The following is a 55,734-nucleotide window of genomic DNA, read 5'->3' as shown; positions in this document are numbered from 1 at the left end:
CCGACGCCGACCATCTCTGGCTGGTTCTCGCCCTCACCGGTGTGAGCGCGGCCGTCGTGGTGGCAGGCAACCTCTTTCCCGGCAAGATCTCGTTCCTGCCGGGAATGCGTTACTACGCAGGCAATTGGGACACCACACTGTGGTGCATCACGCCCTCCGGCTCGGCAAAGATCGAGGCAGGCATCGTCTCGATCGCCAGCATGCCTGCCGCCCAGCTCGAGCGCGTGTACGGCAAGGAACGCCTGGAGATCCCGTTGTATCTCGGCTATGCCTTCCGCGCGATGAACACACACGGCCGGGCCCTGTTCACCCTGGCGCATCGAGCGATGACCGGACGCAAAGAGTCGGACTACCTGCTCACCGACGGGGAACGCATCTGCAGCACGGCGCTCGGATGGAACTTCGGTGACGGCCACCTCCACAGCGAGCAGCTCATCGCAGCGCTACAGGAGCGGTGTCATTTCGAACCCGGCGAGGTACGGATCGTGCTGCTCGAAGCCCAGCCGATTCACCGCGGAACCCAGCAGTACCGGCTCGTCGACGCAGCCACCGGCGAGTTCGAGCGCGGCGAGGTGCAGGTGGCCGACATGGTGACCCGTCAGCCGTGGGACGACGACGTACCGGTGCACGTTCACTCGGCAGTCGCACCCTGAATCCCGTTCGCGCTCAGCGGTATTCCTCAGCGACGATCCGGATCCGACTGGTCAGAACGCATAGCGGACGGTCAGCCACGGTGCGTGCCTAGCGATCAGGTCGACCATCGTGTGCACGGCATCGGCTTTGACTGTGTTGCGATACCGCACGTTGATACCGCCCGACTGCGACCGCTTGGTCTGCTGGATGCCCGGAGTCCACAACACCTCTTCGGCCTTGGGGTGCCAGCCGAGGTTGACCTCGTGCAGGTCGCGGTTGTGGGTGAGCGTGATGATCTCGACGGCCGCCTGCTGTTTGAAACGTTCATCCGTCGCGTCGCCCAGACGGCGGAGCAACTCCGTCCAGCGCTCCCGCCATCCGGCCGAGAGCACCACCGGCGAGAAGTTCAGGTGCACCTCGTAGCCGGCGTCGACGAAGTCGTTCAACACCGCGAGGCGGTCGTCGATGGTCGACGTACGGATGTCGAGCAACCGCGAGTCCGCCTCCGGCATCAGCGAGAACCGGATGCGGGTGCTCCGCCGCGGGTCGAGGTCGAGCAGGTCCCGGTTCACGTACTTGGTGGCAAAGCTGGCCTTGGCGCCGGCCTGTCTGGCGAAGAACGCGATGAGATCGGCGACGTTGTCGCTGATGGTCGCATCAACACTGCAGTCGCTGTTCTCGCCGATGTCGTAGACCCAATCAGCCGGATCGCACTGGTTGGGCACGGGCTTGGCGCCCTGCCGCCGGATGTGCCTGCCGAGGTAGCCGATGATGGCGTCGATGTTGGTGAACACGGTGACCGGGTTGGCGTAACCCTTCCGGCGCGGCACATAGCAGTAGGCGCAGGCCATGGCGCACCCGTTGGCCGTCGACGGCGCGATCCAGTCAGCCGACCTCCCGTTGGGTCGCGCCGTCAGCGATTTCTTCACACCGAGGACAAGATCTTCTGTCTTGACCCTCACCCACCGATCGACGTTGCCCTCATTGCCGTGCAATGACTGGATCTGCCAGTGCGACTCGACGTCGATGATCTCGGCGTCGGGGAATCGCGCGAGCACCTGCTGGCCGCGCAGATCGGCCTGGGCCTCAGGCTCGGCCCAGATCCGGCGCACCTGCAGCAGCGGTGGTCGGGGGCGCGCAGACGACGAAGAGGTCACGACCGACATCTATCACGGGCCTCTGACAACCGGCCGCCGGACAACAGTCCCGTCGAGCGGACGCCACGGTCACTCGCCGAGGCCGTCACCCCAATCCATGTCCCCGGAGATGGCCGCCATGGTGCTCTGACCGTCGAGCGCCTCGCGGATGATGTCGGCATGCCCGCAGTGATGCGCGGTCTCGCGGAGCAGATGCAGCGCCATCTTGCGGACCGACCACCACTCCCGCTCGGGCTGCCAGGGTGCTGTCGGCTGTGGGATCAGGTCGTCGAGACTCTCCACCTCGGCGATCACGCGGTCGTAGTCCGCAGCGGCCCGGTCGTACTCGTCCAGCCAATCCGACAGCGTCTCGCCCTCATTGAGGGCGTACGCGTCAACAGCCGCGCCCATGTCGAACTCGGCGTTCTCGTCGCGCTCGCGGATGGTCGCGGCATGTTCACGTTCGCCGCGGGCGAGGTGCTTGATCAGGCCTCCGATGGTGAGTCCACTGACCGTGGACCGCGTGCGTGACTGGTCGTCGGTGAGGCCGCGTGCGGTGACTTTCAACAGTGCTCTCTGATCGGCGAGCAGCGTCAGAATGTCCGCTTTCTCGCCGGTGACGGGGACGCTGAGGGTGACGGAGGTGTATGTGCCGGCCATGGTGTGGTCCTTTCGGGGAGGAACTGAAGCGCCTCTGACGTTATGACCGATTGCGGTCAGGAACGGTCCGCGATTGCCGGCCGTTCACACACCGGCTCGCGGGCGGTCAGCACCCACCCACCCCTTTGCTCGCACGATGTCCCATCCGCCGTGATACTGGTAACTAGGGGCAAAACCCCTCTTGAAAACGCTACGGAAACCGGAGACGAAGCAAATTATGAACGCTAAGCAGCCCACCATCATCTACACACTGACGGACGAGGCGCCGATGCTTGCGACCCACGCATTCCTGCCGGTGGTCCGTGCTTTCGCCGGTGCGGCTGACATCAACGTCGAATCAACCGACATCTCCGTGGCGAGCCGCATCCTCGCCGAGTTCCCCGATTACCTGCCCGAAGATCAGCGCATTCCGGACAACCTGGGCGAGCTGGGTCGGCTCACCCAACTGCCCGACACCAACATCATCAAGCTGCCCAACATCAGTGCCTCTGTGCCGCAGTTGCTCGCCGCGATCAAGGAGCTCAAGTCCAAGGGGTACAAACTCCCCGACTACCCGGGCAACCCGAAGACCGAGGAAGAAAAAGAGATCCACGATCGCTACGTCAAGTGCCTCGGCAGTGCGGTCAATCCCGTTCTGCGCGAAGGTAATTCGGACCGGCGCGCACCCAAGGCAGTGAAAGAGTACGCGCGCAAACACCCCCACAGCATGGGCGAGTGGTCGATGGCGTCACGCACCCACGTCGCACACATGCGCGAGGGCGATTTCTACCACGGCGAGAAGTCGATGACCGTCGACAGTGACCGCGAGGTCAAGATGGAACTGCTGACCGAGAGCGGCCAGACGCTTGTGCTCAAGCCCAAGGTGACGCTCAATGCCGGCGACGTGATCGACAGCATGTTCATGAGCAAGAAGGCCCTGGTCCAGTTCTACGAAGAACAGATGGAGGACGCCTACAAGACCGGCGTCATGTTCTCGCTCCACGTCAAGGCCACCATGATGCGGGTGTCGCATCCCATCGTCTTCGGGCACGCAGTCCGGGTTTTCTACAAGGACGCGTTCGCCAAGCACGGCGAGCTGTTCGACGAGCTGGGTGTCAATGTCAACAACGGCTTGTCCGATCTGTACGACAAGATCGAGTCACTCCCGGCGTCGAAAAAAGAAGAGATCATCGACGACCTGCACAAGTGCCATGAGCACCGTCCCGAGCTGGCCATGGTGGATTCGGCCCGCGGCATCTCGAACTTCCATTCGCCGAGCGACGTGATCGTCGATGCCTCCATGCCGGCGATGATCCGGGCCGGCGGCAAGATGTACGGCGCCGATGGCCGGCCCAAGGACACCAAGGCCGTGAACCCTGAGTCCACCTTCTCCCGCATCTACCAGGAGATGGTGAACTTCTGTAAGACCAACGGCGCCTTCGACCCGGCGACGATGGGCACCGTCCCCAATGTCGGTCTGATGGCACAGAAGGCCGAGGAATACGGTTCACACGACAAGACCTTCGAGGTTCCCGAAGGCGGCGTCGCCAACATCACCGACCTCGCGACGGGTGAGGTGCTCTTGACCCAGAACGTGGAAGAAGGCGACATCTGGCGCCTCTGCATCGTCAAGGACGCGCCGATCCGCGACTGGGTGGCACTGGCCGTGCGGCGTTCACGTGAGTCGGGGATGCCCGTGGTGTTCTGGCTCGATCCCTATCGTCCGCACGAGAACGAACTGATCACGAAGGTGAAGACGTACCTCGCCGACCACGACACCGAGGGACTCGACATCCAGATCATGTCGCAGGTGCGGGCCATCCGGTACACGATGGAACGGCTCGTCCGCGGTCTCGACACCATCTCCGCGACCGGCAACATCCTGCGCGACTACCTCACCGACCTGTTCCCGATCCTCGAGCTGGGTACGAGCGCCAAGATGCTCTCGATCGTGCCGCTGATGGCCGGCGGCGGACTGTATGAAACGGGCGCCGGCGGTTCGGCACCCAAGCACGTCAAGCAGTTGCTCGAAGAGAACCACCTGCGGTGGGATTCGCTCGGCGAGTACCTGGCGCTCGCTGTCAGCCTGGAGGACCTCGGCACCAAGACCGGCGACAAGCGGGCGACCGTGCTGGCGAAAACACTCGATGCCGCGACCGGAAAGCTGCTGGAGAACAGCAAGGGGCCCTCGCGCAACACCGGCGAGCTCGACAACCGGGGCAGCCAGTTCTATCTCGCGATGTACTGGGCGCAGGAGCTGGCCGACCAGACCGAAGACGAGGAACTGCGCAAGCACTTCGCGCCGCTGGCCAAGACGCTGGCCGAGAACGAAGACACCATCGTCAAAGAGTTCAACGAGGCCCAGGGACAACCCGCAGATATCGGCGGCTACTACGCACCCGACCCCGAGCTCGCGACCGCCGTCATGCGGCCGAGCAAGACCTTCAACGAGGCCCTGGAGTCTGCCCAGAAGTGACGTGCCCGCCGCGCTGACGGACAATAGCGTCTGAACAGCAACCTTTTGACATGGACGGATTGTGGGAGACCTGAGGTTTCCCGTGATCCGTCCTCGTCGTTTTCAGGTGCCATCGATCCGCACCGGGGTCTCGAACCGACACCGGCATCGGACGCGCGCTTTCCACGAATGGTAAATCGGTGCGTTCTATGGCAAAGTGACTGCCGTCACACCGGCTCCAAGAACGTGGGTCGCCGCCAGACACCGGAATATGTCTGCGCCGATGTTCGTGCCCCGCGCTGGTGAATCGGAACCAAACCCGTGTGGGCGGCAACGGGACGCAGGCATGGAAGGAATGCCTTCGATGACCGATTTGACGCCATTTTACGATGACGTGCAGTCCCACTACGACTTGTCCGACGAGTTCTTCGCGTTGTTCCTAGACCCCACCCGCACATACAGCTGCGCGTATTTCGAGCGCGACGACATGACACTCGAGGAAGCAGAGATCGCCAAAATCGAGCTGGCACTGGGCAAATGCGACCTGGAGCCAGGGATGACACTGCTCGACGTCGGTTGCGGGTGGGGATCGACCCTCCTCCACGCAGTTGAGAAATACGACGTGAACGTCATCGGGCTCACCCTCAGCCGCAATCAGCACCAATATGCCAGCGAATTGCTGGAGAACCGGTCTGCCACCAATCGCAGTGCAGAGGTGCGATTGCAGGGCTGGGAGGATTTCGACCAACCGGTCGACCGGATCGTGTCGATCGGCGCATTCGAGCACTTCCGGCGCGAACGCTATGACGCCTTCTTCGACCGTTGCAATACCCTCTTGCCCGACGACGGCCGGATGCTGTTGCACACCATCGTCGGTTTCAACCGCCACCAGATCCGGGACAAGGGACTGCCCATCAACCGGGCGATCATGGAGTTCGGGAAGTTCATCCAGTTCGAGATCTTCCCGGGAGGTCAACTGCCCGAACCACAGTGGGTGGTGGACGGCGCGCACGGAGCCGGCTTCAACGTCGAGCGCATCCACCCGCTGCAGTTGCATTACGCTCGCACACTCGATTGCTGGGCGGAGGCATTGCAGAAGCGGCGCGCCGAGGCGATCGAGATCGCATCGGAGGACACCTACAACACCTACGTGAAGTACTTGACCGGTTGTGCCGATTACTTCCGTAAGGGGTACATCGACATCATGCAATTCAGTCTCGCGAAGCCGGCCGCCCGGCCGCTACCGGCGAAGTACTCCCAGGGCTGACAAACAGTGCCCTACTTGGACAAAGATGGCGAGGTGTCGGTTCTGCATTTCGGCGGGCACGACTCCCCCGATCCTCAGAACCGTTTCAATCCGGACTGGCTCAAGACCGTTCATGCTCTGCTCGACGAGGTGGAAGCCGAGGCCGGGCCGCGCGCCCTTGTCACAACCGGCCACGGCAAGTACTACTCCACCGGAGCAGATCTGAGCTGGGGCGCGCAGAATCCGGACCAGATCGACGGGTGCCTGAGTGAGATCCAGGCTCTGCTCGCGCGTCTCCTGGCGTTTCCGATGCCGACCGTGGCGGCGATGCAAGGTCACGCTTTCGGTGCAGGTGCGTTCCTCGCCATCGCCCACGACCACTCGGTGATGCGGGCCGACCGCGGTTATCTCTGCTTCCCTGGCATCACCCTGGGTGCAGCCTACGCACCCGGTGTTCTGGCGCTGACCGCTGCGCGTCTGCCTGCGCGTGCCGGACATGAAGCACTGATGACCGGCCGGCGATACGGCGGCCAGGAGGCACTTCGGTTGGGGCTTGTCGACGAGGTCGCGGAGGAGGCGGACGTGCTGAAAGCCGCGGTCGACTGGGCTCGCTCCAACGCAGGCACCCGGTCTGAGGTACTCGGTGACATCAAACGTGGTCTGCATCCAGAGGTGTTCGAGGCACTGAAGGAACCCGTCAGCGGATACAACCAGTAGGGGACAAGCGCGGCGCTCGTTGCCGATTACGTTCTCGTGCAGGACAGTTGGTCACATCAAGGTGCGACGAGTCAGCCGCGCTCGGGTGCGAAGGCATGTGGGAATCGATCTCGCAGTACCGCGCTTGCTCTTCGCTGGGAAGCACTCGTCCACTCAGCGCCGTGCGGCGGCGTTCACCGTCGTCAGAACCGAATGCAGCCGCTCGAGGGTGTCCAGGTCGACGCCGAGAGCCTCGACGACCGCATCGGGAATGAGAAGTGCTTTCTCGCGGACTCGGAGCCCCTGTGCGGTGAGCTCGATGACGGCCAATCGCTCGTCTGCCGGATCGCGGCGGCGGGTCAGGTACCCGGTTGCCTCCAGCCTTTTCAGAAGCGGCGAGAGCGTGGCCGAGTCGAGCTGCAGGGCGGTGCCGATCTCCTTGACCGAGCGTGGCGACTGCTCCCACAGCGCGAGCATCACGAGGTATTGCGGGTGGGTCAGGTTGAGCGGTTCGAGCAACGGCCGATAGACAGCGAGCACCGAGCGGTTGGCGACTGCCAGCGCAAAGCAGACCTGCCGTTCGAGAGCCAGGGGATCCACATGGCCATCTTGTTGCCTCGACATTGTGCTCACGGAACTCTTCCTCGATCGAACAGGTATCACCGCTTTTCAGCGGCTGGTGACCCGGATTGACATCCAATCTACTGCATAGGACGCGATTCAATCGCGTGTTATTCGCTTGCGACTCGGCGTTGTGACCTCTGTCATCATAACTGGCTCGCTCTCGGTCATCGGCGTAGCGTGCTATTAGATAGCGCGCGATGTATTGCCGTGCGCACCAATGGCGAGTCCGGTGCAGCCCGGTCGAAGTCACAGACCGGTAGCGTCCCCGACGACGCCGGAGACCGTAGAAGTGGAGCGAGTGTGACATCTGAGCCAGATCGACCGGCCTTCTTCCAGTACGTGAAGTACTGCTACGGAGCCAAGTTGCCCGACAGCATGAGTGAGTGGGTCGCCAACGACCAGGCGGGCCCAGGCGCCACCCGGCGAATGATCATTCGCTGGGCGATACCCTGCATCCTCCTGCTCGCCCCGATGTTCTTCGTGCAGGCGTCGATTTACGTCCGCCTGAACATGACAGTTCCCATCTTCCTGCCGTATGTCATGTTCTCGATCGCACTGAACCGCGTGTACCGCCGTCACCGACTGGCCCAGCACGGGTTGGATCCCGACCTTGTCAACGCGATCGCCCGAAAGCGCGACGCCCATCTCTACGAGGCGTACGAACAGAAGTACCGGGGCAAGTAGAGCTGTCGAGTCCCGGACCGCTGCACCCCACTGGTTCACAATCGCCGATTCGGGTACTCGGCAACCATGCCTGCTGACGCTCCTGACGAATCCAAGTACGACCCACAAAACCCCGAACCGGACAACACTGCCGGGCTCGAGGCCGGGGGCAGCGTCACTCCCGGCGACACCCCGCCCGCGGAAACGGGTGTCGGTGGCCCGAATCATGAACCGCCTCAGCGTGGCCGCGCCGGCCCGATCATCGCCATCGGCGTGATCTCGTTCATTGTGCTCATCATCGCGATCGGTCTCATCGCTCGCGTCGTAGGCCTGTTCTGACCTCAGCATCCAGTGCAGACACGCAGCGTCTGACCACTTTTGATCGCTACCTTTGAATGATGGCTGAAATCGAGGAGTCCCCAGTGTCCACGAAGACAGAGATAGCCGGTCTCGAAAGCACTTTCGCAGACGAACTGCCCGCCCTCACCGTTCCATGGCAGGGCGCTCCCTCACCCGACCCCAGCCTGCTCGTCCTGAACGAACAGCTCGCCGAATCGCTGCACCTCGACGTCGAAACGCTGCGCACCGCCGGAGGAGTCGCCGTCCTGTCCGGGACGTCAGCGCCTCATGGGGCAAAGCCCGTCGCGATGGCGTACGCCGGCCACCAGTTCGGGGGCTACACGCCGCTGCTCGGCGACGGTCGGGCCCTGCTCCTCGGCGAACTGATGACCGATGACGGTCGCCGGGTGGATCTGCATCTCAAGGGTTCCGGGCGTACCCCGTTCTCCCGCGGCGGCGACGGCTTCGCCGTAATCGGGCCGATGCTGCGCGAATACCTCGTCAGCGAGGCCATGCACGCCCTCGGAATCCCCACGACGCGCTCGCTGTCTGTGGTCGCGACCGGACAATCCGTTCGCCGAAACGGTCTCGAACCGGGAGCCGTGCTCGCGCGGATTGCGTCGAGCCACCTACGCGTGGGCACGTTCGAGTTCGCGGTTCGACAGGGCGAGATCCTGCAGCCACTCGCCGACTACGCAATAGCCCGCCACTACCCCGCACTGGCCGAACTGCCCCAGCAAGGTACACACAACCGATACCTGGCCTTCTTCGAGGCGGTGGTGGATGCGCAGGCCTCACTGGTGGCCCAGTGGATGCTCGCGGGCTTTGTGCACGGCGTGATGAACACGGACAACACAACGATCTCGGGGGAGACCATCGATTACGGCCCCTGCGCTTTTCTCGACGCGTTCGACCCGAACGCGGTGTTCAGCTCCATCGACCACGGCGGCCGGTACGCGTTCGGCAATCAGCCCGCGGTCCTGAAATGGAACCTGGCGCGCCTCGCAGAGACCCTGCTGACACTGATCGATTCCGCGCCCGACGACGCCATTGCCGCGGTGACCGAAGTGCTGAACACCTTCGATGCGCGCTACGCGACTTACTACTCGAAGGGCATGGCGGCAAAACTCGGCGTGGCCGGCGCAGTCGTCGAACAAGAATTGATCGACGAACTCCTCACTCTGTTGGCCGACCACGGGGTCGATTGGACGGGCACCTTCCGCGCCCTCGCCGACGAACTCCGTGGCGACTCGACCGCTCTGGACAGTCTGCTGCCTCGTGAGCGCACCGCGTCATGGTTGCAACGATGGCGCGACGTTCTGGCGGACGCGGGAGTGGGGCTGCCGGAAGCCGCAGATGCGATGGACCGCGTGAACCCGATCTACATTCCGCGCAATCATCACCTCGACGCCGCGTTGCGCGCCGCCACGGACGGCGATGTCGGTCCCTTCGAGAGGTTGCTGGAGGTGGTCACGCATCCCTTCGAGCGGCGCGACGAGTGGTCCGAATACAGCGGGCCCGCACCGTTGGTGTTCAGCGAGAACTTTCAGACGTTCTGCGGCACTTGAGGACAGGTGCCATTCACCCTTTCCTGCCCTGACGCACCACGGCTTTGAGGATCTCCTCGGTACGACCGCGCGATGTATCGGCCGGACTGACGGTGTCGGGCCATGAGTCCGTCTCGGACAATGCCCACTCCGACCACTCGATGATGTGCGCGAAGTGCCCGACCATGTAGCGATTGGCCAGGGTCAGCAGGTGGCGGCGCTCAGGGTGTGAACCCCGATCCGGTTCCAACATCCGTTCGGCGTTGGAGATGAACAGGTTCCGGGCCGCCTCGGCCTGATCACGCATGTTGCGCAGGTTCGCCCGCAGATCCTCGATCGAGCCCTGTTCTGCGAAGCACACGCGGATCATCCCCTCGAAGACCAACGCGGGCGGCTGCGACTGGGTGGCCAGCCACTCGGTGAGCGCTGTTCGGCCCTGCGGCGTGATCGAGTAGATGGTCCGATTGCGCCGCTTGCCTGCGGCTTCGGTTCGCGCAGTGACCAGGCCACGTTCGAGGAGTCGCTTCGGTGCGTTGTAGCGCTGCCTGTCTGCTCGCGGCCACAGTGCGGAGACCCCTCGTCCGACCTGCTCGGCAATTTCGTAGGCCGATCTGTCCTTGGCCGTCAGTAGACCCAAGATCACATACGACGTCGTGTTGAGGTCGCCCTGGGCCACTGATCTCCTTCCCGCGGAGCACCGGGTTTCGATACGGCCACGAGAGCCGATCCTACCGAGACGCTTCGCCGGAGCCTCCGCGACGCCTGCTGCTAGCCGCCGCTTGTATCCTCTGCCGCATCGTCGATGTGCTCGCCGGTGTCGGTGGCCGGGCCTGCATAGATCAAGGGAACCAAGGACTTGGCGACCATTGCCGCAGGCGGAATACCTTCTGCTGTCGGAGCAAGGTTGCCCCACACCACGATCGTCACGTCGTTCACAGGGTCGTAGCCCATGAAGGAGTTGTAGCCGGGCATCTCGCCGATGTGTCCGTACATCGGTCCCATCTTGGCGATCCCGTAGCCGTAGCTACTCCCCGATGGGTCGTCGGGATCAGACGGTTGCACGCTGTCCATTCGCAGCTTCTGGGTCTTCTCGTCGAGCAGATCGCCCTTGCCGATCGCCTTGACCCAGGTGGCCAGGTCGTTGGCGGTTGAAATCCCCTGCCCCGCAGCCCAAGTCCACGATGGGTTGTCATTGGTGGTGGTCCGCGGGGTGACGGTGCCGGACTCGATGGCGGCCAGCTTCTCGGGTGAGAGTGACTCCTTGCCCTCACCCAGCGTCTCGACGTTCCCGCTGTACGAATAGCCGTTCACGTAGGTCGCCGGGATGGAGGTGTCGGTGCTGGCAGGGAACGAGGTGCCCGTCATTCCCAACTCGGTGAAGAAGCGGTCCTGGAAGATCTGGCCGAGTGGTTTCCCGTCGAGTTGCTCGGCGATCAGACCCAGCAGAACCGTGTTGGTGTTGCTGTAGTTGTACTCGGCACCGGGCGGGGCCAAGGGTGGGTTGGCGAACGCCAGAGCCAGCAGTTGTTCTGGCGTCCACACCTTTTCGGGCTCTGTGTCCAGTGCCGTGTTCAACTCCAGCGTGGCCGTGTAGTTGTAGAGTCCGCTGCGCATGTCGAGTAGCTGCCCGATTGTGATGTTCTGCCCATTGGGGACGTCGGGACGGTATTTGCTGACCGGGTCGTCCACGGAGATCTTGCCCTCTTGGACCATCTGCATGATGGCCGTGCCGGTCCACGTCTTGGTGTTGGATCCGATGCGCACCTTGGTATCTGGGGTCGGAGCTTCGGTGGAGCCGATTCCGAGGGTCCCCCACGACTTCGTGTAGTCGCCCTCGGGCGTCCGGACCAACACCATCATGCCGATCTCGCGGAACTCGGTCGCCATCTCGTCGACCACCTTGTCCATCGCGGCAGGGTCGAGAGGCACCAGCGCACCACCCGGCGCCGCGCTGTTCGATGACGACGTCGACGAACTACTCGAGTCCGACGAGCATGCGGTGGCCACAAGAGCCGCTGTGAGCATCACGGCGACGGCCGCAGCCTTACGGTTCCGGTGCCGCCGACCTACGCGGGTAGATGAGGACGGTGATGACATGTTTTCTCCCCTGGTGTGGCGATCGTGTTCGGTCGGGCTGCACAAACTCTTGATAGGGCGTTCGTCGGTCATGCTGGGGCCTTCGTGAAGGTGCCGAGGCCCTGGGCATCGAGATACTCGACGGTGAACGATGTGGCGGTCCCGTCCGCAAGGGTGAACTCGACACCCGTGGGTCCGACTGCGTTCTCCCCCGACGTCTCGAACCAGTAGGTATCACCGTCGTAGTGTGTGAGCGGGTAACGCAGCTGTTGATCTCTACCGAGCCTGAGCACGAGGTCTGTGCCCTCGACCATGATTTCGGCGGCGCCGTAGAACGGACTGTCGAACTTGCCCACGTAGGACGAAATGGCTTGTGGCGGCGCAGCACCCGCCGGCGCGCTCGCGTAGTCGGTCTCAGAGCGACCATGTTCGACGAGTTGCTTGAACTGGCCCGACACGTACGGCACCCAGTCGACGGTCAGCTCGCCGTTCTTCGCGTAGTCCATGAACTGGGCGGATATCGTTTCCGAGACACCGATGGGTGCCGTATTGGCGAGCACAACGATTCCGAGATCTTCACTCGGCAACAACTCCACGTCGGTGCTGGCGCCCAAGGCGAACGCGCCGGCGTGAGCAACCTGCACCCGGCCTCGGTCGTCGGTGTTGATCGAGAAGCCGGTTCCGTAAAAGCTTTCTCGTGCACCAGGTTCAGTCGCCGGACGAGAGAACGCGTGGGCCTGGTGGGTGTACTGCAGCGCTTCGGGATCCACGATCTCCCGGCCGTCGAACATCCCATCCGCAAGCTCCATGCGTATCCAGGCAGCCATGTCGTCGACCGAGGAACTGGCGCCGCCCGCCGGTGATTGCGCCTCTGGATTGCTGACGTACTTCGCCTCCCAGGTGTTGGTTGCGGGATCGGTGAGCACGTGGTTGTACGCGTGGTTCGGAGCGTTCCGCCACTCGTCTGTACTCGATGTGGTGTTCGACATTCCCAGCGGTTCGTAGATCGTCTTCTCTGACAGCTCGGCCCACGTCGTGTTCTCGGATTTCGCAGCGGCAACGCCGGCGACCGTGAAGCCATAGTTCGAGTACGCGTAGTTGTCCCGAAAGCGATCGAGCGGAAGCTGGTCGAGCCGCGACACGATGTCCTCGTACCCGTAGCCCAGGTCTTCGAGCAGGTCGCCGCCGTGGTCGGGAAGGCCCGATCGATGGGAGAGCAGGTCGGTGAAGGTGGCGTTCTGGGTGACGTAGGGGTCTGCGACCACAAATCCTGGCTCGTACCGTTTCACCGGCTCGTCCCAGGAGATCTTGCCGTCGCCGACGAGTGTGGCGATCACGCTGGACGCCAGAGGTTTTGACACCGACGCGAGCTGGAACATCGTGCTGGTGTCCACCGGTTCGGGTTCGCCCACCTTGCGGACACCGAAGCCCTTGGCGTAGACCACCTCGTCCTTGTAGACGACCGCCACCGCGATACCCGGGGCGCCGGTACGGGACATCATGTCGTCGACGAACCCGTCGATCTGATCGGTCGCCGCATCCACCGCTGCCCGATCGATCTGTGCTGCCGCGAGATTCGTCGGCGCCTCTGCGGGTGAACTCGACGATCCCTGAGACGACGAACCACATGCGGAGAGAACAAGTGCGGTCGACACTCCCAACGCCAGCGCGTAGGTGAGAAGGGCCGGCCGAGTGCTCATTCTTCGCTCCATCACAGGGCGGTTCGCCTCGGCGACCCGTCGACATCGATACGGCACGGGCCGATCCACTCTGATGTGGACGCCTCGAGCCGATGTGGTGACCATACTTCCACGAAGTGCAACTTGCACGGTGTAATTTGCAGTAATTACTGCCCGCACAGGAGTGGGTATCGAGTCGGACCCAGGAAGTGGTGCGCCACCATGTCATCAGTCGAACCTCACGCGAAGACGTATCGAGCAAGGACAACGCTGGTTGCCTTCGCCGTCGGTGGTCTGCTGTTCGCCGCCGCATGCTCAGGCAACTCGTCTGAATCCGACGAGCCGTCGCCCAGTGGACAAGGTCAGACGCTGCCGGCCGCTGCGACGACCATCATGGAGACCGAACCGTACGAGGCCGCGCGGTGGTCATATCTCGTGGTGGACCCGGAAACCGACGAGGTCGTCTACAGCAACCTCGCCGATGAGTTCATGTTCATGGCCTCGCAGACAAAACATTTCACCGTCGGGACGGTCTACCAGGACCTCGGAGTCGACCGCCGACTGACCACTCCTGTCTACGCAACGGCAGCTCCTGTGGGTGGAACGCTCAGTGGAGATCTCGTCCTGGTGGGCTCCGGCGATCTGGCGCTCGGCGGACGCAATGCACCCGACGGCAGGTTCGACTTCGCCACCGACGGCATCGACCACGTGTACGCCGATGCCATCCCGGGGGCGGTTCTCGCACCCGGCGATCCGCTCGCCGGACTCGATGACCTCGCCGCCCAGGTTGTCGCATCCGGACTCACCCGCATCGACGGTGACGTACTCGTCGACCCCCGGTTGTGGGAGCGCTACACAACGGTCGAAGGGGTGGTCCCGTCGATCTACGTCAACGACAACCTGGTGGACATCCAAGCCACACCAGGTCAACCCGGACAGCCGGCGACCATCCAGATGCTGCCCGGCAACGGGCTTTTCCGACTCGACTCGCAGGTGACCACCGGTGCGCCCGACAGCGACTCCACCATGACGGTCAGCGCGGACGAGCTCGATCCCACCCTCATCCGGGTGACCGGTTCAGTACCCGCCGGCAAGTCGACATTGACGGTCTTCCGCATCACCGACGCCCCGACCTGGGCGCGTCAGCTGTTCATCGAAGCCCTGCAGCGCAAGGGCGTAACGGTCTCATCGACTGCCAAGGTGAACGAGCAGGCCGCACTCCCGGCAAAGAACAGCTATCGAGATGATCTGCGTGTGGCGAAGCTCGAATCCGTACCGCTCCAGGAGATGGGCTCGATGATCCTGGCCACCAGTTACAACACGGGCGCGAACGATTTCCTCTGCCTGCTGGCGGTCGAGGCAGGTTCTCAGGAGTGTTCAGACGGTCTGCCCGCGATCCGGGAACTCACCACCGAGGCCGGCATCTCGCCGTCCGAGTTCGTCATCGTCGACGGTCAAGGCAGCGATCCGTCGTCGGCCACACCCGCCGCGATCACGAAATGGTTCAAGTGGGTGGACGGACGACCCTGGGCCGACATCTTCTGGGCGGGACAACCGATCCTGGGCGAGCGCGGCTCCCTCAGCGGAGTGGGCGTCGACAGTCCCGCCAAAGGAAAGGTCGTCGGTAAGACGGGAACCTCCGCCGACGCCGAGCCCGTCACGGGACGGTTGGTGATGACGATCCAGGGGCTGTCGGGCTATCTCGAAGTCGCTGACGGCCGTCGACTGCTCTTCGTCGTCGGGGTCAGCAACGCGGTGTTCCCCGATCTGCCCCGCGGGATCTTTCAGGTCGGCGACGACGTGGGTATGGTCGCGGCAGCATTCCAGCAGGCCCAGAGCAAGTGATGCGCTGATCCCCGTGCCTCTGCCCCTCGGCACGGACGACGATCTCCGTCAGTCGACGTACTGCCTCGGAACCTGCCACGTTCGACCGAACTCTCGGTCGAACGACTGTGGCTGGAAGGGACTTTCGCCACCGGCGGGGTAGTTCGTCATCTCGCCGAACACCACTCGCCCGCCGACGACGTACAGGTCGACCCGGACGAAATCCGTCGAGGCGGCCAGTTTCTCGGACACGATGATCATCTCGTCCAAGCACGCCGGTGCCGGCTGGGGATGCTCGGCGCGCGGAGGACCACCACTCAGTGGCAAGGGGGTCCAGGGCCTCCGGTAGAAGTTCTGGGTTCTCCTGCCGAATCGACCGGTGTCGACCTGGATGAACTCGCATCTGCCGTGGAAGACGAAGAACTTGTAGTCGTCAGGTACCACGCCATGGCCATTCGTCAGCAGCTCTTCGACGAAGACCCGTCGAGGGACATGGCCGTACGCCCACTCCCGGTTCGGGCCCTGCCCATACAACTGCTCTTGCCAGTAGCGTGCGATCGCCACCAATTGGGCGCGGTCCGCGTGCTCGGGGCGGACATGGATGTAGGACCAGCACGCCTCCACCCCAGGCAGGCGCGCGCCTTGATCGGCAGCTTCGGAGACCACTACGACAGCACCGCTACCGTGGGACGGTTTCACGACGAACTGTCGCGGCAGGGCTTCGGTGAGAAGCTGCTCAGGATCGTCCACGGTCGCATACACGGCCGGCAGATACCCCGTGCCCACCGTGGTCCCGACGTACTCGCGTACCGCGACCTTGTCGGCGAACGTCACCACGAGGTTGCGATGGTCTCGCAACATCTTGTACCGGACTTTCTCGGTGAACGTTTCCGGCTTCCGTGTCTGCGTGAGCCGCCACCATCGCACCAGCCTGCTGCGTTCGCGCCACCGCGCGTGTCTCATACCCGGCCCTCAGTCGGCCACGGCACACAGCCGTGCCGGTGGGTTCACATACATCGTCATCGGGGTAGAAGCTACACACGTGCTCGAGCCGACTCAGCGTCGGCGGAACACATCGCGGAGCCGACGCTCGTGTTCCTTGCGCCGCAAGGCCTCGGCTTCGTCTTCGAGGTCGGCATGGCTGATCACGCGCGCAACAACGATCGCGACAGCGATCGACACGATCACCCAGACAACGGCTCCGACGCCGATCCACCACCACACCCGGGGAAGTATGTCGTACCGAAAATGCGCCGGAACAGGCAATGGTCATAGTGATCTTTACGGTCAACACGCAGCGGTCAAACCGTTGCGGTTCGCCTTCTCCGCAACCAGAAGCGCACAATGGGGTAACACGGCAGACACCTCCTTCGGTGTCGAAGCGAACAAGGGAACCCCACATGGGCACCAGCAGTGAGCTCAACGGCGTTCTCAGCGAGCGACACGTCATCGCAATCGCTGTCGGGATGCTGATGCAACGCTGCAAGCTCAGACGCGTCGATGCCGCGCGGCGACTGAAGCAGGTCGCGACCGTGTCAAAAGTGTCGGTGTTCCATGCCGCGTCGGAGTTGATCGACTCACACCCGAGACCACTGCGGCCTGAATACAACTGACACGAGAGCCTCGACTTGCCGAGACCGCGGCGGCGATCACCCCGCAGATCGAGACAAGTTGTCTGGTATCTGGGCCCAGGCAGGTTGCCCGCGCAGGAATCCGGCGGGGGTGGTTGAGTTGACATCCAACCCGAGGAGTGTGCTCATGGCCGAAGACGACCGGCGCGCGCAGTCGGCGTCGCACTACACGCGGATCACACCTTCTCGCGGACTGACTTCCGTGCTGGCCCTCGCCGCGCAGGTGACCGGTTGCCCGATCGCTTTGATCAACGTGATGGACGGGACGCATCAATACACCGTGGCTGCTCACGGATTCGACGCCGGAGTCGTCGTTCCGCTGGGCATGTCCGCGTGCGCGGGGGTGATCTCACGGGGTGCGCCGGTGACCATTCTCGACTCCGCCAGTCCGAACGCAGACGAGGACGTCGCGGATCCTTTGCGCCGCGCAGGCTTTCGTGCCTACGCCGGCATTCCCCTGCTCGGTCGCGAAGACCTGCCGGTAGCCACACTGTGCGTCCTCGACAACGAGGCGCACACGGCACAGGACTTCGATCTGGTGGCACTGCAACATTGCGCGGTCCTGGCGGGTGAGGCCCTTGACGCGGCAAGGTCGCAGAACAGTCGGATAGGCATCGACGGCAGGGCGCTCCGCAGCCACGGCGATGGCAAACTCGGTGTCGGCGAGGTGTCCGCAGCGATCGACAACGGCCAGATCGTGCCGTGGTACATGCCGATCGTCGACCTACAGACCGGTGAGCTGACGGCCGTCGAAGCACTGGCGCGATGGGTGCACCCTGAACGCGGGGTGCTTGCCGCCGACTCCTTCATCCCGCTGGTCGAGAACACAGATCTCATCATCGAGTTCGACCTGACCATGCTGGCCAGGGCAGTTGCCGACCTGCAGCGGTGGCGTCGCGAACGCACCGACGCCGACCACATCGGGGTCGCGGTCAACTTCTCCGCCCACCATTTCTATCGTCCCGACTGCGCCGACCGGATCGACAAGGTGACCGCGGCGGCCGGCGTGGCCCCCGCGTCGATCACCCTCGAGATCACTGAATCCGTTGCCGTACCCACCGCTGCGCTCATCGATGCCCACGTCATAGACGATCTCCGGGAACGCGGCTACATCGTCGTCTTCGACGACATCGGTGGGCCCTGGCTACCTGCCGAACATCTGCTCGGGATCGGCGTCAACGGCCTCAAGGCCGACCGCACCGTCGGGTCGTCGCTGCACACGCCGACCGGACGTGCAATCGCCCGCGCCCTGACCGCACTCACCGCCGAGCTCGGCCAATTCCTGGTCATCGAAGGCATCGAGACCGCTGAACAGGCACACCAGGCACGCATCGTCGGGGCCCGCTACGGGCAGGGCTATCACTGGTCCGCCGCGCAACCCGCCGACGCATTCCCGATGCTGTCGAGTGCGCCCCGCCTGACGTAGACCGTGCGAGGCGGACAGTCCGGCACACAGCCACCCGCACTCGAGGCCCGCCAGAAGCAAAAAGTCCGACCCTCGGGGAGGATCGGACTTCGTGGACTGCGATGACGGTGGCCAGAGTCGGGATCGAACCGACGACCTTCCGCTTTTCAGGCGGACGCTCGTACCAACTGAGCTACCTGGCCGGGCGGCACCCGAACCGAATGCCAATCTAACTTGGTGTTGCGATCTCCGGCGAACCGAAGATGTAAAGCGACCCTGACGGGACTCGAACCCGCGACCTCCGCCGTGACAGGGCGGCGCGCTAACCAACTGCGCCACAGGGCCTTGCATGCTTGCCAGTGTCATCTGGCTCGCGTACCCCCTACGGGATTCGAACCCGCGCTACCGCCTTGAAAGGGCGGCGTCCTAGGCCGCTAGACGAAGGGGGCCGGTGTTCTCCGTAAGGGAGCTGAATCAGCTTAGGACACCGGCGGAGAAAATCCCAAATCAGCAGGTCAGACCGCATTATTTGATCAGTTTGCCACCCCGGGTCGCCGACGCACCGTTCTGATCACCGCGCCCGTGTTCGAACACGGGCGTCGCGACCAAACGCGTGCGGCAGCACACCGACCGGCCGCGTGCCCCGACTACACGACCCTGCGCCGCCGTCTTGTAAACTTCGTTGCGCCCTGAAATGGGCACGCCCCTTTAGCTCAGTTGGTAGAGCTACGGACTTTTAATCCGCAGGTCCTCGGTTCGAGCCCGAGAGGGGGCACTACGAACACCGTGGTCAGAGCGTTTCGGCTTTGGGCCTATCGCAAGCCATCTACCTACCCAGGTTTTACCCCGGTCTGAGCGCGTCCGTGTCGGATCTGTCACCGCAGGGTGGCATCATTGACGTGTGGTCAACACGGGGGATGTCGACAGGCGTGCACGTGACCGCAAGATTGTTCAGCACCCAAACCGTCGGTGGCCCGTATACGCGCTCATAGTGCTCATCATCCTGTTGGTTTCGAGCCTGTCGGGGGCGATGATTGACAACGACGGCGCATTCGGCACGTTCTGCGTGGTCGCAGCAGTGCCACTGCTTGCAGTAGCGATAGGCGGCGTGACAACACACTTGTACCACCAGCTCAGCGCCGATAAAGCGCTTGAACTACGTGTGCGAAGTGCCACTTACACGACCCTCAACCTCAACAGCGGGGTCCGATATGCCGACCGGAAGATCGAGGAAGCGACAGCTGCTTTTGCAGCGGACGACGCGGGCAGCGGCTTAATTCATATGCATCAAGCAAAAACAGCAACTGAACTGACGCTCCTGACTGGGCAGCAGGCAAGCCGTGAGTGGGAACTGTTGTCCACGGACGGTTACACAGTGGCCCGAACGAACTTCACCTCCGATGAACAATCGGTTACTGACCGACCGACAATAAAACAGGGTGACAAGCCGCAACCAATCACGCCCGACCCAGCACGGGCGCCTTCGGAGGACGACGGCCAAAAGCGAGGAACCGATGGCGAACTTTCTTACTAACCCAGAGCAGATCGCGGGCCAGGTTGCCGCCGTCGAGGACGCACATACGGTCCTGATCAATCGCGGTTCAAACTCAGGGGTTCGACCTGGCATGATCTTTGCTCTGTACGAGGAGCCCCAAGAAGACAGTGCCATCAAGGATCCAGAGACAGGCGCGTCGCTCGGGCCCATTCCACAGGAGAAGCTCCGCGTCAAGGTTTTTGATGTCTTTCCGAAGTTCTCTCGTGCCCAGACCTATCGAACCAGCGCTCCGTTCGACAGCCTCAGCTTCACAATTTTCCCGAAAGATCGCATAGCCGTCGAAGGCAAGTCGAGAGGCAACAAGCCTAACCGTCAAGAGGCGATCACCGTCAATATCGGTGACCTTGTAAAACATGTCGACACCGACAGGGACTTCTAGCATCGCCTGCGGCGCAATAGTACGTACGCAAAACAAACTTGAGTACGCGCCTGGATGTGAATGACCCTGTCTGGCAAGCACGCTCATGGCACAATCGGATCCGTGTTTGATGCCCACGTCTTAAAGGTCTTAATTTCGTCACCCGGCGACACCGCCGACGAGGTGCGGGCAGTGAAGGACGCATTACACGGGTGGAATGGCTCTCGGGCCGAAGGAGCCCGTGCAATCCTTCTGCCTCGGCACTAGAAATCTAACGCTGTCCCTAGGCTAAGTCCCGGCGGGCGACGGCGCACCCCAGCCGTCCCGAGCCGACTCGGAAGCACCCGAACCGTACCGATTACGTCCCACAGCTACTGTGTCGCAACGTAACTCAAACTGCCGCCAGGGGGTCTAGCTGCGACAGCTCGAACACCCGTCTCAACCCAGAAATAGCTTCCCAAGCTGCACACGCGGGTTCGATTCCCGTCATCGGCTCCAACATTTCACGGAACAGCTATTCTGATCGGGGCTCACACATCTACCGCGCGGGAGGTCGCGCACGGATCTCGCGAAGACTGGACGCGCCCGTCCGTTGCATAAATCAGGTCAACCATACAATTCGTTAGCAGGTGCACTTATGCTCAGCAAGGCCGACAGAGTACGGGTGATCATGGAGGTCACCGACGGTCTTGAAGACCAGAACTTGCCGTGGGACCGCGTCAACGTAATCCTCAAAACCTTTGGCATTGAACAGTTCGACCCATCCGCATACGACGCGAGCCTCGCCGAGACGGTCAGCGCAGCGACTGACGAGCAACTTGCGGAGATCGGCGAATTTCTTGGGGTGGCCACACCGCAGGCATCAGCACCTGCTGCAACTACAACAACAGTCAGGACTTCGAGCCCGTTGTTCGCTTTTGCGTCTCACTTGGCAGCGCAAAGGCGGCTGGTGGGCCAGGTTGGCGATCAGTTGGCTGCGTTCGGTGTGACATTGTTTGTTGCACATGACTCGATCGCCGACGACGCCGCCTGGCAACATGAAATCGAGAAAGGCCTCGATACTGCTGACGTCGGTATCGTATTCCTGCATCAGGGATTCTCTGAAAGTAAATGGTGCGACCAAGAGGTGGGTTGGCTCCTAGGGCGCCACATTCCAGTGTTGCCTCTAAACTTCGGGGTTACACCGTATGGCCCACTGGGTGCACTGCAAGCGCGCCCTGAACGCTCGGATGACCCAGCTGAAATAGCTGAACGCATCTTGGTTCGGATCACAAACCAACCGGCCGTACAGGCGGGACTCTCCGCCTCGCTTGTTAGCGCGATGCACCTGTCGCCTTCATATAGACAGACCGACAATATTTGGAAGTATCTGCGACAGGTTTCGTGTGATTCGAATCAGTGCGCTGAACTACTCGCGGCTGTCAAGAATAACGACCAGGTCTATGGGGCGAACTCTCCGCACGACGATGGACGTCCGTACACCCGAGTAATTGTGGAATACATCCGCGCGCAGACCGAATCTTCGCTCATCGCTACCGACCTAGATGCTTACGAGAGCTTCCTGGATGAGAAGGATCGCGAGAAGAAGGCTTTGCGCGCAAGACTTGCCTCGCCCGTCCCGCCGGGGTTCGCCAGCCAGCCGCCGAAGCCGTAGTCGCAGTAGCAGCGCCAACGATGCTCAGACGCTGTCCGGTCACTCCGGCGTCAACCCGGCGACCGGGGGCGATTCGGGCCCGACCGGGACCGACCGCGAAGCGACCGCTACCGCCCTATAAGGGCTGGTCATCGGCATAGTTGACGCTTCGGGCGCGCGTTGATGCAGGTTGCGAGGCCGCGAGCTTCCGCCGCTACTACGGACTTTTAATCTGCAGGTCCTCGGTTCGAGCCCGAGAGGGGGCACCACTGTCGAAACCGGCATTTGCTGCACGAAATACCCTTCGTTTCGAAGACAAACAAGGTGTCCGAATGCGATTCTCGTCGCGGTCGCCGAGCAGCGTGCGCATCGGCGATCAGATCTGATGAAACATCGCCGAAAGGAACTTCATGTCGTCTTCTGAACTCGCCCTCACCGCAGTACTCGCGTTCATCGGCCCCATCCTGGCGCTCTACGCCAACGGCAGCTGACACCGAGCTGCGCGCCCGAGGGTCCACACGACGCCCGGGCGCGCAGCGCCTGCACGTCTCCGCTCAAGGGCGCTTGCGATGAGCGCACTCACCCGGGCATAGTTCTGCAACCCGCTCACGCAGCCCCGACATCGCCCAAGCGCGCTGAGCCTGCCCCTGATGGATCAACAACCGTGCGCCGAGCCCGTCGGTGAAGGCGACGAGTCCGTAAGAGACCTCGTCGACATCGACCCGGGACTGGACCTCGCCGCACTCTTTACCATTCGCCAAGCCGGTTGCGACGCGTTCTTGCAACTGTTCCTGTGCCGAACGCAGCGCTTTCCGTAGAGACTCGTCCTCGAGCGCCAAACCGGCGAACGCATGAGCGACGTACACCTCATCACGGCGACGAGTTCCGATCGGCAAGAGCTGGCTCAAACCGTCCATCAACATCTCCTCGATGCGCGCCCCTCGCTTTTCCGCACGCGCTATCTCGGCGTCGATCCTTGCCAGCACGTCGGCGCGCACCTGGGTGAACGCGTCGATGAGGAGTTCCTCTTTCGTGCCGTAGTAGTGCTGCACAAGCCCCACCGACACACCCGCGGCCTCTGCAGTCCGGGCAATGGTCACCCGCCCGATGCCAGAGGTGGTCGTGACTGTGCGCACGCCGCCCAGGATCTGCGCGCGCCGCTCATCGTGATTCGCCGTTCGTGCCATACCCCGACCCTAGAGCAGCTTGCTTTCCAAAACAATATGGCTATATTGGTTTTGCAATACGCTCATATTGGAATCGAAAGGCAGGCCAATGCGCAGATCCTTCAATGCACTGCTTCGGTGTGTATCGGTCGCGGCGGTGGTATCGCTCGTGCCGGGCGCCGCCCCCGCGAATGCGAGCCCCGAGCGAGGACCGGCTGCGGCAGCTGCCTACCTGAACGATGTTGCTGCAGAACAGCGCATCCCGGGCATGGCGGTCGCCGTGGTGACACTCGAGGACACCGAGTTCGAGTGGATGGAAGGCGAAGATGGGAACGGCCGACCCATCGGCCGCGACTCCCCGTTTCTGATCGGCTCGGTGGCCAAGTCGATGACCGCAGCGCTCGTCCTTCAACGCGCCGAGGCCAACGAGTTACAGCTGTCGGATCCCATTGGCGACCACCTCCCATGGTTGGTGGGAACCGCACCGACCATCGAGGAATTACTGACCCACAGCAGCGGCTACTCGACCGCTGACGGACTCGCCGTCGCCGAACGTTTCGACAACACCGACGGTGCGGTACGACGAGCGGCGGAGGATCTCGAATATTCGGGTACCCGCGGACAGTACGAATACAGCGACGCCAACTACCTCATTCTCGGAGCGCTCGTCGAAGAACTCGAGCACAGGCCGTTCGGCGAGGTCCTGCGGACCGATCTACTCGAACCGCTCGACATGACAGACACCGCGACCACCTCCGAGGCTGCCGCCGATCTGCCTGCCGGGCACCGATACTGGTGGGGCCAGCCGCGAAAGTACTCGCCCGGATTCGACGAGTCCGGAACGCCTTTCGGCTACGTCGTCTCGACACTCACCGACCTCGCCCGCTACGTGCGAGCTCAAGCCGGTGACAACCCTGACGTTCTGAGCCCGGCGATGCTGGACCGGTTGCACACACCACGTGTGAGTTCCGGCGACGACCGCTATGGGTACGGCTGGCGAATCACAGCATCCGACGAGGGCACACTCACCCACCACACCGGCGCCACGCCAGGCTATTTCGCACACCTCATGCTCGACAGCGACGGTCGAGCTGTCGCGGTTCTCGCCAACGCCTACAGCGAGGCTCGCGCGCCTGCGTTGGCCGCAGTTGCCGAGAACGTGCTGCTGACACTCGACGGCAAAGCGCCAGAGTCCGCCACCGGCGACCCCGTGCTTTCCACCCTCCCCTGGGCGATCGCGTTGATTGCCGTCGTCGGCCTCGTGATGGCAGTGATGGGCCGCTGGCGCCCCATCCGCCGCGGCCTACGCTGGACCCTTGCCGGCTCGGCGGTGGCCCTCTGCGGGGCGTTGTGGCTTCTGCCCGACTTCTTCGGGAGCGATTGGCGAGTGATGCGCATCTGGCTGCCAGACAGTGCGTACGGGCTGTCGATCGCGATCGCGCTGTGGGCACTCGCCGCTGCCTCCCTGGCCACACCACGAACGTCCGTCAGACCGCGTCGTCAGACAAAGCTCGCTTCGATGGCCTCGCGATCGCGGACCTCATCAGTCCCCAACTGATACGTCGGGAGCGTGTGTGCCGACGTGGTACCGCCCGCAACCCTCGCCTTGGCTTCCTCGAACTCGGGTGCGGTTCCCATCGCCAGATGTAGACCATTGAGCGAGCTCCAGACCGCGGTTCGGCGCGCAGCGCGCTCGATGGAATTGGGCGGGCGGTACATCACCAGCTGGGCCGCCCAGGTCGGCATCGTGTCGCGGATGGCCCAATCGACCGCCGCGGGGACAGGGTCGACGAGGTTGACGCCGGTGGCCACCGCATTCCCGTGTGTCATCGCCAATCTGGGCAGGTATGACTTCAGGCAGTCGAGCGTCTCGGCCTTGGTGGTGGGCAGGTCGGTACCGCCCAGTGCGTGCCCGACCCGGACGAACTCGCGGTAGTACTCATCGAGGTCTGCCCCGCGCAGCGGCTTCGGATGGTAGATCTCGTGTGCGGTCGCAATCCCCCACACCACCGTCGCGTAGTTCCACCGCAACCACTCCGGGTCGTCGGCATCATACGAGAGGCCGTCCGGCCGAACACCTTTGATGGTGTGGTGCATCGACCGCACCGTCTTGGCCAGACGCTCGGCGGTCGCCGTGGACCCGTAGGCGGTGCCGATGAAGAATGCGACCGAATGCCCGAGCCGTACCGCGAGCCCGGCGGGATCCAGTTGTCCGGTGGGTTCACCGCGAGCATCCTTCTGGACCAGCCGCGAATGGTGCATGCCCATCCAGAAGATGCTGGGGTCGAGCCGTTCGAGGTACGAGGCGCACTGCAGGCCGAAGATCAACACCGGCGTGTGCGAGTGCACATGCCACGTGGCACTGTCCGGGCCGAACCAGCCAGGATCACCTGCTGGACCAGCGAACTCCATGCCCCGGAAGTACTTGCTGCGGATGTCCTTGTCGAAGCGCTGGTTGAGCCATTGGCCGGCTACTTGATGCGGCAGTAGAGCAAGCATGGGGTCGTTTCACTCTCGGTTTGGCGACGTGTGTCTCCACCATAGGGTTTGGTTACGGTCGTGACCAGACCTCTCTTTGATCCAACTGGGTCTGGAAGTACGCTTTGCCCATGTCGACCCCCACCCGATGGGCCGGCGTTCCGCTGACCGATCGTCGCGCCGAACGCCGCACACTGCTCGTCGACGCCGGGTTCGCACTGTTCGGGTCGGGCGGCGAGGCCGCGCTCTCGGTCCGTTCGGTCTGCCGCGAGTGCGAGTTGAACACCCGCTACTTCTACGAGAGCTTCGCCGACACCGACGAATTGCTCGGCGCTGTGTACGACCGGGTCGCCACCGCACTGGCGACGACCGTCGAACAGGCGATGGCCGACGCCGGCGATTCGGTCCCGGACCGCACGCGTGCCGGCATCCGCGCCGTCCTCGGCTTCAGCTCCGACGACCCGCGCCGCGGCCGAGTGCTGTTCACCGACGCCCGCGCGAATCCCGTCCTTGCGACGAGACGCGCTGTGGCACAGGATCTTTTGCGCGAACTGGTGCTGACCGAAAGTGGTCAGGTGTTCCCTGATTCCGATCCTGTCGCCACCAGGGTCGGCGCGGCGATGTACACCGGTGCGATGGCCGAACTCGCCCAGGACTGGCTCGCGGGGCATCTCGGGGACGACCTCGACGCGGTGGTGAAGTACGCGTTCCGTCTGGTGATGCGCTCGGCGCCGGCAGAAAAGTAGATCCCCCGTCAGTCAGACCGATGAATTCGGGGAGATCTCAGGGTCATTCCTGATGGATCCCTCCCGGCCCCTGGGCAAGGATGGGATTCGTCCCGCTCGCCATCTCGCCCCGGAGGCCGACCGCCATGGACCGATACACGTCATTCATCATCCGTCGCCGATGGCTTGTGATCGGCACCTGGATTGCGGTGCTCATCGCCGCGATCGCCGCAGCGGCCATGTGGGCCGGCCCCACCACCACAGCGTTCACCAACGACACCCGGACGGAGTCGGGTAAAGCCGGTGAACTCCTCGAACGCGCCGGCCAAGGTGACCAGGCGACCGCCGGTCAGATCGTCATAGCCGCGTCGAAAGACATACCGGGTGGTGTCCGCAACGCAGAGGTGACCCAGGCCGTGGAAGGCCTTGTCGGTGAAATCCGTTCGAGTTCCTCGGACGTGACCGTCGGCGACCCCTATGGGCAGGGTGCCCAGATCTCACCGGACGGACGCATCTCGATCACCTCGCTGGACCTGGGCACCGGCACCGACTCGGTGGTGCAAGACCGCGTCGACACCATCAAGGAGATCGCAGACAGCGCCGACATCCCCGGCGTAGCAGTGGAATTCAGTGATCCGCGCTTCGACGAGGTACCGCCGAGTGGGACGTCCGAAGGCATCGGCGTACTGCTGGCTCTCATCATCCTGCTGATCGCATTCGGCTCGGTGATCGCCGCCGGCCTGCCGATCCTCTCGGCACTGTTCGGCGTGGGGGTGGGCGCGTCCGTGCTGTTCCTCTTCCAGAACGTCATGAATGTTCCCAACTTCGCGATCTCGGTGACGATGATCCTGGGCATCGGCGTCGGCATCGACTACGCACTGCTCATCGTCACCCGCTTCCGCTCGGGGCTTCACGAAGGTCTCGACACCGACGCGGCCGTCCGGACGGCAATGCTGCGAGCCGGACGGTCGGTTGTGTTCGCAGGCTGCACGGTGATCATTGCCATGTGCGGCATCCTGATCTCCGGTGGCGACCTCGGACCGTCACTGACGTTCGCAGCCATCGCGGGCATTCTCGGCACACTGATCGCGTCGGTGTCGCTACTGCCCGCGCTGCTGTCGGTGATCGGTACCCGGGTCAACAGCCTGTCTCTGCACTGGTTGCGCAAACGTCGCGGCAAAGATCCGGACAAGGCCCTGGAAGGCGTGTGGGCAAGTAAGTGGAGCCGGCGCATCCAGCAGCGGCCGTGGGTGGGCGTGGCCACAGCGGTGCTCATCCTGGTGATCCTGTCGATTCCGGCGTTCTCGCTGCGCCTCGGTTTCTCCGACGCGGGGAACCGGTCGACCGACGCGACCACCCGCGTCGCCTACGACTACGTCACCGAGGGCTTCGGTGTCGGTGCCAACGGCCCGCTCGTGCTGGTCGCCGAATATCCCGACGGAACGGACCCGCAAGCTGCGCTCGGGACGTTGCAGCAGCGAATCCAGTCCGACCCCGATGTCGCGCAGGGTGGGGTCACTCCCCCCATTCCCGTCGGCCAGGTCGACGGCAACCAGATCGCCGTGATGTCGGTGAACCCGGCCACCGGGCCGCAGGACGAGGCGACCACCGAACTCATCGAACGCCTGCGCAGCGAGGTGATCCCGGACAGCCTCGGGCCCGACTCCGACATCTCGGTCAGTGTCACCGGCATCACGGCCGGTGCGATCGACTACGCCGACATCACCCTCGAGTTGCTCCCGTGGACGATCGCAGCAGTGCTGGCGGCCGCATTCGTCCTGCTGGTGCTGGCCTTCCGGTCGATCGTGGTCCCGGTCAAGGCCGTGATCGTCAATGTGCTCTCGCTCGGCGCCGCCTACGGAGTGATCGTCGCGATCTTCCAATGGGGCTGGGCGGGTTCACTGTTCGGGGTCGGCCGGGCGGGCCCCATCGACGCCTGGGTACCGATCATGTTGTTCGTCACGGCAATCGGGCTCTCGATGGACTACGAGGTGTTCCTCGTCTCGCGCATCAAAGAGCGCTTCGAGCGGACCGGGGACGCCACCACGTCGGTGGCCGAAGGGCTCGCCAGCACGGCCCGCGTGATCACCTGCGCAGCTCTCATCATGGTCTGCGTGTTCCTGTCGCTGGCCTTCATGCCCGATCGGAGTCTGAAGATCCTCGGGGTAGGACTCGCTGTCGCGGTGTTCATCGACGCCAGCATCGTCCGATTGCTCCTGGTGCCCTCCACCATGGAGATCCTCGGCAAGGCCAACTGGTGGTTCCCCTCATGGTTGAGCTGGCTGCCCCGCGTCGACGGTTCGCACGATGACGACATCCCCGATGTCCGGTCGAACGACGACGGCTCTCGCGACACCGCCCCGAGCGCCCCCGCGGACGCGGAGGGCAAACTGGTGAAGTGAGACCCATAGATCCGTTGACCGCACCGGTGTCGCCTGCGGAGGCTCTGCGCCGAATCGCCCTGCTCCTCGAACGGGCCCGCGAACGCACCTACCGCGTGGAAGCATTTCGCAAAGCGCTGAAGGTGGTGGCAGGCCTCAGCGACGACGAGCTGGCCGACATGGTCAGGCGGCGCACACTCACCGACCTGCCCGGCATCGGCAAGACCACCGCCGCCGTCATCGCACAGGCAACCTCAGGCGAGGTGCCGGACTATCTGAAAGCGTTGCAGGACGAGCAATCCGCGCCTCTCGCCGGCGGTGGCGTCGACCTGTACGCGATGACCAAGGGGGACCTGCACAGCCATTCGGACTGGAGCGACGGCGGATCCCCGATCGACGAGATGGTGCTCACCGCGATCGACCTGGGTCAGGACTGGATGGCCCTGACCGACCATTCGCCGCGGCTCACCGTCGCCAACGGCCTGTCGGTGGAGCGCCTGCGCCAGCAGTTGCACGTGGTCGACGGCATCAACGACACACTCGGAGAACGCTTTCGCTTGTTCCGCGGCATCGAGGTCGACATCCTCGACGACGGGTCGCTCGATCAGACCGAAGAGATGTTGGGTGAGCTCGACATCGTCACCGCGTCGGTGCATTCCAAGTTGAAGATGGATGCCGGGCCGATGACCCGGCGCATGGTCGCCGCCGTACGCAACCCCTACGTGAACGTGCTCGGCCACTGCACCGGGCAGCTCGTCACCGGAGGTCGGGGTAAGCGCGCGCGGTCGGTGTTCGACGCTCGGGCGGTGTTCGAGGCATGCGCCGAATCCAGCACCGCGGTGGAGATCAACTCGCGCCCTGAACGTGTCGATCCCCCAGACGAACTCATCGAATTGGCGATGGAGGCCGGCTGCTTGTTCGCGATCGACTCCGACGCGCATGCACCCGGACAACTCGACTTCAAGGCCCTCGGGTGCGAACGGGCAGAGCAACACGGCATCCCGCCCGAACGCATCGTCACGACCTGGCCGGCCGCCAAGGTGCTGGAGTGGGCCGCCGGCTCGCGCGGCTGAGTCCGAGCCGGGTCACGCGATGATGTCGTCGAGCCAATCGAACATGCGCTGATCGGTCAACGCGCGGGCAAGCGGCTGACAGTGGAAGTTCGCTCCCTCGTCCGCGGTGAAGTGGGACAACACGGCCTTGCCGTTCAGCTTGTCTGACAGAGCCTTTGACTGTCCTGGCCAGAACTGTTCGTCGTCGGGGTCGGTGATGAACAGCGGCGTGGTGATGGAGGCCGCGTCGTCATCGGAGATCCGGTACTTGAGCACCTCTGCCAGCGTGTCGAAGTAGGTGTCCTTCTGATAGGGACGCGCACGGAAGTTCCACATCCGAGAGTTCTTCTTGGAGAACTTCATTCCGGTGGCCATGTTGCGGTCGAACTTCTCGCGGTTGCCCTGCTCGATGAGCTTGATCATGCTCTTGGGCATGTGCGCCAACCACGACGCCGACACGTCCACCACTCCCGGGTCGGCGATGGCCGCGGCCAGCCGGTGCTCGAATGCGAGCGCACGCGGAACCCAGTAGCCGGCCTGGCTGATTCCGTACAGGGCGATCTTCGACTCGTCGACGTCGGCACGAGCATGCAGGAAGTCGACGATCGGCGTGATCACCGCCTCCCAGTCATGGCGAAAGGGCACCGACCGTTCGAACAACATCGACTGCTGGCCCGGCCCATCGAAGAACAGAACGTTGTATCCGCGCTCCAAGGCCCCTGCCCCGCCGCAGGTCCACAGACTGCTGATCGGGCCGTCGCTGCCGTTGTTCAAGATCAGTGTCGGCCGGGGGTCGTCGCCGGAATGCCGTGGCCGGAAGAAGTATCCGGGGAGAGTGGTGTCCTCGTACGGGATGTCCACCCGTTCGGTCATGTGCGGGGTGGTGTCGACAAATGCGTCCCAGGAGCCGCGGTGCTTGCGGAACGTGGGCAGCAGCGCATCCTCGGAGTCGAGTTCATCCACCGAGTTGACCGCCGTGGCGTAGTACGTCGCGGCGCGCAGATAGGCACGGGCGGCGCTCAGTTCGTGGCCCGCAGCACGCCCGGCTTCGGCCAGCGCCGTGATCCGGTCGCCGAGCCCAACCCACGCATCGAACCACTCCTGGTGGGCACTCTCCCCCACCGTCGCGATCGCCGAGAGCACCTCACCGATGTCGGCAGCACCGTAGACGGACTGACCCAGGACGATCCTGACCTCGAAATCGCGGTCCGGACTTCGATAGAAACCTGCGTTGAAAGCCTCGTAAGGGTGAGCGGAAAACGGCAGAGACGGCATCGCTGACAAGCCTTTCGACGAGAACTGGCACTACGACGGTAACCCGTCGGCCGCCGAAAAGAGGTCCAGCGGAAAAAGATTGGGTGTCTGTTCCTGCCCGATGTCAGAGGGTTCGGTTGCGAACCAGCGTCCAGTGATTCCGGTGGTCTGCCCGCCGATACGACAGTTCGTCGAGAACGGTGAGAGCGATGGCCAGTCCCCGGCCGCGCTCGGAGAGCTCATCGGGCAGTTCGACCGTCTTGAGGTCGACACGGGCTTGCTTCCCGTCGTCGGAGAACCTCGCGTGGATGCTGTCCGGTCGAACCTCCAATTCGAGGCGGATCGACACCTGCCCACCATCGGTCGTCTGTGCGTGCTCGATGATGTTGGCCGCGATCTCGGCCAACGCCAACTCGAACTGCATCGCGTCCATGTCGTCGACAGGCTCGGCCGTCAGCAGTTCGGACAACAGCTGATGCACCCGTTCCACCGTGTCCGGTTGAGCGAACTCCTCGAGCACCCGCACGCCGGGCGAGTTGTCAGTCGGCATCGAACGCACTGTCCGCCGACGGGTGCGAGCGCAGCACCCGATTGAGGTTGGTCAGCGACAACACCGACTCGACCTGGGTGGACGGAGCCGCGATGCGGAGGTCACCACCTGCCTGCCGAGCCACCTTCAAACCGGAGATGAGCGCGCCGAGGCCCGACGAGTCGATGAAATCGGTCGCCGACAAGTCGATCACGATCTTGGTCGACCCGGACTCCACGAGCTTGTGCAACTGCTCGCGCATCGCGGGGGCCGCGACCATGTTGAGCCTGCCTTCCGGCCGGAGTACCACGGCACCCCCAGTGGTGGTGCGCGTTTCGTAGCTGGTCATCATTCTCCTTCTGTGGTCGACCCGCGATAGCGGACCGCTTGGATCACGACACTGAGTACCACGAGGTCGAACAGCACCCAGAACAGATTCACACTGACACCGAGTACCGAGATCGAACCACGATAGAGCTGCACGATCCCGATCAGTGACGCCACCACCAACACGGTCATGGCGACCAGCTGGGGCCGGATGAGGTGCCACGGCACCGCCTCCTGGTCCTGCCGGGTCTTCGGCGTCACCGCAAAGCCGAGTGGGCGTTTGAAGTAGACGTTGCGAAAAGCCGTGGTACAGGACTTGATCCACACCGGGAACAACGCCAGGCTGTATTGCTGGCCGCGCCAGGTGGACTTACCACGCCCGATGATGAAGAACAGCAATTGATTGAGCACGAGGAACGGGATCAAGCGGACGAAGAAGTCGAAGCTCAACGCCTGCACCGGGAGTATGCCCAGGATCAGATAGATCGCGGGTGCAGCGATGTACGCGACGGCCGCGAACCCGGCGAGATAACTCCACATGGTGGCCCAGTACATGAGCCTCTGCGGGATGCTCAAACCCTTTTGCACCAGCGGGTTCTCTCGCAACATCACCTGAATCGTGCCCTGCGCCCACCGAAGTCGCTGCGTGATCATCGTCTTCGCGTCCTCAGGTGCGAGTCCGAGCGCGAGCACCTCGTCGTGATAGGCCGACCGCCAGCCCATTCCGTGCAGTCGCATACAGGTCGCCATGTCCTCGGTGACCGAGATCGTCGCCAGCGGCAGCATCGGCTGCGCTTCGTCGTCGCGCCCGACATCCACCGCGCGGATCATCGCCCGAATGGATTCCAGGGCGCCGAGCGGTGACCAATCGCGGCCGGCCAGGGCTGCGAACGCATCTTCGTCGAGAGGCGCTGCGCCCGATTCCTGCTCGGCCAGTTCGTTCAGAGCGGCGATCGCCTCGAGGTCGGCCCGCATCATCTCCATGTCGGATTCGACCAGCCCCCTCGCCGCTGCGTCCACCCGCTGCTGGAAGTCGTACGTCACGTCGGCCAGTGGCTTCTTCGCCTTCAGGTCGGCGCGGGCGATCCGAACGGCCTCGTCCACCGCGTCCAGCGCGACGATTGCCTCAGGGTTGTCGTCCCTCACCTGTTTGCGGGTCTTCTTCAGGACCGCCTTGGCTGCGCGCAGCGATTCCTCGATGCCCTCTTCGATGGCGCGCACATATCCGGTGATACCCAGCTGCATGAGGGCCTCACGCCGCAACACCGCGTTGGACCCGCAGAAGAACGCGGCATTCCAGCCGTCCTTGCCCTGCTGGATCGGCCCGTAGAACAGGGGCGCCTGGCTGCCGAGCGGATCGTTCGGCGGCACGTTGACGAAGTACTGCGGCGTCTGCACCAACGCCATTTTCTCGTCCTTGAAGTAGCCGAGGGTGCGGTCGAGGATCTGCGGCTCGGGAATCTGGTCCGCGTCGAGGATGAGGATGAACTCGCCGTCGGTCTGCAGCAACGCGTTGTTGAGGTTGCCGGCCTTGGCGTGCCGCGGTTTGTCGACCCAGCTCTCGGTGCGGGTCAAATAGCCGATTCCGTGCGCTTCGGCTTCCTGCGCCAGCTCGGGTCGGTCGCCGTCATCCAAAATCCACGTGGTGTGCGGATAGGTGATGCGCAGAGCGGCTTTCGCCGTGTCCATCACCAGTTCGATCGGCTCGTTGTAGGTGGTGATGAAGACGTCGACCGTTGCCCCTTCGGGCGGGTCGCCCGGATCGCCGCGCCTGCGCAGGCGCCACATCGTCAGACCGAACAGCAAGGAGTCGATCAGGCTGTATGTTTCGGCGACCACCAGCGGGACGGCGATCCACCATGCCTCCCAGTTGATCGAGGCCAGCCACCGCCACACCACATAGTTGATGCCGAGGATGGCTGTCACCACGATCAACAGGCGCAACCAGGGTGATGGAGTGGTACCGAGGTCGGGTTCGGTCTCGACGCGGCGATGCGTCATCCGGCGTCGTCCCGGCGCACCGCCACCATCGTCACGTCATCGAGCGGAGCGCTGGCCCCGGCGAGTGCACTGACCGCCGCGCAGAGTGCCTCGGGATCCCGGTGCTCCTCCACGAAAATCGCCACCGTCTGTGCGTCGCTGTCCTCCGACAACAGATCGAGGAGTCCGTCTGAGACGATCACGAGAGTGTCACCCGGCTCCAGGGTGACGGCCTCGGATTCCCACGAGACGCCGACCAGCACGCCGAGCGGTAGGCCGCATCCCGACAACGACTCGACGGCACCGTCGGCTCGGGCGATGAGGGCCAGACCGTGCCCGGCGTCGACATATTCGACCCGACCCGTCGACGCGGTCAACCGACCGTGGAACAGCGTCACGAAGCTCTCGGTGCCGGCGAAATCCCGCTCGAGATGACTTGCCACCATGGTCACAGCTTCCTGCGGGCCGATTCCCGGGTTCACATCGTCGAGGGCCTGCGAAGCTCCGCGCAGGGCCGACCGAACACTGGCCGTCAAGATCGCCGCACCAAGGCCTTTGCCCATCACGTCGGCGACGGTGAACATCGCGCCACCATCGAGTAGGTAGTGATCGTAGAAATCGCCGCCCACTGCGTAGGCAGGTTTGCACATCGACACCACCGAGTAACCGTGGACACCGTCGAGCGGTGGCGGGAGCAGTTGGCGCTGCACCTCGGCTGCGCGATCGAGGTCATCCGCACGTTCGAGTTCGCGTTGTGCCCACGCGGCGAGTTCGCGGAACGTGGCCAACTGGGACTCGTCGAAACTCCGTGGCACGGTGTCGTATACACAGAACGTCCCGACCGGTTGATGACCCGGGCCGTACAGGGGATAGCCGGCGTAGAAACGCACCCCACCTTCACCGCCCACCCCCGGGAGTGCGGCGAACTCGGGTATCCGCTCGAGATCGTCGACGATCAGAGCGGGATCAGCGGGCCGCGTATAGGTACGCGCGACCGTCGTCTGGCACACCGTTTCTGCCCGCGGCACCTCCGTCAAGGGAAGACCTTCGACCATCTTGAACCACAATCGATCCCGATCGAGCAAGGCCACCGAAGCCATCGGGACATCGAAGATGAGACGGGCCATCCGCGTCACCCGTTCGAATCGGTCCTCGGGTGACGAATCCAGGATCTGCAGCTGGTCGAGGGCTCGGAGGCGTTTTTCCTCCAACTCGGGCGGCAACTCGAGTTGGATTTCTGCGATCTGGGTGTCAATGCTCATCGGTGCAACGCTTTCTTCAGTGCCTGCGTCATCGCCTCTGCTGATTCAGGCGAGCTGCTGATCCGCCAGTCGGTCTCTTTGTCGTAGTCGAACCACACGAAGCCGGAGACGGCCGACGCGCCGGCGAGATAGTCGACCAGGTCCGCAATCCACTTCGGTTTTGATCCACCTGATTCCGCGCTACCCACTTCGGTGACGAGAATCGGCTTGTCCGAGGCAAACTCGCGAATCTGATCGAATGACTCCTCGAACAGACTCTTCGGGGAGGTCCATGTGCCGCCGGGTATGGATGTGCCCCAGTTGTATCCGTCCACCCCGACGACGTCCACGACGTCGTCACCGGGGTACCAGTCCGCCAGCTTCTCGTCGCCGAGGACCACGTTGGGCGCCCAGATCCATCGGACGTTCTGCACGTTCTTCGTCGCGAAGATGCCCCGCACATGCCGCCACGCCTGCACGTAGGACTGGGCAGAGGTGCCACCGGCCGGGCTCCACGGATACCAGGTGCCGTTCGGTTCGTGGGCGAACCGCAGATACACCGGTTGTCCCCAGGCCGCGAGCTCGTCGGCCCACCGGTAGAGGTAGTCGTCGTGCACGCCGGCGATGATCGACGCCATGGTGAACGCGGACCAGTCGTAATTGTCGCCGCCGAGATGCTTCCACGGTTCCCAGGTCACGATGGGGTCTGCACCGAGGCCGCGGACTGCGTCCAGACCGGCGATCGGCGGGGCCGCGGCGAAGTCTGTGAAGGCCAGCACCATGCTCGGTTGTTCGCCGACGAGGCTCGCCACCGCTGCCACCTCATCCGTGGCAGCCAGACCACCGGGCGTACCGACGCCGAAGCGCAGGCACGAGTCTTCGGAACCGTCGATCGACGTCGTGTCGACCACACACTCGGACTCGGTCGAACACGCCACAAGACCGGTCGAAGCGAACACCACACCGCACAGCAGCGCGGTCAACCGCACCCTCGGCAAAGAACGCATGCACCACCTCTGTCGATGATCGCCACTCGCCGGGTGCGGCCACCCGGTCCACAGCCGCGTCCCTCCCCGAAAAAGACGTAACCGCATTGTTCCTGATTTACCAGGATTGCGTATGGCGAAACTCCGACCGGATGCGGTGGCCTGATGCTCCGGAGGTCGGCCCCGCCAACGCTATCGACCAGGTGGCAGGTGCAACTCCACGGCGATTTCGGCACCGAGTGCATAACCGGGGGCCAACGGCAGCGAGTCACCGCTCCAGAACCGGCCGGGGTCGAACCAATTCGGTGCTTTCTCGGTGGCCAGCAAACCCATCTCCTCATAGGTCAGCGCGACCACTTCGGCGCAATACGCCGACTCCAGCCCCACCTTCGACTGCTTCTTCTCCCGACGAGCAGCACGCCGTCGATCGGCCGAACTCCGCACCTTGTCGTCGAGCACCGGTACGCCCCGAGTGACGTCACTCATCGTCGGAACGCGCCCCTTGAACCATCGGCCGGCGAGCCGGGCAGTCGTCGGGAACGCGGTGCCGTCCATTCGAGCGATCACCTTGAGCAGCAGATCTTCTTGTTCCCGGGCCGCATACGGCGTCAGCTGGCGGACCCAGCATCGCTGACCGTATCGCTCCATCCACTGCTCGGCGGCTTCACGGGCGTCGTTGAGCTGCACGCCTCGGTGGTTGGTCCCGGTCCACATGTCGATGAGTTTGTTGCCCAACTCGGCGTGCCACATCAACGGCGGCAGGTCGTCGAGTGCGACCGCCATCGCCACATGATTCACCGGGCTGTTGGTGAGGGTCTGGATGGCGCGGTCGGGACCCGATCGCCCTCGAAAGAGCCACACGTCCCCGGTCCGGGTGGAGTCGAGCGCCTCGTCGAGCGAGATGGCCGCAGGCCGCTGGGAATGCACACGCAGAGCCTAAACGCGCGACGTCGACCCCCGCAGCATCACGGCGCCGGTACGCTCGACCGGTGCGCAATGCCTGGAAATGGATCGGTTTGGCCGGCGTCGTAGGTGTCGCCGCGAGCGGAGTTCTCGTGCGACGGGACGTTCGCCAGCGCAGCGCCTATACCGCCGACGACATCCGGGCCCGCCTGCACCAGCGATACCAGGAAGCCGAGAGCACCGCCCCGGACCGGTGACCTCGCCTGCCGTGCCGGTCAGGCGAAGCGGGCAGCGAGGGCTTCGAGCGTGCCGGTGATGCCGGAACCGTTCTTCTTCTCGAACCCGAACACCTCGAGCATCTTGGGCGACTTCGCACTGCTGTAGTCGAACGTCTCGGTGACCTGTGTGGTGTCCGGGCCGAGCGACGTGAACTCCCACCGCCACTTGTGGCCCAGCGGATGCTGCCACTCCACCAACTTGTCGTCCTCGAAGCCGGTCACGGTCGAGGTGATCTTGTAGGGAAGTCCGTACTGTTTCATCCCGACACTGAACTTCGCGCCCGGGCTCAGCCGGTCGGGCCCTTTGACGGGGGTGTCGCGGACCGTGCCCGACCCGTCGAGTTCGGGGTGCCGGTGAGGGTTGGCGACCAGCGCGAACACCTCGGAGACGGGCGCCTTCACCACCACCTGCCGGGCGATCTTGCGGGGGCCTGAATCGATTGTTGTCACAGTTGCATCTGCCATGGCGCCAACGTACGCCGCGACCGCGGGTCGATGCGCGTCGAACGCATTCTCAGAGCGCGTATTTCGTCCCGGTCTCACGTTCGGCGGCGCGCCACAGTTCGCCCGCCAGGTCGTAGTCGCAGGCAGTGGCCGACCGCCCGGACAGAACTGGCGACCCTTTCAGCGCCCAGAGCCCGTCCATCCCCACGTAGCTGCCTGGCGGAATCGGTTCGGTCAGGCAGTAGAGCGTGGACGCTGCGCCGGCATCGATGTCGTTGGCGACGAGGGTCGCTGCGGCCTTCACCACCTTGTGTACCGGACCCAGTCGGGGCTTGTTCGAGATGTTGGACGCCACCCAACCAGGCTGACTGAGCATCGCCGTGGTGGGAGAACCACTGTGGCGCAACCTCTTGTCGAGTTCGAGGCCCCACAACATCACGGCCAGCTTGGACCGGGCATAAGCGCGGGGCGGCGACCACCGTGCGCTCCGAAGATGCAGGTCGTCGGGGTCGATGGTCGCCGATCGGTGAGCATCGGAGGCCACCAGGACGATCCGTTCACGAATCTGCGGCAGCAGCAGGTTGGTCAGGGCGAACGGTCCGAGGAAGTTGGTGCCGATGGCGGTCTCGAATCCGTCGCCGGTGTCAGCGCGTGTCGTCGGGACCATCCCCGCGTTGTTGATCAGGACGTCGATCGGCCCGTCGAGGTTCGCCGCGGCGTCGCGCACCGAAGAGAGGTCGGCGAGATCGAGTCGGACCACCTCGGTGTCGCCGCCGATCTCCACCGCGCGTCTGGCACCGAGTTCGGGATCACGGACCGCCAGGACCACACGCGCCCCGGCACCCGCGAGTGCTCGGGCGGTGGCGAATCCGACCCCGTTCGTCGCCCCGGTGACCACCACTCGTTTGCCCTTCACGACACCGAGCCGGTCGGGTAGCCACTGTGTTGCCATGGCATCGACCGTATCTCGCAGGACCACCGGCGGGCTCGGTTTGGTCCCTGCGCCGACACACCGGGCCGACCGATACGGCACAGTGAATCCATGAGCGTGAACAACACGGGGGGCGCCGGCGACCTCGGACGGAGCCCGGACAGGGTCCGGCAGACGATCGTCGACCGTCTCGATGGTTTCGACCACGCCACCGCCGACCTCACCGAAGGCGTCCGGGCCGCCGCTGTTGCGATCGCGGTGACCAGTCGCGACGGTGAGTACGGCATCTGGCTGACCAAACGTCCTTCGCGGATGCGCGAACACCCCAGCCAGTTCGCGCTCCCCGGAGGGCGTCTCGAGGCCGGCGAAACCCACGCCGATGCAGCGTTACGGGAGATGCACGAAGAGCTCGGTGTCCACGTCGATCAGACGCAGGTACTGGGCCGCCTGGACGACTACGCCACCCGATCCGGGTACGTGATGACCCCCATAGTGTGCTGGGCCGGGCCCGACCGCGAGACCGATCCGAACCCGGGCGAAGTGGCCCAACTGTTCTTCATCCCGATGTCCGACCTGATGGTGACACCCCGATTCGTCAGCATCCCGGAGTCCGACAAGCCGGTCATCCAGCTCCCGCTGGTGGGATCGCTGGTGCACGCACCCACGGCCGCTGTGATCTACCAGTTCGCCGAAGTCGTGTTGGCAGGACGCCACACCCGGGTCGACGGGTTCGAGCAGCCGGTGTTCGCATGGCGTTGATCCGGGTGCCCAGAACCTGCTGTACCCCTCGTCACCATGAGGTTTCCGCACAAGACCGAAAGGGTAGGCGAACACCGTGACCGCACCGCTGAAGACTTCATCGTCCAGTTCGATCATCCGGGACCTGCCGAAGCCTGCCGGCCCTCTCTCGGCGGCGGTCGTCTCGGCGTTGTCCCGCGATCCCGAAACATCCACGTCGCTGCTCTCACTCGACGAGTCCGCCTACGACACCGAACCGTACGGTCGTGATCTCCAGCTGGCGTTGTACGTCTGCTACGAACTGCATTACCGCGGGTTCATCGGCGTCGACGACGCCTGGGAATGGAACCCCGAACTCCTCCGGCTGCGCGGCCGCCTGGAGAAGAAGTTCATGAACGCACTGCGTGCCGACGTGGAGCCGGGTGACAACGCCACCGCAGAGATCGAAGCGCTCTCCATCGAGACCCCGGATGGCAGCGGACCTTCGTACTACCTGTGCGACGTCGGGACGTGGCATCAGCTGCAGGAGTACTTCGTACACCGCTCGGTGTACCACCTGAAAGAAGCCGATCCTCATGCATGGGCGATCCCCCGCCTGACGGGCCAGGCCAAAGCGTCCTTTGTGGCCGTCGAGTTCGACGAGTTCGGTGGGGGTCGCGGCGAGAACGTCCACCAGCAGCTGTACGCCGACCTGCTCGATGCCGCCGGCCTCGACTCCGACTACCTCACTTACCTGGAGATCGTCCCCGGCGAATCCCTGGCGCTGGTCAACCTGATGTCGATGCTCGGACTGCACCGATCGTTGCGGGGCGCGGTGGTCGGGCATTTCGCGGCCACCGAGATCACGTCCTCGCCCGGTTCACGCCGGCTGGCGCAGGCCCTCGAGCGTCTCGACGCCCCAGACGAGTGCATCCGGTTCTACCGCGAACACGTCGAGGCCGACGCCGTGCACGAGCAGGTGCTGCGCCACGAGGTGGTGGGTGACCTGCTGGCACGGGAGCCCGAACTCGAATCCGACGTGGTCTTCGGAATCCGCGCGTTCGACTTCCTCGAGGTGAAACTCGCAGCGCTGCTGATGAAGAGCTGGACCGAAGGGAAGTGCTCGCTGCTCGAACCGGTCAGCTGATCAGATCCGGTCTTCGCGGCGCAGGATCTTCTTGCGGCCACGATGACTGGTGTCGCACAGCGGGTAGGTCTTGCTGCGCTTGCAAGCGCACAGAGCGACCATGAACCGATCGGAGTCGACGGTGCTGCCGTCGGGCATCTCGATGCTCACCGGTCCTTGAACCATGATGGGGCCTCCCTGCACCACCCGGATCACCCGGCGATCGCCGCCTCTTCCCCTGTCGGGGACGGTTCCCTTGTCAGGAACTGTCATCGTCCACCGGCGGCCTTGTGCGCACGGATGACCACGAGTTCCTCTTCGCGGCAGCCGGGTTCGAGCATGCCCAGGGACTCGAGCCAACGAGCATTCTGCATCAGCACCGGCCCAAACGGAATGCGTTCGCGGGCAACGACGTCGGCGTTGAGACCACCTGCACGCAACTCGACGAGCGAGCTCTCTGTGTCGGCGAACTCCGACTGGACGATCATGATCGTGCCGTCGTCGGCAAGCAGTTCGGGGGCCGCGACGCACAGCGGGTCGAGCAGTGTGCGGCCATCGCGGCCACCGTGCCATGAGTGTGTCAGTCCCACAGTGGCTGTCGACAGGCGATCGGCGGGCACGTAGGGCGGGTTGGAGACCACGAGGTCGAATGGACCGGCTTCCAGGGCCTCCTCCAGCGAACCGAGCCGTGCATCGACAACAAGTCCCTGTGCCTCCGCGTTGTCGAGCGTGCACTGCACAGCCTTGGGCGAGATGTCGTAGGCGACGACTTCAGCGGCACCGATCCGCGCGGCCGCCACAGCGAGCACACCACTCCCAGTGCACAGATCGAGCACTCGCCGCCCCTGCACCATTCCGAGACCGGCCATGACCGCAAGCAGCAGTCGCGAGTCCTCTTGCGGCTTGTACACGCCGTTCGGCACCTCGATGGCCTCCAAGGCAGCCAAGGCCTCGTCGACAGGGTCCGACACGTAGTTGTCGAGCATCGGGACACCCCGAACCGGCAGCATTGTCATGTTGTGGGCCTTTGCGGTCTCGAGGCCGCCGACGCTGATCGCCGTGGCCGCCATTGGGTTCCTTATGCCCCCTATAACTGGGCGGTAAACACACCGTGCGCTTTGAGGTCCGAGCATATTGCCCCGAACGGTTCGACAGTCCCGTTCCGGAATGACCCGCCGAGCGTGGAGAGTTTGCCCGTGTCGGCAGTCGGGTACCTGCCCTGGGACAACGCCACCTCCTACGAGTGATGCCATCTCCTACAAGTGATGCCATCTCCTACGAGTGATGAAGGAGCGCGATGAGAGTCGCCGACATAGCCGGCCTTCCCATACAGGCGGGGGCCGCTCTCCGGGGTGCTCGCCTCTTCCATCCCGACGGTGTGCTCGCGAAAGGCACCCTGACCAGAACGGCCGCCGACGGGGTCGGTTTGCCGATGGCCGACTGCGACGTGGTGGCCAGGGTGTCCAAAGGTGTCGGTATGCCCGGAACGGTCCCCGATGTGCTGGGCCTCGCCATCCGGATGCCGCCGCACCCAGGCGACCACTCGCCGTGGGACGTGCTGCTCGCCGGAGCCGCGGGCACGAATGTGATCGCCAGGACCATCCCCTTTCCCGCCCGCGCCCTCGGCAACGCAGTCCTCTCGTCACTGCAGCCGCTGCACCACGACGGCGGGAGTTGGTGGCTTCGGGCACGCGTGACGCCGGAAACACCGCAGGCCAGTGTCTCCGTGGAGAACCTCCGCACGCAGATCGACGGTGCCGGTCTGGTCTTCGACATCGAGCAGGCCCACGGCACGGGCCCTTTCGAGCCGCTCGCCCGTGTGACGCTCTCCGAATCTGTCGACGAGGCCGACTACCCCAACATCGGTTTCGATCCGACGGTGAACACCACCAGAGACGTTGATCCCGAACCGAACTGGTTATCAGGTACCCGTAAGCTCGCCTATCGTTACAGCCGCAAGGGGCGTGCCGCCGAAGGGTGAGGTGAGCACGGCCGTCTGGTCGAGTCGCGAAGGGGCCGAAGATCATGTCGTTGGACCAGGAGAAGACCGGCACCTCGGAACACCGCCTCCCTGCGCTCGACCGCTTCTTCAAGATCACCGAGCGCAACTCGACTCTCTCGCGAGAGATACGCGGCGGCCTTGTCACCTTCTTCACGATGGCCTACATCGTGGTGCTCAACCCGATCATCATCGGCGGGGTGCCAGGCAACTCCAAGAACACAGATGTTCTCGGTGACGTCCTGCCCCTCGCCCAGGTTGCGGCCGTCACCGCGTTGGTCGCCGGCATCATGTCTGTCGTCTTCGGCCTGGTGGCGAACTATCCCTTCGCGATCGCAGCCGGCCTGGGCATCAACAGCTTGCTGGCTGTGTCGATCGCACCGCAGGTCACCTGGGCCGAGGCGATGGGGCTCGTCGTCATCGACGGCATCATCATCGTCGCGCTGGCGGTCACCGGGTTCCGGACCGCTGTGTTCCGGGCCGTCCCTTCAGAACTGAAGGCCGCGATCGCTGCAGGCATCGGGTGTTTCATCGCCTTCATCGGCCTGGTGGATGCCGGGTTCGTCAAACGCATCCCCGATGCGGCGGGCACGACCGTGCCGGTGAGTCTGGGTATCGACAACTCCGTGGCCACCTGGCCGACCCTGATCTTCGTCTTCGGGGTGCTGCTCATGGGCGTCCTGGTGGTGCGCAAGGTGCGGGGCGGTCTGCTCATCGGCATCGTGATCACCACTGCTGTCGCGATGATCGTGCAAACTTTCGCCGACCTGGGGCCCTCGATAACCGACACCAAGGGCTGGAATCTGAACGTGCCCGACTGGCCGTCATCCGTCGGCGGAATGCCGGACCTCGACCTCGTGGGCGACGTCGACCTGTTCGGCGCGTTCACCCGCATCGGCGTGCTCTCGGCGTCGGTTCTGGTGTTCGCACTGGTGCTCTCGAACTTCTTCGACGCCATGGGCACGATGACCGGCCTCGGCAAAGAGGCCGAACTCGCGGACAAGGACGGCAATTTGCCCGGCATCGGCAAGGCCCTTGTGGTCGAGGGCGCCGGGGCCATCGCCGGCGGCGCGGGGTCGGCATCATCGAACACCGTGTTCGTCGAATCTGCGTCGGGCATCGCCGAAGGCGCCAGGACCGGTTTGGCAAACGTCGTGACCGGGGTCCTGTTCCTCGTCGCCATGTTCTTCACACCGCTGTACTCGGTGGTACCGCTCGAGGCCGCCGCACCCGCCCTGGTGGTGGTGGGCGCGTTGATGATCGCGCAGATCCGCACCGTCGACCTCACCCGGTTCGACTACGCGCTGCCCTGCTTCCTCACCATCGTGGTGATGCCCTTCACCTACTCGATCGCCAACGGCATCGGCGTCGGCTTCATCACCTGGGTTGTGCTCGCGTCGGCGCGGGGCAAGATCCGGTCGATCCACCCCTTGCTCTGGCTGGTGGCCGCTCTGTTCGCCCTGTATTTCGCCAAGGAACCCATCGAAGCGCTCATCGGGTAGCTCGCTGCCGGTCCGCGTGGCCGAATAGTTGGCAGCGGTAAACTATTTCCGATGCAACTCCCGGTGATGTTCTCGTCTCTCGGGGTACGCAACTACCGTCTCTGGGCCGGTGGGCAGGTGGTCTCGCTCGTCGGGACCTGGATGCAGCGCATCGCGCAGGACTGGCTGGTACTTGAACTGTCCGGAGGCAGCGGCGTTGCGGTCGGCATCGTCATGGCCTTGCAGTTCGGCCCCACGGCCATCGTGTCGCTTCCCGCCGGGGCGCTGGCCGACCGGTTCGACAAACGCAAACTCCTCATCGCCACCCAGACCACCATCGCGTTGTGTGCCCTGATCCTCGGAGTGCTCGATGTGGCGGGGATGGCAACTCTGGCCTGGGTATACATCCTCTCGTTCGCCTTGGGGTGTGTCTCGGCGATCGATGCGCCGATCCGGCAGTCGTTCACCATCGAGATGGTGGGCGCAGAGCAGTTGCCCAACGCCGTGGCACTCAACTCGCTGACGTTCAACCTCGCCCGGATCATCGGACCTGCCGTGGCCGGGCTCTTGATCACCTTGGTGGAAACCGGCCCGGTCTTCCTCATCAATGCGGTCACCTCACTGGCGGTGTTGGCCGGATTGTTCGCGATGCGCACCTCGGAGCTGATCCGCTCCGCCCGTGCCACCACGGATCGTTCGATCCGCAGTGGGGTGCGCTATGTCCGCCGCAACCGCCACCTCGTCGTGGTCCTCGCGACGGTGTTCGTCGTCTCCACCTTCGGCCTGAACTTCCCACTCTCGCTTGCGCTCTTGACCGCGAACACTTTCGAGGGAACTGCAGGCGGTTACGGCCTGCTGTCCACAATGCTGGCCGTGGGCACACTCAGCGGAGCACTGGTGGCAGCCCGCCGGACGAAACCGGCACGGCTACGGCACTTTCTGGCCGGCGCACTCGCGTTCGGTGTCTTCGAGGTGGTCGTCGGAGTGATGCCGACCTTCTGGTTGGTTGCAGTGGTCCTCATCCCGGTCGGTGTCGCCAACATCATGTTCACCACCTCGGCGATGAACATCATGCAGCTGTCGGTCGATTCGCAGATGCGCGGCCGGGTGATGGGCATCTACATGCTCTGCTTCCTCGGCGGCACGCCGATCGGCAGTCCCTTGCTTGGCTGGCTCGCCCAGGTGACCGATCCGCGTGCACCACTGATCGTCGGTGGTGCGATCAGCGCGATCGCCGTGGTGGGGTGCGGACTGCTGCTGATGCGCGCCGGTCACATGCGGCCTTCGCTCGACCACGGCCGGGTGGTGATGTCCTCCCACGAGTGAGGCAGGCGTTCCACCAGCGAATTGCACACACGGCCGTCGTTCGGTGCCATTCTGGATGGATGATCGACATCGAACGACCCAAGATCGAAGGCTCCGTGGCGGTCGGTGAGGGACGCCGGATCGGGTTCGCAGAGTTCGGTTCCGCGACCGGCCGAGCTGTGTTCTGGCTCCACGGCACGCCTGGTGCCAGGCGGCAGATCCCGATCGAGGTCCGCGATCTCGGCGAAGCGGAGAACATCCGGATCATCGGTCTCGACCGGCCCGGAGTCGGGTCTTCGACCCCGTACAGCTACCCCAACGTGCTCGCCTTCGCCGACGATCTCGCCACCGTCGCCGACACCCTCGGCGTGGACGAGTTCGCGGTCATCGGTCTCTCCGGCGGAGGCCCCTACGCGCTGGGCGTGGCCCATGCGATGCCCGACCGAGTGGTCGTCGCCGGCGTACTCGGCGGCGTGGCACCCGCCGTCGGGCCCGACGCTATCGGTGGGGGCGCCATGGAACTGGGCAAGTTCCTCGCACCCCTGCTGCAGACGGCCGGGGCTCCGATCGGGCGGGTCGTCAGTTCGGTCGTGCGAGTGGCACGACCGGTTGCCGGGCCGGCCATCGGTCTCTACGGACGACTGTCCCCCGCTGCCGACCGCGAACTGCTCCAGCGCCCCGAGTTCAAAGCGATGTTCCTCGACGATCTCCTCAACGGCGGACGCCGCCAGATGGAGGCCCCGTTCGCCGATGTTGTTGTCTTCGCCCGCGATTGGGGATTCTCGGTCGGCGACGTGACCGTCCCGGTGCGCTGGTGGCACGGCGACCACGACCACATCATTCCGCACAAGCACGGCGAACACGTGGTCCATCTGCTGCCCGACGCCAAGATGTTCACCATGCCCGGTGAGAGCCATCTGGGCGGTCTGGGCCTGGCGGTCGACATCCTCGGTGAGCTGATGGCGGTCTGGGATTCGGAGACCGCGCTCGACAAACGGTGAACGACGTAGGGTGGTCTCTGGCGCCGACGGGGCGTCCGCGAGCGGAACAGGAGTGCCGAATGTCCGACTGGGTGCACAAGATCAAACAAGAAGCCAAGGAGTTGAGGGCGTCCGCGGAGCAGGAGTTCACCGTCCTCGAGGGCGTCGACGGAGTGGACCCGATGGATCGCCGCGCCGGTGACCCCGAAGCCCACGCAGCGGAGAACGCGGCACCCGCCGGCGAGTCCGAAGGCGCACCGACACCGGAGTGATCGGGCACCCGCCGCGCTCACACCGGGTACGGCAGGGTGTCACCACCTCTCTGGTCGAGCATCACCGTCATCACCGATATCTCGTCCGACTGCGACTTCACCATCCCGACCGCCGCTCGCCGGATGGCGGGTTCCCCGGCCGTCCGGGCCGCTTCGGCGGCCATCTCGACCGCACCCTGATGGTGCCGAATCATCAACTGCAGGAACAGTATCTCGCTCTGCACACCGTCCGCCGACGACAACCGGGTCAGTTCGTCGCCACTGGCCATCCCCGGCATCGTCGACACACCCGCAGCGTGCCGATGGCCACCCGCTTCCATCCAGCTCATCGGACGCCCCGCCTGCAGCGGCGCGTCGAGCATCTGTAGCCAGCCCTGCATCTGCCCGATCTCGCGCCACTGCGCCTGCTCGATCTGGGCCGCGAGCGCCCGGACATCCGGCTGCGCTGTGTGCGCCAGTAGGTCGCACATAAGGAGAGCCTGCTGGTGATGTGCGGACATGTCTTGTGCAAAGCCCACGTCCACGGCGGTCGCCGAATCACCGGCCGCCATCGACTCCGGACCTCCGCGGTGAATCATCAACCCGGCACCCAGCCCGACGACCAAGGCTACGACAACCGCGATGATCAGCCACAACCGTTGGCCGACAATTGTTTTCATGGGACCGGGTACACCGCCGGATCGAGCGCCAGCGCCATGAACCCGTTGTCCATGCAGGTCACCCAGAGCTGATCGCCGTGGAACTCCGGCGGTGACAGACACCAGTCGGCCGAGAGGTCGCCGCCGACGAGACGACTCTGATCGTTGATGATCCCGTCCACGGGGCTGTCGCCCTGCAGCACCGCCCGGGCGACCGCCAGCGTGCCGATGATCGGCGGAGCCGCGATGGAGCCGAGCAGGGCGTGCAGAGAGTTGCTCAACTGCCAGTTCTTGCCCGTCTGCGCGGGCGGGTTGAAGTACGCGATCTCCGCGAAGTGGTCGGGGTCGCTGATGTCGAACACCCGGACGCCCGACTGGATCCACCCGCATGCCATCGCGGTCGGGTCGACCGGACGATCCACCGAGCAGTAGTGGGCGTCGTACCCGAACGCGCCGTTGGCCGTGGTGCTCTGGGCCCACCTGTTGGCGTTCTCCGGCAGGTTGATCGCCAATTTGACGGCGTTGCGCTGCTGAAGATTCGTCGAGCGCGCGGCGTCGAACAACTTGACGCCACCCGAACCGCCCTCGTCGACGCTGAAGACGTGCGGCTGTCCGTCGTAGGTGACGTAGATGCTGTGTTGCGTGATCTGACCATCGGCCCAGAGCTTTTCACCGACGTGCGGCATGAGGTCGGGCACAATCGTTCTCGGCCTGCGGTTCTGCACCGCCGAGACGTCGATCATCGTCAGTCCCAGAAGATTTGACAGATACATGGTGTTGCCGTCCGGCGAGAACCCGAGACCGTGGGCCTCGACACCCGTGACCCCGGACCACACCACCATCGGATCACGGGGATCGGTGATGTCGATGGCGCTGACGTAACCGGGGGCAATGCCGGTGGCCCAGTACGTGTTCCCGTCAGGTGAGAAGTCGCCCTCGTGGGTGGTGATCGGAATCGGCATCGACAGCTGGGACCCGGCGCCGGTGTTGAGCAGCCGCGGATGCGCGCAGTCGGTGGCGATGTCGTACACCGAGATGTAACCGGCGCCCTCGAGGATGCCCACCCCCGTGCCCACCAGGAGTCCACGTTCCTTGTTGACCTTCAACGACTCCCAGGTGCCGCCCACCATCGCAGGTTCGCTCAGCACATCCGTCATCCGCGGATTGGCCGGGTCGCTCACGTCGATCACCTGCACCCCGGGATTGGGTCCCAAGAAGTTGGTGGGGAAGGAAGAACCCGTGTACGAACAGTGACCGTAGGTGGCACTGACGATGCCGGCACCCTGCCCCTGAAACTGACCGATCAGATCGATGTTGCAGTTGTAACCCTTGGTGCTGCGCCCGGACTTGCGGTCCGCCAGGGGCACCTCACCCTGGATACCGGTCTCGACCTGATCCCCCGGTCGGCAGTCCGCGACGTCCACAGCGGTCGGCCAGACGTCGAGCACGTCGTTGTACCCGGGCGGAGCGGCAGCCGAAGCCGGACTGACCGTGGCCGTTGCCATCGCCAGGACCGCACCGAAGATCACCGCGATCCGGACCGCGCGTTTGTTTCCCGCCGATGCGCCCACAACAAGCCCCCTCCGGCTTCACTGCCGTGCTTCGCGGGAGCGTAACGCCGCTCGGCTGCGACGAGGTGCGCTTTCGGGATTTCTTCTGCGGTGGTGGTCAGCCCACGGGCAAACTGTTCACCGCATCGACGAGCTGGTCGGACGTGGTCGCCTTGTCCACGGCGGAGAGCTCGATGTAGACGTCGGGCATACCGTCGACCGTCAGCGCCATCCATCGCGGCTCGTCCCCGCCGCCACCGCTGACCGCCCGCCCGTTCTGCCACGTTGTGCTGGTCACCCCGTCGAAGCCGCGAATGTCGTCCATCCGGCTCTCGAGTGCCTCGGGTGTGACATAGAAGTCGGTCCACAGGTCGTACTGCTCACCACCGGAGTCCAGGACACAGCGGAAACCCGCCTTGATGAACTGCTCGCCCGATCCGTCGGGCCCGTCACCTTCCTCCGGCGGCACGGCATCCATCCGCGTCTCGCATCGCATGCCGTTGTAGCCCTGCTCGTCGGGCCCCGCCGGTAACAGCTCGGGCAACCGCTGGGCCGACTCCGCATACAGCCCCCACCCGGAGCCCACCTCGACCGACGCCGAAGCGCTCGGTTCGGACACGCGGCCCTTGTCGTCCACCGCCCGCACCCGGTACTCCACCCGGTCGCCGCCTGAAGGAGCCACCGCCGAGATGTCGGTGAACTCGGTGGCCGGGCCCGAGTACACCACCGCCTCACCGCGACTGAGCAGATAGGAATCGGCTCCTGACGCCGACTTCCAACTGACCTTCACCACCGGGCCCTCGGCACTGGCCGTGACCGTCCCCGGACTCGACACCGAACTGCCGGCACCGCGCACGAAGTAGGTGATGGTGAACGAGAGAACCAGCGCCACCACCCCGGCGACCACCAGCAGCGGCCATCCCCAGCGCTTCACAGCGGCAGCCTGTCCAGCAGGGCCACGGCGTCGGCGTCTTTGCCGCTCTCCATGGTGACGCTCAAGTCGTACACCTCACGATCGGTGTCGTCGAAGGCCAGGATCGCGGTACCCGCCCAATCACTGGTCGGGCCGTTGCCCTGATAGAGGGTGCCGTCGGCGCCCTGATCGGTGGTCACCGATGACGTCTTCAAGTTGAGACTGTCCAGATACTCGTCACGGACCTGGCGAGACGGGAACTGCCGCAGCTGCACTGTGTAGGTGGCAGCGGCGTCGCGGCAGAAGATGACGCCCGTCTTCGGGATCTCCGGGTCGACACTGCCCGTGCCGCCCCAGCAGGCTTCTTGCCCGAAGGTGTCGGTGGACAACGGGCTCGGGCCGACGATCTCCCCGAAGGTGGACGCCATCTGTTCAAGACCGTGCCACCGTTGCGCCACCGCGACCTCGTCACTCGCCGGGCTGTCGGACGATTCATCCCGGTCGCCCGATCGCGCCGACACCGTGTACGAGTACGTACCCGGCAACGGCATGGGTTGTGCATACTCGGTTTTGTCCCCGACATAGATGACCGAATCACCCTGCCGCAGAACGTACTCGGACGCGCCGTCCACCGCGGACCAACTGATTTCCACGGACTCAGCGGCCAATTCGACTGCGGGCTTCTGCGGCGCGGCCAGCGCACTGCCGCCGCCGGTGATCAGCATGCCGGCGATCAGACCGACCACCACCGCGAGCACCACCACCGGCCCGGCGAGCACCGCAGGGCGGGTGGACCACGGACCGTTCGGCGTCGGGGCCGCCGCGGATCCAGCACCCGCGTAGGCCGGACGTTGTCCGCTCGACACCATCCCCGGGTATCCCTGGCCCGCCCCCTGATACGGGTTCGATTGATACGGGGACGAGTTCAGGTTCGACGACTGGCCTGATGAATGACCGGGTGACGACTGACCCGGCGAAGAATGCTGGGGAGTGAAGTGCTGCGGTGATGAATGTTGTCCCGGTTGATAGGGATTCGACGGCATGGGCCCGGGCGTCGCGGCCGGGGGGAAGGTAGTGGCAGCTGCTGACCGCGGGGCGTTCGTCTGCGGCGTACCGGGTTTGACCGGGATGGGCACAAAAGCGCTCTGCGCGCGCGTGCTCTGCGGCGCCCCACCGCCTTGCAGCGCCTCCAGTGCGGCATCGGCCAGCTCGCGGGCGCTGTCGAAACGGTCAGCGGGTTTCTTGGCCATCGCCCGTGCGATCACCGAAGCCATCGCCGCGGGGACCGCGGGATTGACGGCGGCCGGGTTCGGTGGCGCGTTGAACATGTGCGCCGCCATCAGGCCTTGACTCGTGGGGGCATCGAAAGGTGCTGTGGCGGTCAGCAACTCGTAGAGCGTGCAGCCCAGCGCGTACACGTCGGCACGGTGGTCGATCTCCTCGCCGCCGATTTGTTCAGGGGCGCTGTACCGCAGCGTGCCCACCGTCATCCCCACCGACGTGAGACTGCTGTCGGTCTCCTGCGCCATCCGCGCGATGCCGAAGTCGGTGAGCTTCACCGCATCCGGGGTCATCGGATCGGCACCTGGCGTGATCAGGATGTTCCCGGGCTTGACGTCGCGGTGCAGCAGCCCCTTGCGGTGCGCGTAGTCCAGTCCGTCGGCGACCTCGGAGATGATCTGCACCGCAAGTCGCGGATGCAGCGGGCCGTCGATCAACATGTGTGCCGCGTCGGTACCCGACACGAACTCCATCGCAATCCACAGCTGACCCTCGTGGGTACCTCGGTCCAGCACGTTCACCAGGTTCGGATGACTGAGTGGGGCGACCAGATCCGCTTCCCGCTCGAACCGAGCCCGGGTGTCGGGGTCACTGCCGTAGGTGTTGTTCAGCAACTTGATGGCATCGGCTCTGGGCAACCGGGGGTGCTGGGCCTTGTACACCTCACCCATCCCGCCGCGGCCGAGCAGCTCCAGAATTTGATAGCCACCGATATAGGAACCGATCGCCACGCTCATCTCATGCCCTTCCAGCTCTCACCCACGGTCGGTGAGCTGAGCAGATAGTAGCCACCACCGGCTGGGGCGGACCAGATCTCGGAGCCCGATTACACCGTCTGACCGATCACGCCAAAACAGCCCGCGTGGCGCTGTTCGGCAAATACGCTCAGCGCCATGAAATCTGACGTTGTCCGGGTACTGGTCTGTGTCGCGGCGGTGGGCGCCGCAGTGTCCACGGGCGTGGGTGCTGCTTCCGCCGCACCCACCGAAACATGCACTGCGGCCGATCGGGTGGCCGGCGCCCAGACCTACCTCGATGCGCTCGTCGACCCCTCGTACGCCTACGACGTCCCCCTTGCCGACAACGTGGTCCGATTCGAGAACGGGCTGCAGACCGGGTTCTCCGGCGATGTGATGAAGGCCGAACTCGCTCTGCATCTCCAATACAGCGGCATCACCTCGCTGGACAACGAACAGTGGTCGGGCCGCGGCGACTCGGTGCGGGTGATCTACGACCTCGCATATGGAGTCGGCGGCCTCAATGTGGCCGATGCCACCGTGGACGAGACCTTCCGGTTCAACGCCGATTGCCTGATCCAGCGCATCGACGCGACCATCACCATCGCCCCCGGTGACGGATTCTGATGGGGCGCTTCAGTCGCGCCGAACTCGAGAGCGAGTTCGCCAGGTTCGAGAAGATGGTCGAGCAGGTTGCCGAAACCCACGACTGGAACCCCTGGGCCGAGCAGTTCACCGACGATGCCGACTACGTCGAACACGCCATGGGCACCTTCAAGGGGCGCGAAGAGATTCGTACCTGGGTGATCAAGACCATGGGCCGATTCCCGGGCAGTCACATGATCGCCTTCCCGGCACTGTGGCATGTGATCGACGAGGAGACCGACCGGGTGATCTGTGAGATCGACAATCCCCTGCGCGACCCCGGCGACGGTTCGTTGTTCACGGCCACCAACATCACGATCCTGACGTATGCGGGCGACGGGCTGTGGTCCAAGGAAGAAGATGTCTACAACCCGCTGGAGTTTGCTCAGGCAGCCAAAGCCTGGTGCCATAAGGCGCAGGAGTTGGGGAACCTGACCGACGAGGCCGGGCGATGGCTCGACACGGTGGGCAAGTACTTCTGAAGGATCACTCGCCACCAATATTGGATTCGAAGTTCAGTTTTTCTGGGCGGATCCGCATCACGTCAGTAAGATGCACCACACACGGGGATCATCGGGGCACCCAGTTCGAGCAGTAACCAGGCCACTACTGACCAGCAGCGATTCAGTGGCGCGAGGGTTTCGACACACCTTTGCGCCGGCGCGAAGGACTTGGGTGGCGGTAGTGCGTTCCCGTAGCCTGGACCCTTATCACGCCTAGCCGTTCTTGGAGGAATAACTAATGGCCCGCGAGTTGACTCAACTGGAGCTCTTGAAAGAACTGGAGCCGGTGGCCGAGGAAAACGTCAATCGCCATCTGCGCCTTGCCAAGGACTGGAACCCGCATGACTACGTCCCCTGGGACGAAGGGCAGAACTTCGCGGCTCTCGGTGGTGTCGACTGGGATCCGGAGCAGTCGAGGCTCGACGACGTGGCCAAGGCCGCGATGGTCACCAACCTCCTGACCGAGGACAACCTGCCGTCGTATCACCGCGAGATCGCGGAGAACTTCTCGATGGACGACGCGTGGGGCCATTGGGTCGGACGCTGGACCGCCGAAGAGAACCGCCACGGCATCGCGATGCGCGACTACCTCGTGGTCACCCGCGGCGTCGACCCCGTCGCGCTCGAAGAAGCCCGCATGATCCACATGACCAACGGTTTCTCCTCACTCGCCACCGCGGGTAAGCGAGCCGAAGAGCTCGGAGAAACCAGCGCCGGACTGCTGCGTTCGGTGGCGTATGTGACCTTCCAGGAACTCGCGACGCGTGTCTCGCACCGCAACACCGGCAAGGCGTGCAACGACCCGATCGCCGACCGCATGCTCCAGCGCATCGCCGCCGACGAGAACCTGCACATGGTTTTCTACCGCAACATCTGCGGCGCCGGCCTCGACATCTCACCCGACCAGACCATCCGCGCGATCTACGAAGTGGTCTCCAACTTCCAGATGCCCGGCCTCGGTATGCCGAACTTCCGTCGCAACGGCGTCCTCATGGCCAAGCACGGCATCTACGACCTGCGCCAGCACCTCGAAGAGGTCATCCAGCCCGTTCTGCGCAAGTGGAACATCTTCGAGCGCGAGGACTTCAGCGCCGAGGGCGAGAAGACCCGTGAAGAGCTGGCCGCATTCCTCGACAAGCTGGCCGCAGACACCATCAAGTTCGAAGAGATGCGTGACCGCGCCCTCGCTCGCGAAGCGGCCAAGCGCGAAAAGGCCCGCGCCGCCTCCTAGCGGCGATTTCTCGGAAAGGCCAGATCCTGACCGCTCTGCTGCCAGACACCCGCACCACCCCGGCACTGTCCATCGGATCCATCGAGCTCTCCAGCCCGGTGGTCCTGGCTCCGATGGCCGGGGTGACCAACGTTGCCTTCCGCACACTGTGCCGCGAACTCGAGCTCGCCCGGACCGGCACGGTTGCCGGTCTCTACGTCTGTGAGATGGTCACCGCCCGCGCCCTGGTGGAGCGTCACCCGGTGACCATGCACATGACCACGTTCGCCCCGGAAGAGAACCCGCGGTCGATGCAGCTCTATACGGTCGACCCCGAGTACACCTATGCCGCGGCCAAGATGATCGTCGACGAGAACCTCGCCGACCACATCGACATGAACTTCGGCTGCCCGGTGCCGAAGGTGACCCGCAAGGGCGGCGGCTCGGCCATCCCCTACAAGCGCCGTCTGTTCGCCAACATCGTCGCCGCCGCCGTCCGCGCCACCGAGGGCACCGACATCCCCGTCACCGTCAAGTTCCGCATCGGAATCGACGACGAGCACCACACCCACCTCGACGCCGGTCGGATCGCCGCCGCCGAGGGCGCGAAAGCTGTTGCGCTGCATGCTCGTACGGCCTCGCAACGCTATTCCGGGAGCGCCGACTGGGACGAGATCGCACGACTCAAGGAGCACGTGACCGACGTGCCCGTCCTCGGCAACGGCGACATCTTCGAGCCCGCCGACGCCACCCGGATGATGAATCAGACCGGCTGCGACGGCGTGGTCATCGGTCGTGGATGCCTCGGTCGGCCATGGCTGTTCTCCGAACTGAGCGCTGAATTGAACGGACTGCCCGCCCCGGCGGCCCCCACGCTCGGCGAAGTGGCGCAGATCATCGTCCGGCACGGACAGCTGCTCGCCGACCACCACGGCGAGTTCAAGGGCATGCGGGAAATCCGCAAGCACGTTGCCTGGTATCTACGTGGTTTCCCCGTCGGCTCGGAGTTGCGCCGCGACATGGCCCTGGTCGAGACCGTCGATCAACTTGCCGACATGGTGGGCCAATTACCCGCTGACGTGCCCTTTCCCCGCGACGGCCACGGTCCTCGCGGACGGCAGGGGTCGCCGTCGGCCGTGGCCCTCCCCCACGGCTGGCTCGACGATCCGGACGACGACTGCGTTCCCGACGGCGCCGAGGTCATGCATTCCGGCGGATAGCCCCACCAGTAGAAATACCGGATCCAGAAAGCTCGGTTTCACACTGCCGAACTCGAACACAAGAACAACGGCCGACGAACGCTCGGCGACGAGGCACATACAGGTTCGGCCAGTATCATCGTGAACGCGCCTGCCCGGCCGACATGTTTTCGACGGGCCTGAGATACAGCCCGGTGCCCAGAAGTCCGAAGGAACATGAGTGAGCAGCGACGACGAGCTCCGGGGACGCACACCCGAGGAACGCCGCGATCTGATTCGCCGCCAGCTCGGCGCGCCATCGGATGAGGTACTCCGCGAGCCCCCCGCTCGGGAACTGCCCCGCGACGCCGCGGGCCGATTGACG

Annotated in this window: 55 protein-coding genes and 4 tRNA genes (2 of these 59 cut by a window edge); 31 read left to right on the top strand and 28 right to left on the bottom strand. The window is 64.3% G+C overall.

The window, feature by feature from the left end; genetic code table 11:
• On the top strand, positions 1–653 hold the 3' end of the coding sequence (locus tag CSW57_RS03620) for a DUF3556 domain-containing protein (protein WP_099382017.1). Its footprint begins 1,078 nt before the window's first position; 653 of the gene's 1,731 nt are visible here — the last part of the coding sequence; the start codon falls outside the window, past its left edge; it ends in the stop codon at positions 651–653.
• Between the two features lie 51 nt (positions 654–704).
• Here the strand turns inward: CSW57_RS03620 and CSW57_RS03615 are convergent, their stop codons facing one another.
• Both CSW57_RS03615 and CSW57_RS03610 read right to left on the bottom strand, forming a co-directional pair.
• Entirely contained in the window at positions 705–1,790 is a 1,086-nt protein-coding gene (locus CSW57_RS03615) for a spore photoproduct lyase family protein (protein ID WP_223249013.1), read from the bottom strand.
• Between the two features lie 69 nt (positions 1,791–1,859).
• Positions 1,860–2,429, bottom strand: a complete 570-nt coding sequence (locus CSW57_RS03610) for a DinB family protein (RefSeq protein WP_099381472.1) — start codon at positions 2,427–2,429, stop codon at positions 1,860–1,862.
• Between the two features lie 217 nt (positions 2,430–2,646).
• Between CSW57_RS03610 and CSW57_RS03605 the strand changes: the two genes are divergently transcribed.
• The 3 genes from CSW57_RS03605 to CSW57_RS03595 all read left to right on the top strand — a co-directional run bounded on the left by CSW57_RS03605 (position 2,647) and on the right by CSW57_RS03595 (position 6,826).
• Positions 2,647–4,884, top strand: a complete 2,238-nt coding sequence (locus tag CSW57_RS03605) for an NADP-dependent isocitrate dehydrogenase (protein ID WP_099381471.1) — start codon at positions 2,647–2,649, stop codon at positions 4,882–4,884.
• A 343-nt stretch (positions 4,885–5,227) separates the two neighbouring features.
• Positions 5,228–6,130: a cyclopropane mycolic acid synthase family methyltransferase gene (locus CSW57_RS03600; RefSeq protein WP_099382016.1), complete on the top strand. Its 903-nt coding sequence runs from the start codon at positions 5,228–5,230 to the stop codon at positions 6,128–6,130.
• Positions 6,131–6,136: 6 nt separating this feature from the next.
• Positions 6,137–6,826, top strand: coding sequence for an enoyl-CoA hydratase/isomerase family protein (locus tag CSW57_RS03595; RefSeq protein WP_099381470.1), 690 nt, complete (start codon positions 6,137–6,139; stop codon positions 6,824–6,826).
• A gap of 153 nt (positions 6,827–6,979) precedes the next feature.
• Here the strand turns inward: CSW57_RS03595 and CSW57_RS03590 are convergent, their stop codons facing one another.
• Positions 6,980–7,429, bottom strand: a complete 450-nt coding sequence (locus CSW57_RS03590; protein ID WP_099381469.1) for a MarR family winged helix-turn-helix transcriptional regulator — start codon at positions 7,427–7,429, stop codon at positions 6,980–6,982.
• Between the two features lie 300 nt (positions 7,430–7,729).
• Between CSW57_RS03590 and CSW57_RS03585 the strand changes: the two genes are divergently transcribed.
• From CSW57_RS03585 to CSW57_RS03575, 3 genes are all read left to right on the top strand, one after another.
• Positions 7,730–8,113: a DUF5313 domain-containing protein gene (locus CSW57_RS03585; RefSeq protein WP_099381468.1), complete on the top strand. Its 384-nt coding sequence runs from the start codon at positions 7,730–7,732 to the stop codon at positions 8,111–8,113.
• A gap of 66 nt (positions 8,114–8,179) precedes the next feature.
• Entirely contained in the window at positions 8,180–8,431 is a 252-nt protein-coding gene (locus CSW57_RS03580; RefSeq protein WP_099381467.1) for a DUF6480 family protein, read from the top strand.
• A 59-nt stretch (positions 8,432–8,490) separates the two neighbouring features.
• Positions 8,491–9,999 carry a protein adenylyltransferase SelO gene (locus tag CSW57_RS03575; RefSeq protein WP_442316344.1) on the top strand — a complete coding sequence of 503 codons (1,509 nt, stop codon included), beginning with the start codon at positions 8,491–8,493 and terminating at the stop codon, positions 9,997–9,999.
• Between the two features lie 13 nt (positions 10,000–10,012).
• Here CSW57_RS03575 and CSW57_RS03570 read toward each other — a convergent pair whose 3' ends face one another.
• The 3 genes from CSW57_RS03570 to CSW57_RS03560 all read right to left on the bottom strand — a co-directional run bounded on the left by CSW57_RS03570 (position 10,013) and on the right by CSW57_RS03560 (position 13,754).
• Entirely contained in the window at positions 10,013–10,654 is a 642-nt protein-coding gene (locus CSW57_RS03570; RefSeq protein WP_099381465.1) for a PadR family transcriptional regulator, read from the bottom strand.
• 92 nt (positions 10,655–10,746) lie between these two features.
• Positions 10,747–12,075, bottom strand: coding sequence for a serine hydrolase domain-containing protein (locus CSW57_RS03565; protein WP_223249012.1), 1,329 nt, complete (start codon positions 12,073–12,075; stop codon positions 10,747–10,749).
• A 68-nt stretch (positions 12,076–12,143) separates the two neighbouring features.
• Entirely contained in the window at positions 12,144–13,754 is a 1,611-nt protein-coding gene (locus CSW57_RS03560) for a serine hydrolase (protein WP_223249011.1), read from the bottom strand.
• Between the two features lie 201 nt (positions 13,755–13,955).
• Here CSW57_RS03560 and CSW57_RS03555 point away from each other — a divergent pair, with 201 nt between their 5' ends.
• Positions 13,956–15,578: a D-alanyl-D-alanine carboxypeptidase/D-alanyl-D-alanine-endopeptidase gene (locus CSW57_RS03555; protein ID WP_099381462.1), complete on the top strand. Its 1,623-nt coding sequence runs from the start codon at positions 13,956–13,958 to the stop codon at positions 15,576–15,578.
• Positions 15,579–15,626: 48 nt separating this feature from the next.
• Here CSW57_RS03555 and CSW57_RS03550 read toward each other — a convergent pair whose 3' ends face one another.
• Entirely contained in the window at positions 15,627–16,520 is an 894-nt protein-coding gene (locus CSW57_RS03550; RefSeq protein WP_099381461.1) for an ATP-grasp fold amidoligase family protein, read from the bottom strand.
• Between the two features lie 93 nt (positions 16,521–16,613).
• Positions 16,614–16,781, bottom strand: coding sequence for a hypothetical protein (locus CSW57_RS24395; RefSeq protein ID WP_189339120.1), 168 nt, complete (start codon positions 16,779–16,781; stop codon positions 16,614–16,616).
• Positions 16,782–16,957: 176 nt separating this feature from the next.
• Between CSW57_RS24395 and CSW57_RS03545 the strand changes: the two genes are divergently transcribed.
• Both CSW57_RS03545 and CSW57_RS03540 read left to right on the top strand, forming a co-directional pair.
• Positions 16,958–17,170, top strand: coding sequence for an ANTAR domain-containing protein (locus CSW57_RS03545; protein WP_099381460.1), 213 nt, complete (start codon positions 16,958–16,960; stop codon positions 17,168–17,170).
• A gap of 145 nt (positions 17,171–17,315) precedes the next feature.
• On the top strand, positions 17,316–18,614 hold the full coding sequence (locus CSW57_RS03540; protein ID WP_143696463.1) for a sensor domain-containing phosphodiesterase: 1,299 nt from the start codon (positions 17,316–17,318) through the stop codon (positions 18,612–18,614).
• Between the two features lie 108 nt (positions 18,615–18,722).
• On the opposite strand, the gene CSW57_RS03535 is transcribed toward CSW57_RS03540, so the two are convergent.
• From CSW57_RS03535 to CSW57_RS03525, 3 genes are all read right to left on the bottom strand, one after another.
• Positions 18,723–18,796: transfer RNA gene (locus CSW57_RS03535), tRNA-Phe, on the bottom strand.
• Positions 18,797–18,864: 68 nt separating this feature from the next.
• Positions 18,865–18,938: transfer RNA gene (locus CSW57_RS03530), tRNA-Asp, on the bottom strand.
• 31 nt (positions 18,939–18,969) lie between these two features.
• A tRNA-Glu gene (locus tag CSW57_RS03525) sits at positions 18,970–19,042 on the bottom strand.
• Between the two features lie 253 nt (positions 19,043–19,295).
• Between CSW57_RS03525 and CSW57_RS03520 the strand changes: the two genes are divergently transcribed.
• From CSW57_RS03520 to CSW57_RS03505, 4 genes are all read left to right on the top strand, one after another.
• A tRNA-Lys gene (locus tag CSW57_RS03520) sits at positions 19,296–19,368 on the top strand.
• Between the two features lie 216 nt (positions 19,369–19,584).
• Positions 19,585–20,127 (top strand): hypothetical protein, encoded by a 543-nt coding sequence (locus CSW57_RS03515; RefSeq protein ID WP_143696462.1) that lies wholly within the window; start codon positions 19,585–19,587, stop codon positions 20,125–20,127.
• Positions 20,108–20,527 (top strand): hypothetical protein, encoded by a 420-nt coding sequence (locus CSW57_RS03510; protein ID WP_143696461.1) that lies wholly within the window; start codon positions 20,108–20,110, stop codon positions 20,525–20,527. The genes CSW57_RS03515 and CSW57_RS03510 overlap by 20 nt, the downstream gene beginning before the upstream one ends.
• 616 nt (positions 20,528–21,143) lie before the next feature.
• A complete protein-coding gene (locus CSW57_RS03505) occupies positions 21,144–22,160 on the top strand; it encodes a toll/interleukin-1 receptor domain-containing protein (protein WP_099381456.1) in 1,017 nt (338 codons plus the stop codon).
• 533 nt (positions 22,161–22,693) lie between these two features.
• On the opposite strand, the gene CSW57_RS03500 is transcribed toward CSW57_RS03505, so the two are convergent.
• Positions 22,694–23,326 carry a TetR/AcrR family transcriptional regulator gene (locus CSW57_RS03500; RefSeq protein WP_099381455.1) on the bottom strand — a complete coding sequence of 211 codons (633 nt, stop codon included), beginning with the start codon at positions 23,324–23,326 and terminating at the stop codon, positions 22,694–22,696.
• 88 nt (positions 23,327–23,414) lie between these two features.
• Between CSW57_RS03500 and CSW57_RS03495 the strand changes: the two genes are divergently transcribed.
• Positions 23,415–24,863: a serine hydrolase domain-containing protein gene (locus tag CSW57_RS03495; protein WP_099381454.1), complete on the top strand. Its 1,449-nt coding sequence runs from the start codon at positions 23,415–23,417 to the stop codon at positions 24,861–24,863.
• On the opposite strand, the gene CSW57_RS03490 is transcribed toward CSW57_RS03495, so the two are convergent.
• Positions 24,806–25,804: an oxygenase MpaB family protein gene (locus tag CSW57_RS03490; RefSeq protein ID WP_099381453.1), complete on the bottom strand. Its 999-nt coding sequence runs from the start codon at positions 25,802–25,804 to the stop codon at positions 24,806–24,808. The genes CSW57_RS03495 and CSW57_RS03490 overlap by 58 nt on opposite strands.
• A gap of 110 nt (positions 25,805–25,914) precedes the next feature.
• Between CSW57_RS03490 and CSW57_RS03485 the strand changes: the two genes are divergently transcribed.
• From CSW57_RS03485 to CSW57_RS03475, 3 genes are all read left to right on the top strand, one after another.
• The gene (locus CSW57_RS03485) at positions 25,915–26,529 is read left to right on the top strand and encodes a TetR/AcrR family transcriptional regulator (protein WP_099381452.1); all 615 of its coding nucleotides are present in this window, start codon (positions 25,915–25,917) and stop codon (positions 26,527–26,529) included.
• A 125-nt stretch (positions 26,530–26,654) separates the two neighbouring features.
• Positions 26,655–28,910, top strand: a complete 2,256-nt coding sequence (locus CSW57_RS03480) for an MMPL family transporter (protein ID WP_099382015.1) — start codon at positions 26,655–26,657, stop codon at positions 28,908–28,910.
• Positions 28,907–29,962: a PHP domain-containing protein gene (locus CSW57_RS03475; RefSeq protein ID WP_099381451.1), complete on the top strand. Its 1,056-nt coding sequence runs from the start codon at positions 28,907–28,909 to the stop codon at positions 29,960–29,962. Before CSW57_RS03480 ends, CSW57_RS03475 begins: the two co-directional genes overlap by 4 nt.
• Positions 29,963–29,974: 12 nt before the next feature.
• Here the strand turns inward: CSW57_RS03475 and CSW57_RS03470 are convergent, their stop codons facing one another.
• The 7 genes from CSW57_RS03470 to CSW57_RS03440 form a co-directional block, all read right to left on the bottom strand.
• Complete coding sequence (locus CSW57_RS03470) at positions 29,975–31,216, bottom strand: alpha/beta hydrolase family protein (protein ID WP_099381450.1); 1,242 nt, start codon at positions 31,214–31,216, stop codon at positions 29,975–29,977.
• A gap of 103 nt (positions 31,217–31,319) precedes the next feature.
• A complete protein-coding gene (locus CSW57_RS03465) occupies positions 31,320–31,745 on the bottom strand; it encodes an ATP-binding protein (RefSeq protein WP_099381449.1) in 426 nt (141 codons plus the stop codon).
• A complete protein-coding gene (locus tag CSW57_RS03460; protein ID WP_099381448.1) occupies positions 31,735–32,073 on the bottom strand; it encodes an STAS domain-containing protein in 339 nt (112 codons plus the stop codon). Before CSW57_RS03460 ends, CSW57_RS03465 begins: the two co-directional genes overlap by 11 nt.
• Entirely contained in the window at positions 32,073–34,052 is a 1,980-nt protein-coding gene (locus CSW57_RS03455; protein ID WP_099381447.1) for a glycosyltransferase family 2 protein, read from the bottom strand. The genes CSW57_RS03460 and CSW57_RS03455 overlap by 1 nt, the downstream gene beginning before the upstream one ends.
• On the bottom strand, positions 34,049–35,293 hold the full coding sequence (locus CSW57_RS03450) for a PP2C family protein-serine/threonine phosphatase (protein ID WP_099381446.1): 1,245 nt from the start codon (positions 35,291–35,293) through the stop codon (positions 34,049–34,051). The genes CSW57_RS03455 and CSW57_RS03450 overlap by 4 nt, the downstream gene beginning before the upstream one ends.
• The gene (locus CSW57_RS03445) at positions 35,290–36,279 is read right to left on the bottom strand and encodes a glycoside hydrolase family 26 protein (protein ID WP_099381445.1); all 990 of its coding nucleotides are present in this window, start codon (positions 36,277–36,279) and stop codon (positions 35,290–35,292) included. Before CSW57_RS03445 ends, CSW57_RS03450 begins: the two co-directional genes overlap by 4 nt.
• A 171-nt stretch (positions 36,280–36,450) precedes the next feature.
• Complete coding sequence (locus CSW57_RS03440; protein WP_099382014.1) at positions 36,451–37,161, bottom strand: guanylate cyclase; 711 nt, start codon at positions 37,159–37,161, stop codon at positions 36,451–36,453.
• 86 nt (positions 37,162–37,247) lie between these two features.
• On the opposite strand from CSW57_RS03440, the gene CSW57_RS24390 reads away from it, so the two are divergent.
• Positions 37,248–37,418 (top strand): hypothetical protein, encoded by a 171-nt coding sequence (locus CSW57_RS24390; protein ID WP_099381444.1) that lies wholly within the window; start codon positions 37,248–37,250, stop codon positions 37,416–37,418.
• A gap of 18 nt (positions 37,419–37,436) precedes the next feature.
• Here the strand turns inward: CSW57_RS24390 and CSW57_RS03430 are convergent, their stop codons facing one another.
• The gene (locus CSW57_RS03430; RefSeq protein WP_099381443.1) at positions 37,437–37,904 is read right to left on the bottom strand and encodes an SRPBCC family protein; all 468 of its coding nucleotides are present in this window, start codon (positions 37,902–37,904) and stop codon (positions 37,437–37,439) included.
• Positions 37,905–37,953: 49 nt separating this feature from the next.
• Positions 37,954–38,835, bottom strand: a complete 882-nt coding sequence (locus tag CSW57_RS03425) for an SDR family NAD(P)-dependent oxidoreductase (RefSeq protein WP_099381442.1) — start codon at positions 38,833–38,835, stop codon at positions 37,954–37,956.
• A 90-nt stretch (positions 38,836–38,925) separates the two neighbouring features.
• Between CSW57_RS03425 and CSW57_RS03420 the strand changes: the two genes are divergently transcribed.
• A complete protein-coding gene (locus CSW57_RS03420; RefSeq protein ID WP_099381441.1) occupies positions 38,926–39,573 on the top strand; it encodes an NUDIX hydrolase in 648 nt (215 codons plus the stop codon).
• Positions 39,574–39,649: 76 nt separating this feature from the next.
• Positions 39,650–40,678: an iron-containing redox enzyme family protein gene (locus tag CSW57_RS03415; RefSeq protein WP_099381440.1), complete on the top strand. Its 1,029-nt coding sequence runs from the start codon at positions 39,650–39,652 to the stop codon at positions 40,676–40,678.
• On the opposite strand, the gene CSW57_RS03410 is transcribed toward CSW57_RS03415, so the two are convergent.
• Positions 40,679–40,930, bottom strand: a complete 252-nt coding sequence (locus CSW57_RS03410) for a CDGSH iron-sulfur domain-containing protein (RefSeq protein WP_099381439.1) — start codon at positions 40,928–40,930, stop codon at positions 40,679–40,681.
• A complete protein-coding gene (locus tag CSW57_RS03405) occupies positions 40,927–41,643 on the bottom strand; it encodes a HemK2/MTQ2 family protein methyltransferase (RefSeq protein WP_099382013.1) in 717 nt (238 codons plus the stop codon). Before CSW57_RS03405 ends, CSW57_RS03410 begins: the two co-directional genes overlap by 4 nt.
• 311 nt (positions 41,644–41,954) lie before the next feature.
• Between CSW57_RS03405 and CSW57_RS03400 the strand changes: the two genes are divergently transcribed.
• The 5 genes from CSW57_RS03400 (at position 41,955) to CSW57_RS03380 (ending at position 46,694) form a co-directional block, all read left to right on the top strand.
• Positions 41,955–42,638: a phosphodiesterase gene (locus tag CSW57_RS03400; protein ID WP_099381438.1), complete on the top strand. Its 684-nt coding sequence runs from the start codon at positions 41,955–41,957 to the stop codon at positions 42,636–42,638.
• Between the two features lie 44 nt (positions 42,639–42,682).
• Complete coding sequence (locus CSW57_RS03395) at positions 42,683–44,158, top strand: NCS2 family permease (protein WP_099381437.1); 1,476 nt, start codon at positions 42,683–42,685, stop codon at positions 44,156–44,158.
• A gap of 66 nt (positions 44,159–44,224) precedes the next feature.
• Positions 44,225–45,463 carry an MFS transporter gene (locus tag CSW57_RS03390; protein WP_099382012.1) on the top strand — a complete coding sequence of 413 codons (1,239 nt, stop codon included), beginning with the start codon at positions 44,225–44,227 and terminating at the stop codon, positions 45,461–45,463.
• A 59-nt stretch (positions 45,464–45,522) separates the two neighbouring features.
• A complete protein-coding gene (locus CSW57_RS03385; RefSeq protein ID WP_030173866.1) occupies positions 45,523–46,443 on the top strand; it encodes an alpha/beta fold hydrolase in 921 nt (306 codons plus the stop codon).
• Positions 46,444–46,502: 59 nt separating this feature from the next.
• Complete coding sequence (locus CSW57_RS03380) at positions 46,503–46,694, top strand: hypothetical protein (RefSeq protein ID WP_099381436.1); 192 nt, start codon at positions 46,503–46,505, stop codon at positions 46,692–46,694.
• Positions 46,695–46,711: 17 nt separating this feature from the next.
• Here the strand turns inward: CSW57_RS03380 and CSW57_RS03375 are convergent, their stop codons facing one another.
• From CSW57_RS03375 to CSW57_RS03360, 4 genes are all read right to left on the bottom strand, one after another.
• Complete coding sequence (locus CSW57_RS03375) at positions 46,712–47,353, bottom strand: DUF305 domain-containing protein (RefSeq protein ID WP_099381435.1); 642 nt, start codon at positions 47,351–47,353, stop codon at positions 46,712–46,714.
• On the bottom strand, positions 47,350–48,837 hold the full coding sequence (locus CSW57_RS03370; RefSeq protein ID WP_223249081.1) for a hypothetical protein: 1,488 nt from the start codon (positions 48,835–48,837) through the stop codon (positions 47,350–47,352). The genes CSW57_RS03375 and CSW57_RS03370 overlap by 4 nt, the downstream gene beginning before the upstream one ends.
• 163 nt (positions 48,838–49,000) lie before the next feature.
• Positions 49,001–49,816, bottom strand: coding sequence for a hypothetical protein (locus tag CSW57_RS03365; protein WP_099381433.1), 816 nt, complete (start codon positions 49,814–49,816; stop codon positions 49,001–49,003).
• Positions 49,813–51,813, bottom strand: coding sequence for a serine/threonine-protein kinase (locus CSW57_RS03360; protein WP_099381432.1), 2,001 nt, complete (start codon positions 51,811–51,813; stop codon positions 49,813–49,815). The genes CSW57_RS03365 and CSW57_RS03360 overlap by 4 nt, the downstream gene beginning before the upstream one ends.
• A gap of 156 nt (positions 51,814–51,969) precedes the next feature.
• On the opposite strand from CSW57_RS03360, the gene CSW57_RS03355 reads away from it, so the two are divergent.
• The 5 genes from CSW57_RS03355 to CSW57_RS03335 all read left to right on the top strand — a co-directional run.
• Entirely contained in the window at positions 51,970–52,440 is a 471-nt protein-coding gene (locus tag CSW57_RS03355; RefSeq protein WP_099381431.1) for a hypothetical protein, read from the top strand.
• Positions 52,440–52,940, top strand: a complete 501-nt coding sequence (locus CSW57_RS03350; protein ID WP_099381430.1) for a nuclear transport factor 2 family protein — start codon at positions 52,440–52,442, stop codon at positions 52,938–52,940. Before CSW57_RS03355 ends, CSW57_RS03350 begins: the two co-directional genes overlap by 1 nt.
• A 259-nt stretch (positions 52,941–53,199) precedes the next feature.
• Positions 53,200–54,192, top strand: coding sequence for an acyl-ACP desaturase (locus CSW57_RS03345; protein WP_099381429.1), 993 nt, complete (start codon positions 53,200–53,202; stop codon positions 54,190–54,192).
• A gap of 38 nt (positions 54,193–54,230) precedes the next feature.
• On the top strand, positions 54,231–55,391 hold the full coding sequence (gene dusB, locus CSW57_RS03340; RefSeq protein WP_262982246.1) for a tRNA dihydrouridine synthase DusB: 1,161 nt from the start codon (positions 54,231–54,233) through the stop codon (positions 55,389–55,391).
• 199 nt (positions 55,392–55,590) lie between these two features.
• On the top strand, positions 55,591–55,734 hold the start of the coding sequence (locus tag CSW57_RS03335) for an LCP family protein (protein WP_099381427.1). 2,070 nt of this gene lie beyond the right edge of the window; the window shows 144 of its 2,214 coding nt (coding positions 1–144); the start codon lies at positions 55,591–55,593; its stop codon lies off the right edge, out of view.

It is taken from the genome of Williamsia muralis (genome assembly GCF_002735905.1).
Taxonomy (GTDB): domain Bacteria; phylum Actinomycetota; class Actinomycetes; order Mycobacteriales; family Mycobacteriaceae; genus Williamsia; species Williamsia muralis_A.
The sequence above is the reverse complement of the archived record's forward strand: the minus strand, read 5'-3'. Positions and strand labels throughout refer to the sequence as shown.

Excerpts from the sequence above, each read along its gene's own strand:
- CSW57_RS03610 (WP_099381472.1), bottom strand. The coding sequence starts at position 2,429 with ATGGCCGGCACATACACCTCCGTCACCCTCAGCGTCCCCGTCACCGGC.
- CSW57_RS03605 (WP_099381471.1), top strand. The coding sequence starts at position 2,647 with ATGAACGCTAAGCAGCCCACCATCATCTACACACTGACGGACGAGGCG.
- CSW57_RS03600 (WP_099382016.1), top strand. The coding sequence starts at position 5,228 with ATGACCGATTTGACGCCATTTTACGATGACGTGCAGTCCCACTACGAC.
- CSW57_RS03590 (WP_099381469.1), bottom strand. The coding sequence starts at position 7,429 with ATGTCGAGGCAACAAGATGGCCATGTGGATCCCCTGGCTCTCGAACGG.
- CSW57_RS03580 (WP_099381467.1), top strand. The coding sequence starts at position 8,180 with ATGCCTGCTGACGCTCCTGACGAATCCAAGTACGACCCACAAAACCCC.
- CSW57_RS03575 (WP_442316344.1), top strand. The coding sequence starts at position 8,491 with ATGGCTGAAATCGAGGAGTCCCCAGTGTCCACGAAGACAGAGATAGCC.
- CSW57_RS03565 (WP_223249012.1), bottom strand. The coding sequence starts at position 12,075 with ATGTCATCACCGTCCTCATCTACCCGCGTAGGTCGGCGGCACCGGAAC.
- CSW57_RS03560 (WP_223249011.1), bottom strand. The coding sequence starts at position 13,754 with ATGAGCACTCGGCCGGCCCTTCTCACCTACGCGCTGGCGTTGGGAGTG.
- CSW57_RS03555 (WP_099381462.1), top strand. The coding sequence starts at position 13,956 with ATGTCATCAGTCGAACCTCACGCGAAGACGTATCGAGCAAGGACAACG.
- CSW57_RS03550 (WP_099381461.1), bottom strand. The coding sequence starts at position 16,520 with ATGAGACACGCGCGGTGGCGCGAACGCAGCAGGCTGGTGCGATGGTGG.
- CSW57_RS03545 (WP_099381460.1), top strand. The coding sequence starts at position 16,958 with ATGGGCACCAGCAGTGAGCTCAACGGCGTTCTCAGCGAGCGACACGTC.
- CSW57_RS03540 (WP_143696463.1), top strand. The coding sequence starts at position 17,316 with ATGGCCGAAGACGACCGGCGCGCGCAGTCGGCGTCGCACTACACGCGG.
- CSW57_RS03510 (WP_143696461.1), top strand. The coding sequence starts at position 20,108 with ATGGCGAACTTTCTTACTAACCCAGAGCAGATCGCGGGCCAGGTTGCC.
- CSW57_RS03505 (WP_099381456.1), top strand. The coding sequence starts at position 21,144 with ATGCTCAGCAAGGCCGACAGAGTACGGGTGATCATGGAGGTCACCGAC.
- CSW57_RS03500 (WP_099381455.1), bottom strand. The coding sequence starts at position 23,326 with ATGGCACGAACGGCGAATCACGATGAGCGGCGCGCGCAGATCCTGGGC.
- CSW57_RS03495 (WP_099381454.1), top strand. The coding sequence starts at position 23,415 with ATGCGCAGATCCTTCAATGCACTGCTTCGGTGTGTATCGGTCGCGGCG.
- CSW57_RS03490 (WP_099381453.1), bottom strand. The coding sequence starts at position 25,804 with ATGCTTGCTCTACTGCCGCATCAAGTAGCCGGCCAATGGCTCAACCAG.
- CSW57_RS03485 (WP_099381452.1), top strand. The coding sequence starts at position 25,915 with ATGTCGACCCCCACCCGATGGGCCGGCGTTCCGCTGACCGATCGTCGC.
- CSW57_RS03480 (WP_099382015.1), top strand. The coding sequence starts at position 26,655 with ATGGACCGATACACGTCATTCATCATCCGTCGCCGATGGCTTGTGATC.
- CSW57_RS03470 (WP_099381450.1), bottom strand. The coding sequence starts at position 31,216 with ATGCCGTCTCTGCCGTTTTCCGCTCACCCTTACGAGGCTTTCAACGCA.
- CSW57_RS03465 (WP_099381449.1), bottom strand. The coding sequence starts at position 31,745 with ATGCCGACTGACAACTCGCCCGGCGTGCGGGTGCTCGAGGAGTTCGCT.
- CSW57_RS03460 (WP_099381448.1), bottom strand. The coding sequence starts at position 32,073 with ATGACCAGCTACGAAACGCGCACCACCACTGGGGGTGCCGTGGTACTC.
- CSW57_RS03455 (WP_099381447.1), bottom strand. The coding sequence starts at position 34,052 with ATGACGCATCGCCGCGTCGAGACCGAACCCGACCTCGGTACCACTCCA.
- CSW57_RS03450 (WP_099381446.1), bottom strand. The coding sequence starts at position 35,293 with ATGAGCATTGACACCCAGATCGCAGAAATCCAACTCGAGTTGCCGCCC.
- CSW57_RS03445 (WP_099381445.1), bottom strand. The coding sequence starts at position 36,279 with ATGCGTTCTTTGCCGAGGGTGCGGTTGACCGCGCTGCTGTGCGGTGTG.
- CSW57_RS03430 (WP_099381443.1), bottom strand. The coding sequence starts at position 37,904 with ATGGCAGATGCAACTGTGACAACAATCGATTCAGGCCCCCGCAAGATC.
- CSW57_RS03425 (WP_099381442.1), bottom strand. The coding sequence starts at position 38,835 with ATGGCAACACAGTGGCTACCCGACCGGCTCGGTGTCGTGAAGGGCAAA.
- CSW57_RS03420 (WP_099381441.1), top strand. The coding sequence starts at position 38,926 with ATGAGCGTGAACAACACGGGGGGCGCCGGCGACCTCGGACGGAGCCCG.
- CSW57_RS03410 (WP_099381439.1), bottom strand. The coding sequence starts at position 40,930 with ATGACAGTTCCTGACAAGGGAACCGTCCCCGACAGGGGAAGAGGCGGC.
- CSW57_RS03405 (WP_099382013.1), bottom strand. The coding sequence starts at position 41,643 with ATGCTCGACAACTACGTGTCGGACCCTGTCGACGAGGCCTTGGCTGCC.
- CSW57_RS03400 (WP_099381438.1), top strand. The coding sequence starts at position 41,955 with ATGAGAGTCGCCGACATAGCCGGCCTTCCCATACAGGCGGGGGCCGCT.
- CSW57_RS03395 (WP_099381437.1), top strand. The coding sequence starts at position 42,683 with ATGTCGTTGGACCAGGAGAAGACCGGCACCTCGGAACACCGCCTCCCT.
- CSW57_RS03390 (WP_099382012.1), top strand. The coding sequence starts at position 44,225 with ATGTTCTCGTCTCTCGGGGTACGCAACTACCGTCTCTGGGCCGGTGGG.
- CSW57_RS03385 (WP_030173866.1), top strand. The coding sequence starts at position 45,523 with ATGATCGACATCGAACGACCCAAGATCGAAGGCTCCGTGGCGGTCGGT.
- CSW57_RS03380 (WP_099381436.1), top strand. The coding sequence starts at position 46,503 with ATGTCCGACTGGGTGCACAAGATCAAACAAGAAGCCAAGGAGTTGAGG.
- CSW57_RS03375 (WP_099381435.1), bottom strand. The coding sequence starts at position 47,353 with ATGAAAACAATTGTCGGCCAACGGTTGTGGCTGATCATCGCGGTTGTC.
- CSW57_RS03370 (WP_223249081.1), bottom strand. The coding sequence starts at position 48,837 with ATGGCAACGGCCACGGTCAGTCCGGCTTCGGCTGCCGCTCCGCCCGGG.
- CSW57_RS03360 (WP_099381432.1), bottom strand. The coding sequence starts at position 51,813 with ATGAGCGTGGCGATCGGTTCCTATATCGGTGGCTATCAAATTCTGGAG.
- CSW57_RS03355 (WP_099381431.1), top strand. The coding sequence starts at position 51,970 with ATGAAATCTGACGTTGTCCGGGTACTGGTCTGTGTCGCGGCGGTGGGC.
- CSW57_RS03350 (WP_099381430.1), top strand. The coding sequence starts at position 52,440 with ATGGGGCGCTTCAGTCGCGCCGAACTCGAGAGCGAGTTCGCCAGGTTC.
- CSW57_RS03345 (WP_099381429.1), top strand. The coding sequence starts at position 53,200 with ATGGCCCGCGAGTTGACTCAACTGGAGCTCTTGAAAGAACTGGAGCCG.